This is a genomic window from Bradyrhizobium sp. USDA 4486 (assembly GCF_054057995.1).
This window is the reverse complement of record NZ_JBSRZV010000001.1, coordinates 3717240-3774910: the sequence shown is the minus strand read 5'-3', so window position 1 is coordinate 3774910 and position 57671 is coordinate 3717240. Positions and strand designations below refer to the sequence as shown.

Here is a 57671-nt window from a genome sequence, read left to right as displayed (position 1 = left end):
CCGGCTGCGACGTATCGGCGGACGCTGTGGCGCGGTTCGTGAAGGACGGCGGCAGCGGCGCCAAAACGCCGGCCGAGGCCGCCAAGGACACCGACATCGTCGTCAGCGTCGTCGTCAATGCCGCCCAGACCGAAGCGATCCTGTTCGGCAAGGACGGCGTCGCCGAGACCCTGCCGAAGGACGGCGTCTTCATCTCCTCGGCCACCATGGATCCCGACGTGGCGCGGCGCCTTGCAAAACAGCTCGAGGCGACCGGCCGGCATTATCTCGATGCGCCGATCTCCGGCGGCGCGCAGCGTGCCGCGCAAGGCGAGCTGACGATCCTCGCCTCCGGCAGCCCTGCCGCCTTTACAAAGGCGCGGCCGGCACTCGACGCGATGGCCGCAAAGCTCTACGAGCTTGGCGATGCCGCAGGGCAGGGCGCCGCCTTCAAGATGATCAACCAGCTGCTCGCCGGCGTGCACATTGCCGCTGCCAGCGAAGCCATCGCGTTCGCCGCCAAGCAGGGCCTCGACATCCGCAAGGTCTATGAGGTGATCACGGCCTCCGCCGGCAATTCCTGGATGTTCGAGAATCGCATGCCGCACGTGCTCGACGGCGACTACACGCCGCGGAGCGCGGTCGAGATTTTCGTGAAGGACCTCGGCATCATCCAGGACATGGCGCGCAGCGCCCGGTTCCCGGTGCCGGTCTCCGCCGCCGCGCTGCAGATGTTCCTGATGACGGCTGCCGCCGGCATGGGCCGCGACGACGATGCCTCGGTGGCGCGGATGTACGCGCAGGTCACTGGCGTGAAGCTCCCGGGCGACAAGTAAGAGGATCTCCAATGCCCCGTTTCGCCGCCAACCTCTCGATGATGTTCACTGAGGTGCCCTTCCTCGACCGCTTCGATGCCGCAGCCCAAGCCGGCTTCACCGCGGTCGAGTTCCTCTTTCCTTACGAGCATCCGGTCGAGGCCGTCGGCGAGCGGCTCAAGCGCAACGGTCTGACCCAGGCGCTGTTCAACCTGCCGCCGGGCGACTGGAATGCCGGCGAGAAGGGGTTTGCGGCACTCCCTTCGCGCTTCAATGATCTCAAGGCGAGCCTCGAGACAGCGCTGCCTTATGCCAAGGCAACCGGCGTCAAGCGCCTTCACCTGATGGCCGGCATCGCCAACCGCGGCGAGCGCGTCGCGATTGAGGCGTTCTACAAGTCGGTGGCGTGGGCCGCCGAGTTCTTCGGCCCGCACGGCATCGACATCGTGCTCGAGCCGATCAACGCCCGCAACGTGCCCGGCTACTTCCTCAACGATTTCGGCTTCGCCCGCGACCTGATCCAGGAGTTGCGGCTGCCGAACCTGAAGCTCCAGTTCGACATCTATCACTGCCAGATCATCCATGGCGATGTCACCATGCGGCTGCGCGAGATGATGCCGATCATCGGCCACATCCAGATCGCCAGCGTCCCCTCGCGCAACGAGCCCGACGGCGAAGAGCTGAACTATCCGTTCCTGTTCGAAGAGCTCGACCGGCTCGGCTATCCCGGCTTCGTCGGCTGCGAATATAATCCGCGCGGCAAGACCACCGATGGCCTCGCCTGGTTCAAACCTTACGCCGGAGTGAAGCCGTGACCCCCGCAGCAAAAATTTCTCTTGGCTGCATCGCGGACGACTATACCGGTGCTTCCGATCTCGCCAACACGTTGACGCGCGCGGGCCTGCGCACCGTGCAGACTATCGGCGTGCCCGCCGATGATCTGGCGCTGCCCGAGGTCGACGCTGTCGTGGTGTCGCTGAAAAGCCGCTCGATCGAGGCCGGCCTTGCCGTGTCGCGCTCGCGCGCGGCCGAGACATGGCTGCGGGGCCGCGGCGCGGACCACGTGCTGTTCAAGATCTGCTCGACCTTCGATTCCACCGATGCCGGCAACATCGGCCCGGTGATGGATGCTCTTCGCGCCGATGGCGGCGAGGGCGTCGTGCTGGTGACGCCGGCCTTCCCGGAGACCGGCCGCACCGTCTACCAGGGCAACCTCTTCGTCGGCGCGGTGCCGCTGAACGAGAGCCCGCTGAAGGACCATCCGCTCAACCCGATGCACGATTCCAACCTGGTGCGCGTGCTGGCGCGCCAGAGCCGGACGCAAATCGGCCTCGTCGATCTCGCTACCGTCACGCGCGGCGCAGATGCCGTGCGCGTGCGGCTCACCGAGCTCGCGGGCAAGGGCATTGGGGCAGCGATCATCGATGCCGTGTTCGACCGCGATCTCGAGACCATCGGTCTCGTGGCCGCCGAACATCGGTTGTCGGTCGGTGCCTCCGGCATCGGCCTCGGTCTGGCGCGGGCGCTGGTGTCGACGGGTAAGGTCAAATCGGCCGCGACGAGCGGAGAGGCGGGCGCCGCGGTCGGCGGACCGGCGGCCTGCCTTGCCGGAAGCTGTTCGCAGGCAACGCTTCAGCAGATCGCGAATGCCGAACGTGTCATGCCGGTGTTGCATCTCGATCCCGACCGTATTCTTACGGGAGCGCGCGAAGCGCAGCGTGCGCTGGACTGGGCAAGGCCGCGACTGGCCGAAGGTCCGGTGCTGATCGCATCGAGTTCGACACCGGATCAGGTCGCCGCGCTCCAGGCGCGTCACGGCCGCGACGCGGCGGGCCATGCAATCGAGCAGACGATGGCTGATATTGCGGAAAGCCTTGTAAAATCAGGTGTACGGCGCCTGGTCATTGCCGGTGGCGAAACATCCGGCGCCGTCGTTGATCGGTTGAGGATTCCCGGATTTCTCGTCGGAGTGGAAATCGCCGCTGGCGTTCCGGTGCTGCGCGCGGCCGGTGCTGGCGGCGACATGCTGCTCGCGCTGAAGTCCGGAAATTTTTGGCGGCGCGGAGTTTTTCGCGGACGCGCTTAGGCTCATGCGCTGAGCGCAGGGCATTCTTAGCCCCTCATTCATTTCTTTCGGCTTCCGTACCTGTGCGGAGTCGTAGTTAAGAGCTGCTCAGTCGCCTTGCTGTTGGATATCGGCACCGCATCGTTTGTTGATGACCATTTCCGGACGCGCCGCCGCGCCAACGCAAAGAGACCGCTTATGCTCGCTAAGATTTCCATCCGCGCCAAGATCATCAGTGTCGTGGCGTTCCTGCTCGTCGCGATGGCCGGTATGGGCCTGCTAGCCGTCATCAAGATGCGGTCGATGAACGCCAATACGGTCGACATCACCACGAGCTGGATGCCGAGCGTGCGCGTGCTGGGCGATCTGCGCGCCGGCGTGATCACCTACCGCAACGTGATCCGCGAGCACATGCTGGCCGAGACGCTGGATGAAAAGCTGGCGGCGGAAAAGACTGCGGCGTCCGTAACCGAGATGTTGGCCAGGGCTCGCAAGGACTACGAGGCGATGATCACCTCGCCGGAAGAGCGGGCGCTCTACACCGAGTGGTCGAAGCTCTGGAGCGAGTACCAGAAAGGCGGCCAGGACGTCATGGAATTGTCGCGCATGGAGGCGGGCAAGGTGCCGCACGGATCCCATGAGCTCAACACCAAGACTGTCAACAAGATCGGCCTGAAGTCCGACGAGGTGCTGCAGAAGGACATCGAGCTCAACACCAGGGGCGGCGACCAGGCCGCACGGGACGCGGCCGACAGCTATTATCATGCGTTCATGCTGCTCTCGATCATCCTCGGCGCCGCCGTCATCGTCGGCATCGGCGTCGGTTTCTATCTCGTCCATGATGTTTCCAGCGGCATCAACTCGATCACCCTGCCGATGCAGGCACTGGGCAAGGGCGACCTTTCAGCCGAAGTCCCGCACCGGGGCGAGAAGACCGAGATCGGCGCCATGGCCGACGTGCTTCAGATCTTCAAGGAGGCGCTGATCGCCAAGAAGGCCGCCGACGAGGCCGCCGCGGCCGCTGCCGAGGCCAAGATCGAGCGCGGCCGCCGCGTCGACAACATTACCCGCGAATTCGAGACGATGATCGGCGAGATCGTGCAGACCGTGTCGTCGGCCTCGACCCAGTTGGAGGCCTCCGCCTCGACGCTGACCTCGACCGCCGACCGCTCCCAGCGGCTCGCGACCACCGTTGCCGGAGCATCGGAGGAAGCGTCCACCAACGTGCAGTCGGTGGCCTCGGCGACCGAGGAGATGGCCTCGTCCGTCGGCGAGATCAGCCGTCAGGTGCAGGAATCGGCACGGATGGCGGGCGACGCTGTCGGCCAGGCCCGCGCCACCACCGAGCGCGTCAGCGAGCTCTCCAAGGCGGCATCCCGCATCGGCGACGTCGTCGAGCTGATCAACACCATCGCCGGACAGACGAACCTTCTGGCGCTGAACGCCACGATCGAGGCGGCGCGCGCCGGTGAAGCCGGCCGCGGCTTTGCTGTGGTGGCTTCCGAAGTGAAGGCGCTCGCCGAGCAGACCGCGAAGGCGACCGGCGAGATCGGCCAGCAGATCTCCGGCATCCAGGCGGCGACCAACGACTCTGTCGGCGCGATCAAGGAGATCTCCTCGACCATCGAGCGCCTCTCGGAGATCTCCTCGGCGATCGCGGCTGCGGTGGAAGAGCAGGGCGCAGCGACCCAGGAGATCGCCCGCAACGTGCAGCAGGCGGCGCAGGGGACCCAGCAGGTCTCCTCGAACATCACCGACGTGCAGCGTGGCGCGACCGAGACCGGCACGGCCTCCTCGCAGGTGCTGTCGGCGGCGCAGATGCTGTCCAACGATTCGAACCGGCTCAAGGCCGAGGTCAGCAAGTTCCTGACGAACGTCCGCGCGGCGTAAACCGCGGCGCCGGACATCCATCGACGAACGGGCGGCGCCGCGAGCGCCGCCCGTTTTCTTTTGGCGGACGCATGATATCGTCTAAAGGTAGCATTGTGACGGATTACCCGTACTCGTACGGGCGCGCAGTTTCATCGATGGTTAAATTCGATTTACAAGAATTGCTCGCGGGCGGCCTCATATGGCGACAGCCCCGGTTGGAATGAGTCCATACCGAAGCGTGCTCTGGGGGGCCGATGCGCAAGAATTTTCCTGTCACCGATATCGAATATCCCGTCAGCGACGAGACGCTGATCGTCTCGCGCACCGACCTCAAGGGCAAGCTCACCTATTTCAACGAGGACTTCATCGCGGCCGCCGGCTTCAGGTCGGCGGAGCTGATGGGCCAGCCGCACAACATCGTCCGCCACCCCGACATGCCGTCGGAGGCGTTCGACAATCTCTGGGACACGCTGAAGGCCGGCAAGCCATGGCTCGGCGCCGTGAAGAACCGCCGCAAGAACGGCGACTTCTACTGGGTGCTGGCGACGGCATCTCCGATCCGTGAGAACGGGCAGGTCAAGGGTTACACCTCGATCCGCACGAGGCTGCCGGCCGACCAGCGCAAGCTCGCCGAAGAGGTCTACGCCGCAATCCGCGAGAAGAAGCCGCATGGCTATCGCATCGATGCCGGCATCATTCGCCGCCGCTCGCTGCTCGACCGCTTCAGCGTCTTCACCGGAACCCTGAGGGCGCGCCTCGTCACGACGATGGCGCTCCAGGCGCTGTTCATGCTCGCGCTTGGCGCCGGTGGTGCGCTCTCCACCGGCGGTTCGACCGGCCTGATCCTGTCGCTGCTGGCCGTCATCGGCGCTGCCAGCGCCGGGTTCGCCGGCGTTGCGACGATGCTGGCGATCAAGGGGCCGATGCAGCACCTCAACGACACCCTGGTCAACCTCGTCCAGGACAAGCTCGACAACCGCATCAACATCGAGCGCGATGACGAGATCGGCGAGGCGCTGCGCAATCTCCAGACCGTCCAGACCATCATCCGCTTCAGCCGCGACGAGGTGCAGGCGGTGCAGCGCCGCGCCGAGGCGCAACGCAAGACCGACATGACCAAGCTGGCCGACGGCTTCGAGGCCGCGATCGGCGAGATCGTCGAGACCGTGTCCTCGGCCGCGACCGAGCTCGAGGCGTCGGCCTCGACGCTGTCCTCGGCCGCGGGCCGCGCCGAGGAACTGGCGACGGCTGTCGCCTCCGGCTCCGACAGGGCCTCCAGCAACGTCCATTCGGTGGCCTCGGCGGCCGAGCAGATGTCGTCCTCGGTGCGCGAGATCAGCCGCCAGGTGCAGGATTCGGCGCGTATCGCCGGCGAGGCGGTCAGCCAGGCGCACGCCACCACCGAGCGGGTCAGCGAATTGTCGCGCGCCGCAGCGCGGATCGGCGACGTTGTCGAGCTCATCAATGCCATCGCGGGTCAGACCAATCTGCTGGCACTGAATGCCACGATCGAGGCGGCGCGGGCCGGCGAGGCCGGCCGCGGCTTCGCGGTGGTTGCGTCCGAGGTCAAGGCGCTGGCCGAGCAGACCGCCAAGGCCACCGGCGAGATTGGCCAGCAGATCGGCGGCATCCAGGCGGCGACCCAGGAATCGGTCAGCGCCATCAGCGAGATCAGCGGCACCATCGCGCGGCTGTCGGAGATATCCTCGATGATCGCGGCGGCCGTGGAGCAGCAGGGCGCGGCGACTCAGGAGATCGCCCGCAACGTGCAGGAAGCGGCCCACGGCACCCAGCAGGTCTCCTCCAACGTCAACGATGTTCAGCGCGGCGCCTCCGAGACCGGCTCGGCGTCCTCGCAGGTGCTGTCGGCGGCGCAAATGCTGTCGCGCGATTCCAACCGGCTTAAGATGGAGGTCGGCAAGTTCCTGACCAACGTCCGCGCCGCCTGAGGCATGCGGCTGCATGGCTGCGATGTAGATTTCGCAGTGCGGTAGCAGGGAAGTGAATGCAGGACAGCCGCCGGAGATTAGCGTTTCCGGCGGTGCTCGGGTAAAGGGGAAAGGGATCCCCATGGGCGGATTCCGTAAATCCTCGCTCGACCTGGAATTGCCTGACGAATGATCGCTCTGGTCCGAATTGCCCTGAGCCGACCCTATACGTTTGTCGTGCTCGCGCTCCTGCTCCTCATCATCGGACCGCTGGCGGCGCTGCGGACGCCGACCGACATCTTCCCTGATATCCGCATCCCCGTCATCGGCGTGGTCTGGCAGTACACTGGCCTGCCGCCGGACCAGATGTCCGGCCGCATCACGACGCCGTTCCAGCGCGCACTGACGACGACGGTCAACGACATCGAGCACATCACCGCCAACTCCTACAACGGCTTCGGCATCATCAAGATCTTCTTCCAGCCGAACGTCGACATCCGCACCGCCAATGCGCAGGTCACCGCGATCTCGCAGACGCTGCTCAAGCAGATGCCGCCGGGCGCGACGCCGCCCCTGATCCTGAACTATTCCGCCTCGACCGTGCCGATCATCCAGGTGGCGCTCTCGGGCGAGGGCCTCACCGAGCAGAACCTCGCCGATATCGGCATCAACCAGCTGCGAACACCGCTGGTCACCGTGCCGGGCGCGGCGATCCCCTATCCGTTCGGCGGCAAGCAGCGCCAGGTGCAGATCGACCTCGATCCCTCCGCGCTCCAGGCCCGCGGGCTGTCGGGCCAGGACGTCGCCAATGCGCTCGCAGCCCAGAATCTGATCACGCCGGTCGGCACCCAGAAGATCGGCCAGTTCGAGTACAACATCCAGCTCAACAATTCGCCGCTGAAGATCGACGAGCTCGGCAATCTGCCGATCCGCACGGTCAACGGCGCGATGGTCTATGTCCGCGATGTCGCGACCGTGCGCGACGGCAATCCGCCGCAGACCAACATCGTCCATGTCGACGGCAACCGCTCCGTGCTGATGATGGTGCTGAAGGCGGGCACGACCTCGACGCTCGATATCATCGCCGGCATCAAGCAGAAGGTGATCGAGGTCAAGGACCAGCTGCCGGACGCGCTGAAGATCGGCTTCATCGGCGACCAGTCGGTGTTCGTGCGTGGTGCGATCGAGGGTGTCGCGTTCGAAGGCGTGATCGCAGCGCTGCTGACCAGCGTCATGATCCTGTTGTTCCTCGGCAGCTGGCGCTCCACGATCATCATCGCGGTGTCGATCCCGCTCTCGGTGCTGGGCGCCATCATCATGCTTTCGGCGATCGGCGAGACGCTGAACATCATGACGCTCGGCGGTCTCGCGCTCGCCGTCGGCATCCTCGTCGACGACGCCACCGTGACCATCGAGAACATCAACTACCATCTGGAGCAGGGCAAGCCGGTCGAGCAGTCGATTCTCGACGGCGCCAACCAGATCGTGACACCGGCCTTCGTCTCGCTGCTCTGCATCTGCATCGTGTTCGTGCCGATGTTCTTCCTCAGCGGCGTCGCGCGCTTCCTGTTCGTGCCTATGGCGGAAGCCGTGATGTTCGCGATGATCTGGTCGTTCATCCTGTCGCGCACACTGGTGCCGACTATGGCGAACTACCTCCTGCAGGCGCGTGTCCATCACGACGGCGCCCCGCCGAAGTCACGCAATCCCCTGGTCTGGTTCCAGCGCGGCTTCGAGGCGCGGTTCGAGCGCATCCGCGGCTTCTATCGCGGGCTGCTCGGCCTTGCGCTGGCGCATCGTGCGGTGTTCGTGATCGGCTTCCTCTGCGTGGTCGGCGCATCCTTTGCGCTGGTGCCGTTCCTCGGCCGCAATTTCTTTCCCGCCGTCGACGCCGGCAACATCCTGATGCATGTCCGCACGCAAGTCGGCACCCGCGTCGAGGAGACCGCCAACCAACTCGCCGACGTGCAGAAGGCGGTACGCAAGCTGATCCCGGGCGAGATCGAGACCATGACCGACAACATCGGCATGCCGATCTCCGGCATCAACATGACCTACAACAACACCGGCGTGATCGGCCCGCAGGACGGCGACATCCAGATCAAGCTGAAGGAAGGCCACAAGCCGACCGAGGAGCATGTGAAGGTGCTGCGTGAGCAGCTGCCGCGGCTGTTCCCCGGCGTCAGCTTCGCGTTCCTGCCCGCCGACATCGTCAGCCAGATCCTGAATTTCGGCGCGCCGGCGCCGATCGACCTGCAGATCCGCGGCGCCAATCTCAACGCCAACTTCGCTTACGCCAACAGCTTGCTGGCCAAAGTCCGCAAGATCCCGGGCGTTGCCGATGCGCGCATTCAGCAATCGCCGAACAACCCGACCTTCAACATCGACGTCGACCGCACCCGCGCGCAATATGTCGGCCTGACCGAGCGCGACGTCACCAACAGCCTCGTGGTCAATCTCGCCGGCTCCTCGCAGGTCGCGCCGACCTACTATCTCAACCCGGACAACGGCGTGTCCTACTCGATCGTGATGCAGACGCCGCAATACCAGATCGACTCGCTCAGCGCACTGCAGACGCTGCCGATCACGGCTGCAGGCAATGCGCAGTCGCCGATCCTCGGCGGCATCGCCGACATCAAGCGGTCGACCTCGAGCGCGGTGGTCTCGCAATACGACATCCAGTCGATGGTGCAGATCTTCGCGACGACCTCGGGCCGCGATCTCGGCGTGGTCGCCGCCGACATCCGCAAGGTCATCGCCGACACCGCCAACGACGTGCCGAAGGGCTCGTCCGTGGTGCTACTCGGCCAGGTGCAGACCATGAACAGCGCCTTCACCGGCCTCCTGTTCGGACTGCTTGGTGCCGTCGTGCTGATCTACTTTCTGATTGTCGTGAACTTCCAGTCCTGGTCCGATCCGTTCGTGATCATCACTGCTCTGCCGGCTGCGCTCGCCGGCATCGTCTGGATGCTGTTCATGACGGAGACGACGCTGTCGGTGCCCGCGCTGACAGGCGCGATCATGTGCATGGGCGTTGCCACCGCCAACAGCGTGCTGGTGATCTCCTTCGCGCGCGAACGCTACGAGGAGCTCGGCGATCCCGTCGCGGCTGCGCTCGAAGCCGGCTTCGTCCGGTTTCGTCCGGTGCTGATGACCGCGCTCGCCATGATCATCGGCATGGCGCCGATGGCATTGGGCCTGGGCGAGGGCGGCGAGCAGAATGCGCCACTTGGCCGCGCCGTGATCGGCGGCCTGATCTTTGCAACTTTCGCCACGCTGATGTTTGTTCCCGTGGTGTTCAGCATGGTACACAAGAAACAAGGCGCCAAAGCCGCCGCCTCATCGGAGACACCGCATGTCGCCCACTGAACCACGCTCCCCGGTCTCGCACCGGAAACTGGGCATCTTCGGCGTGGTGGCGCTGATCGCGGCAGGCCTCGTCGTCGGCACCGGCATCCGGGCCCGCGAAGACCAGGGCTCCAAGCTGAAGGAGTGGACCGAGGACCAGGCCGTCCCCAGCGTTGCGGTGACCCTGCCCAACGCCAAGTCCCTCAATGCCACCATCGACCTGCCGGGCCGGCTGGAGGCCTATTACCGCGCGCCGATTTTCGCGCGTGTCTCGGGCTATCTGAAGAGCTGGAGCGCCGATATCGGCGCGCGGGTCAAGGCCGGGCAGGTGATTGCCGAGATCGAGGCGCCCGATCTCGACCAGCAATTGCTTCAGGCCCGCGCCGACCTCGCCAGCCAGCAGGCCAGCGCCAGGCTGTCGGAAGCCACCCTCAACCGCCGCAAGACGCTGGTCGCCTCCAACTTCGTCTCCGCGCAGGAGATCGACGAGCGCACCGCCGATCTCTCCAACAAGAACGCGGCGGTGAAGTCCGGCCAGGCCAATGTCGAGCGGCTTGAAGCGCTGGCCGGCTATAAGAAGATCACGGTGCCGTTCGACGGTGTGGTGACCTCGCGCGACACCGACGTCGGCGCGCTGATCAACGCCGGCGGCGGCTCGGGCCCGGCGATGTTCGTGGTCTCCGACATCACCAAGCTGCGCGTCTACGTCAACGTGCCCCAGAACTACGTGCCGGCGATCAAGATCGGCGCCAAGGCCACCATCACGCTGCCTGAGTATCCGAACCGGACCTTCCAGGCGACGGTGGAAGCCTCCTCGCAGGCAGTCGACGTCGCCTCCGGCACCACGCGCATGCAGCTCGGCCTCGACAACTCCTCCGGCGAGCTGATGCCCGGCGGCTATGCCAGCGTGAAGCTGAACCTCCAGCGCGACTCTGCGCCGCTCAGCATCCCGGCCAGCGCCCTGATCTTCAACGGCAGCGGCCTGCGCGTCGCAACTGTCGGCGCCGACGACAAGGTGCTGTTCAAGACCGTGACCGTCGCCCGCGATCTCGGCCGCGAGATCGAGCTCGCCTCGGGCATCGCCGCGGACGACCGCGTCATCACCGCCCCGCCGGACGGCCTCTCCGATGGCGACCAGGTCCGCGTGGTTGGCGCCGGCGCCAAGGGCAAGCCGGCGACGGCATCCGAGAAGCAGGCGCCGAAGAGCTGAAGACTGTCTCGTGCCCGGACGCGGCGCAGCACCACAAGCGCGTTTACGCGCGTCTTTGATGCGCTATGGTGGTGCGCTGCTGAGCCGGGGCCCATCTCTCCTCGCTGTCTTGTGTAGCTTTCTGGTCCCGGCTCTGCGGAGCGGCATTGCATGCCGCGCCGCGTCCGGGACAAGAGAGGGAGCTATGCCACCTGCCACTCCGGCACGCCATCCGCGGCCATATTGACCTCGCCGAGCGAACCCACCGGCGTGCGGTCCATATTCAGCAGATGCGCCAGCGTCGCATTATCGCTTGCTGGAATCCGCGCCAGCGTGCGCCGGTCATCTTCGGTCCGCAGCATCACGACGCCATGCTCGACCTCGCCGCCACGGCCGTAGAGCACCGTAAAACTCTCGACCTTGCCCTTGCCCGAGGCCTTCGTGACGAACTCAGGTACCGCGCGCTTGTTGCGGTCGGCCTCCGCCTGCACGCTCGTCTCGTGCGCCAGCGCCTCGCGCGGCGGCGCCTTCGCCACCACCAGTGCATGGTGCTTGGTGACGAAGCCGCCCTGGCCGTAGAGCAGGCCGAGCCTGGCGCCGTCGCGCAGGCGCCGCACCATCGCGCAGGCCGCATGCGTCATGTAGGTATTTAGCGGCGCGCCGAAGAAGGTGAGGCCCCCGGTCACGGTCGGCTGGACGTCATCGGAAAGACCCAGCGTCCGCCGCGCCATCTTCGGCACGCAGGGAAAGCAGCTGTAGAGCTCGATCGCGTCGAACTTCTTGCCGTCGCCACCGGCGAGGTCCATCACGCTTCTGAGCACCGCGTTCTGCGGATGGCTTTCGTAGAACTGGTCACGCAGGAGATAATCGCGCGGCTCTTCCGCCGAGGCCCCACCGAGTGGATAGACCAGCTTGTCTTCGGCGATGCCCGCTGCGCGCACCTTGGCGAGGCTGGTCAGCAGCAGCGCGCCGCCCATGTTGACGCTGGGATTGGCGACCATCAGCTTGTTGTAGGGCCAGGCGATCAGACGGTTGTCCGCAGTCGGCGTCGTGATCTCCTCCGGCGCATAACGCCGCTTCAGCCAGGCGCTGGGATTTTGCGCGGCAGCTTCCGAATAGCGCGACCACAGCGTGCCTGACTCCGCCATGGCCTCGCGCGGCGTCTGGCCCCAATGCGCCGAGGAGGCCGCCTCGTAGAACGGATAGACCGTGACGGGCCGGAACACGCCGAGCTTCACCGCCAGCGGCTTCTGGAACGCCGCGCCGCGCTTGGGCTCCTCGACGTCATGGGCGAACGGCGTCCATGGCAGCTTGACGCCGGCGCGCTCCGCCTTGGTTGCGGTCGACTGCGCCTCCGCGCCACACACTGCCGCCACAGTGCATTCGCCGCGCGCGATGCGCTTGGCTGCCTCGTGGATGTAGCGGATCGGGCTCTCGCCGCCGACCGGCCCGTAATAGCAATGCGCCGGCGAGATGCCGAGACGTTGCGCCAGCAGTTTTTCCGGATCGCGATAGCGCCAGCTCAGGAAATTGACGACGTCGAGCGATTGCACCTCGCCGAGCAGCTTTGCGCCAGCGTCAGCCTCGGCGCGCCGCAGCGCCTGTTCGAGCAGATCGAGCGGCTCGAGGCCTTCGGTGATCTCCTTGGGGCGGTCGACGATCTCGCCGATGCCGACGATGACGGGGATACGATCTTCGGGGGTATTGGTCATTTCTTCTTCAATTCACGATGTTAGTTGTTCGTCATCGCGAGCGCAGCGAAGCAATCCAGAATCTTTCCGCAGAGGCAGTCTGGATTGCTTCGCTGCGCTCGCAATGACGACTGGGATTAGTCCGCCACCAGCGCATTCATGTGCTCGACGGCTTCGGCGAAATCTTCCTTGAACTCCTGCACCACCGCGCCGGCCGACTTCACGCTGTCGATCAGCCCGACGCCCTGGCCGACGAAATAGCTGACGAGATCGCGCGCCTTCGCATTGCCGCTTGCGGCGGCGCGATCGATCGAATTGAACGCATCGCGGCTGATGATGCTCTGCAGCGGCATCGGCAGCGCACCCGGGCTTTCCGGCGCGCGGTCCCAGGCATCGGTCCAGACCGAACGGAGTTGCCGCGCCGGCTTGCCGGTGCGGCCCTTCGAGCGGATCGCATCGCGCGAGGACGCCGCGATCATCTTCTCGCGAAGGATCTCGCTGGTCTCGGCCTCGACGGTCGCGAGCCACACCGAGCCGGTCCATGCGCCCGCCGCGCCCATCGCCATGCAGGCGGCCATCTGCCGGCCCGTCATGATGCCGCCGGCCGCGAGCACGGGCACGTCGTGGATATTCTTGATCGCCTTGATCACCTCCGGCACCAGCACCATGGTCGAAACCTCGCCGCAATGGCCGCCGGCCTCGGTGCCCTGCACCACGAGGATGTCGACGCCGGCCGCGACCTGGCGCAGCGCGTGCTCCTTGGCACCGACGAGCGCGGCCACGGGCACGCCGTGCGACTTGCCCATCTCGATCATCGCCTTCGGCGGCACGCCGAGCGCATTCGCGATCAGGCGGATCGGATGATTGAAGGAGATCTCGAGCATCTCCAGCGCCGTCTTGGCGTCGAACGGCTGAGGTTGATCGTCGGCAACGCTCGTCGTGGTCAGCTCGATATCGTACTTCTTCAAGAGGTCGCGCGTGTAGGCGCGGTGCTGTTGCGGCACGCGCGCCTCAAGGCTCTTCCAGGTGACGTCCTTCTCGCCTGCAGTCGAGATGTTTTCCGGGATCAGCACGTCGATGCCATAGGGTCTGCCGTCGACGTGATCGTCGATCCATTTCAGCTCGCGTTCGAGCGTATCGGGCGTGTGCGCGGTGGCACCTAACACGCCAAAGCCGCCGGCACGGCTGACGGCGGCTACGACATCGCGGCAATGGCTGAAGGCGAGCAACGGGAACTCGATGCCCAGCATGTCACAGATCGGCGATTTCATGGTCCTCTCCCGGCGCGCGTTCGACGAGACTGTGCCCTCATCGTCGTGCGCGATGCCATGCCGGATTCCAGCGCGCATCTTGCGTGCAGGCGCCACGTCGCGCGACGGGCCATTGCCCTCGCAACCATGCGCGGCCTAACGAGGTTGCCGGATGCATGACACCGACCTGAGGCCCGCGCCTGACGCAGAGCCGGCAGGCCTTGCCATCGACCGCGCGCGGGCTAATTAATGCAGGCGCATCTTTTTGCCGGAGCCCCCGCATGACCGACGCCCCCGCCTACGTGCCGCCCAAAGTCTGGACCTGGAACAAGGAGAATGGCGGGCAGTTCGCCAGCATTAACCGGCCCATTGCCGGTCCCACCCACGACAAGGAGCTGCCGGTCGGCAAGCATCCCCTCCAGCTCTATTCGCTGGGGACCCCGAACGGGGTGAAGGTCACGGTGATGCTGGAGGAGCTGCTGGCGCTCGGCCACAAGGGTGCCGAATACGACGCCTGGCTGATCAGGATCGGCAATGGCGACCAGTTCGGCAGCGGCTTCGTCAACATCAACCCGAACTCGAAGATCCCGGCGCTGATGGACCGCTCGGGTCCGGAGCCGATCCGTGTTTTCGAATCCGGCTCGATCCTGTTCTACCTCGCCGAGAAGTTCGGTGCCTTTCTGCCGAAGGACATCAAGACCCGCACCGAGGCTATGTCCTGGCTGTTCTGGCAGATGGGCAGCGCGCCCTATCTCGGCGGCGGTTTCGGTCATTTCTACGCCTACGCCCCGACCAAGATCGAATACGCCATCGATCGCTTTGCGATGGAGACCAAGCGCCAGCTCGACGTGCTCGACCGGCGCCTCGCCGACAACGAGTACCTCGCGGGCAAGGAGTACACCATCGCCGACATCGCGGTGTGGCCGTGGTACGGCGCGCTCGCCAAGGGGCTGGTCTACGGCGCCGGCGAATTTTTGTCGGTGCAGGACTACAAGAACGTGCAGCGCTGGACCGACCAGATCGCGCAACGCCCCGCCGTGAAGCGCGGCCGCATGGTCAACCGCGTCTCCGGCGATCCCTCAAGCCAGCTCCACGAGCGGCACGACGCGAGCGATTTCGAGACGAAGACGCAGGACAAGGTCGAGGCGGCGAAGACTGCGTAACTCCCAGGTATTGTAGGGTGGGCAAAGCGAAGCGTGCCCACGCGTTTATTGCTAGCGGAGAGAGGTCGTGGGCACGGCGCGTTGCGCCTTTGCCCACCCTACGGTTCTTCCCGCGTCAGGAGAGGCGAGGTTCACGCCATGCTCAGCTCGTGGCGGCCGACCACCATCCAGTGCACCTCGTCCGGACCGTCGGCAAAGCGCAGATGACGGACGTCCTGATACATCTCGGCGAGCGGGGTCCAGTGCGAGATGCCGGTGGCGCCATGCATCTGGATCGCCTGGTCGATGATCTTGCAGGCGCGCTCGGGCACCATGGCCTTGACCATGGAGACCCAGACCCGAGCCTCCTTATTGCCGAGCACGTCCATCGCCTTCGCTGCTTTCAGCACCATCAGCCGCATCGCCTCGATCTCGCAGCGCGCCTGCGCGATGATCTGCATGTTGCCGCCGAGATGGGCGATCTTCTTGCCGAACGCTTCGCGGGTGAGGCCACGCTGCACCATCAGGTCGAGCGCCTTCTCGGCCTTGCCGATAGTGCGCATGCAGTGATGGATGCGGCCGGGTCCGAGGCGCAGCTGCGAGATCTCGAAGCCGCGGCCTTCGCCGAGCAGAATGTTCTCCTTGGGAACGCGCACATTGTTGAAGCGCATGTGCATGTGGCCGCGCGGCGCGTGGTCCTGGCCGAACACGTACATCGGGCCGAGCACTTCGACGCCGGGCGTGTCGCGCGGCACCAGGATCTGTGACTGCTGCTTGCTCGGCGCCGCATCCGGATTTGTCTTCACCATCACGATGAGGATCTTGCAGCGGGGATCGCCCAAGCCGGAGATGTAATATTTCTCGCCGTTGATGACCCATTCGTCCCCGACGAGCTTTGCCGTCGTCGAGATGTTCTTGGCATCGGAGGAGGCGACGTTCGGCTCGGTCATGACATAGGCCGAGCGGATCTCGCCGTTGAGCAGGGGCTTGAGCCACTTCTCCTTCTGCTCCTTGGTGCCAACGCGCTCCAGCACCTCCATGTTGCCGGTGTCGGGCGCCGAGCAGTTCATGGTTTCGGACGCCAGCGGGCTCTTGCCGAGCTCGGCCGCGATATAGGCGTAATCGAGGTTCTTCAGGCCCTGGCCAGTCTCATCATCGGGCAGAAAGAAATTCCAGAGGCCTTCCTGCTTGGCCTTGTTCTTGGCCTTCTCCAGCACCTCGAGCTGCTTCGGCGTGAAGCTCCAGCGATCCTCCTTGCCTTCGCCGGCCTTGGCGAACTCGATCGACATCGGCTCGACGGTGTCGCGGATGAACCTCTTGACGTGATCGTAGAGCGGCCGGACCTGGTCCGACATGCGCAGATCGTTCAGCTCGTCGCCGGGATTGAGCGTGTAGTTGGTGGTGCGGGGAATGTAGGCGTGTTTTGTCATTGGTCCTCCCGGGGGCGCTGAGTTCGTGTTGGCCGCAAGAATAGTCGCAGCCTCGCCAAAGTGCGAGCGCGTATTTTCTCGCGCGAGCCATGCCACGCGATGGAATTTCGCGACGGCGTTTGAAATGTTGTTTGAATGAGGGTGAGTGGCAGGCGCGGGCCGCGCTCACCGCTGTCATCGCCCGCGAAGGCGGGCGATCCAGTACGCCGTGACGTCAGCGTTTCACGGAGAAGCCGTGGCGTACTGGATTCCCCGCTTTCGCGGGGAACGACACCGTCCTAGAGCAATCAAATCGGCATCCGGTGCATCGCGGATCTTGTTGCCGTCGAGATCGCGCAAATAGGCGAGATAAAGCTTGTTTCCCGCGCCCTCGCGGATGCCGGGCGGATCCTCGATCGGCGTTCCGCCGGCCGCGACGCCGGCGGCGTGCCATTTGTCGACCTGCTCGGGTGAGTTGGCGGCAAAGCCGATCGTGCCGCCGTTCGCGCAGGTCGCCGGCTCGCCGTTGATCGGCTTGGAGACGGAGAACACGCCGGTCTTGGTGATGTAAAAGATGCGGTGCCCGTCGACCCGCGCCGGTCGCACGTCGAGCGTACTCAGCAGGCTGTCGTAGAACGCCTTGGCTTTGTCCAGATCGTTGGTGCCGATCATCACATGTGAAAACATCTGCCTGCCCCCTCTGCGCTTACAGACTCGGAAAAACCGTAGGGTAGGCAAAGCGCAGCGTGCCCACCACTGCAAATCGAAAACCGAATTGGTGGGCACGCCGCAAGTGCGGCTTTGCCCACCCTAGGAGATATCAAAACGCCGTATAGCCGCCGTCGATCACGAACGTATCCGCGGTGTGATACGATGACGCCTTGCTCATCAGATACACGGCAATGCCGCCGAAATCGGATGCCTCGCCGAAGCGCCGCACCGGAATCCGCGGCATCACGTTGGCGACGAACTTTTCGTTGGCCATGAGACCTGATGTCATGTCGCTCTTGATCCAGCCGGGCAGGATCGCATTCGCGGTGACGCCGTGGCGCGCCAACTCGACGCCGAGCGCGCGCACCAGCGCGTTGATGGCGGCCTTGGTCGCGGCATAATGCTCGTTGCGCGCGGTGCCGAAGATCGAGGCGAGGCTCGAGGTCGCAACCAGCCGGCCAAAGGGATCGCCGGCATTGGCACGCTCGGTCATGTGCTTCGCGGCGGCCTGGAACGCGTGGAACACGCCGTCGAGATTGGTCGCGAACATCGTGCGCCATTCCTCTTCGGTGCGCTCGATGAAGGCGCGTCGTCCGCCGCCGCCGATGCCGGCATTGGCGAAGCAGCCGTCGACCCGGCCGAAAATGTCGAGCGTCGCCTTCATCGCGGCATTGACCGAGGCCGGATCGCTGACGTCGCAGACGCGGCTGTCGACCTTGCCTGACAGCCCCGCCAAGCTCGCGGCAGCGGCCTTGTTCTTGTCAGCATTGCGGCCCCAGATCGAGACGTTGCAGCCCTGGCCGGCGAGCGCCTGCGCTATGCCGAGCCCGATGCCGCCGTTGCCGCCGGTGATCACGGCGACGCGGCCGGTGAGGTCGAAAAGGGTCATGGCGCGTTTCCTGTTCTTGATATGAGGGGCATCAGCCGCTGCGCACAAGATTGCTTGCTATGCTCTGATCACCATGGACAAGGCCGCGACAAAAATCAAATATGCGCGCCGGAAAAAGAAATTCCGGTCTGCGAAACTGACGCGGTCCGCAACTGACGAGGAAACCATGCAGTTCAAACATGTCACGCTCGATTTCGATGGCTCGGTCGCGGTTCTCCGGCTCGACCATCAGGAGGTGATGAACGCGGTCTCCGTGGACATGCTGGGCGGCCTTGCCGAGGCGCTGGACGCGATCGAGGAGAAGAAGGACGAGGTGCGCTGCATCGTGCTGACCGGCGCCGGGCGCGCGTTCTGCACCGGTGCGAATCTGCAGGGCCGCAACAACCAGTCGAAGAAGACCAAGGCCGGCCTGACGCTCGAGACCGGCTTTCATCCCTTCCTCCGCCGCATCCGCAATCTGCACTGCCCGATCATCACCGCGGTCAACGGGCCGGCCGCGGGCGCCGGCATGAGCTTCGCCCTGCTCGGCGACATGATTCTTTGCGCTCGCTCGTCGTATTTCCTGCAAGCGTTCCGCCGCATTGGCCTCGTGCCGGATTGCGGCTCGACCTGGCTCTTGCCGCGCCTCGTCGGCCGGGCGCGCTCGATCGAATTGTCGCTGATGGGCGAGCGCCTGCCGGCCGAAAAGGCGCTGGAATGGGGCCTCGTCAACCGCGTCTATGACGACGGCGTGCTGATGGAGGAGGCGATGAAGCTCGCGCGCGATCTCGCCAGCGGGCCGACAGTGGCGCTGTCGCTGATCCGCAAGCTCTATTGGGACAGCCCGGAAAATTCCTTCGAGGAGCAGCTCAATCTCGAATTCCAGTGCCAGCTTCGTGCCGGCGACACCGAGGATTTCCGTGAGGGCGTTGGCGCGTTCCTGGAGAAGCGGCCCGCACAGTTCAAAGGCAAATGATCGAGGCGGAGCTTTCGCGCAGCGTCAAGCGCTGGTGCAAGGGCGCGACAGGCGTCACCGGCGCGGCAAAACTGTCCGGCGGCGCCAGTCAGGAGACCTGGCGCTTCGACATTGTGCATCCCGACGGGGCGATCGGCGCGATCCTGCGCCGCTCGCCTAAGGGCTATGGCGCCGCGCCAACGCGCGCGGCCGGACTCGCCGCCGAGGCGCAGCTGATGCAGCTCGCTTACGAAGCCGGCGTGCCTTCGCCGCGGGTGATGCATGTGCTGACGCCGGAAGACGATCTGGGCACTGGCTTTATCATGCAACGCGTCGAGGGCGAGACCATCGCGCGCAAGATCCTGCGCGATGAGGAGTTCGCGGCGGCGCGGCCCATCCTCGCGCGGCAGATCGGCGGCGTGCTCGCCGGCCTGCATCGGCTGCCGCAGGACAAATTGCCCGAGCTGCGCAGCCGGGGCGCGACCCAGGAGATCTCAGAGTTCGAGCGCGACTATCGCAGCCTGAACTGGCCAAAGCCGGTGTTCGAGCTGGCGCTGCGCTGGCTGCGCGATCACGATCCGGGTCCCTCAGTCGAGACCACGCTGGTGCATGGCGATTTCCGCAACGGCAATCTCATCATCGGCGCTGATGGCGTTCGCGCTGTGCTCGACTGGGAGCTCGCCCATCTCGGCGACCCCATGGAGGATCTCGGCTGGGTCTGCGTCAACTCCTGGCGCTTTGGCGAGATCGACAAGCCCGTCGGCGGCTTTGGCTCGCGCGAGGAGCTGTTCGCCGGCTACGAAGCGGCAGGCCGCAAGGTCGATCCGGCGCGCGTCAAATTCTGGGAAGTGATGGGGACGCTGCGCTGGGGCATCATGTGCGGCGGCATGATGCAGCGTTTTCGCGAGGGGCCGGACCATTCCATGGAGCGCGCCATGATCGGCCGCCGCGCCAGCGAGAGCGAGATCGATCTGCTGCGGCTGCTTGCGCCGCGGGGAGGGTAGACATGCAGGACGAGCCGACCCCGATCGAGCTGACCAAGGCGGTCGCCGATTTCCTTCGCAACGACATCACGCCGCTGATCTCCGGCCATCATGCCTTCAAGCTGCGCGTCGCCATCAACATCCTCGATCTCGTCACGCGACAGCTGACGCAGGAGGCGGGGAGCGATGCGCGAGAGGTCGAGCGGCTGCGTGCGCTGCTCGGCATCGACGGCTCGGTGATCGAGCTGAACCGGGTGCTCGCCGATCGCATCGCCAAGGGCGAGGTCGATCTGACAACGCCCGGCCTCGCCGAGCATCTGTGGGCAACCACGATGGACAAGCTCGCCGTCGATCAGCCGAATTACGCGTCCTACAAGCGGGAGCTCGGGCGGGGAGGGTAGGCGGCGCTGCATCCACCGTCATTGCGAGCGCAGCGAAGCAATCCAGAGTCTCTACGCAGATGAGTCTGGATTGCTTCGTCGCAAGGGCTCCTCGCAATGACGGCCGAGACACCTTTTACTTCCCCACCCATTTCGGCGGCCGCTTCTCCGAGAACGCTTTCGGGCCCTCGATGTAGTCCTGCGAAGCCACCATCGCTTTCACCGCTGGATATTCGCGCTGTTCCTCGATCGCCTGCTCCAGCGACACGCCGAGCCCCCGCTGGATGGCCTGTTTGGACGCGCGGATCGACATCGGCGAGTTCTTGGTGATCATCTCGGCCCACCGCAATGCGGCAGCGAGCGCTTCGCCTTGCGGCACCACCTCGTTGACGAAGCCGAGCTCGTGGCCTTCCCTGGCGCTGACATGGCGCGCGGTGAGGATCATGCCCATCGCGCGCTTCAGCCCAATCTGGCGCGGCAGCCGGTGCAGGCCGCCGGCGAGTGCGGCGAGGCCAACGCGCGGCTCGGGCAGCGCGAAGGTCGCATTCTCCGAGGCGATGATGAGGTCGCAGGCGAGCGCGATCTCGAAGCCGCCGCCCATCGCGACGCCGTTGACCGCCGCGATGATGGGCTTGTCGCAATCGAAGCGCGAGGTGAGTCCGGCAAAGCCGCCCTTGTCCCAGCCGCGCTTGCCGCCCGCCGCCTGCCACTTCAGGTCGTTGCCGGCGCAGAACGCCTTGTCGCCGCTGCCTGTGACGACCGCGACCCACTGCTCGGGATCGGCGGCGAAATCGTCAAACACCTTGTTGAGCTCGAAATGCGCATCGATGTGCAGCGCGTTGTAGACCTCGGGCCGCGACAGCGTGACGATCGTGATCGGCCCCTTGCGTTCCACGTTCGAAAATTTCAGCTCCATCGCGCGCTCCCGCATTTTCTTCTGAAGGAATATTGGCGTCATACTACCGCGCCTCAGTGCCGGAGCACCATCGAATTGCGCGGGCGCGCCTTGCGCATCCGGCACGCCTCGGCTTGCTTGACTTGACGGCGCTCTTCTCACCTTAATCGTGCGAAGCAAGAACGCGCTAGCGCCTTAACACAAAACGATAAAATCAATCCGGGAGAGAACCTGTGGATTTCTCATTGCCTGCCGATCTCGTCACCTATCTCGGAGAGCTCGATCGTTTCATCGAATGCGAGATCAAGCCGCTGGAGGAGGCCGACGACAACATCCGCTTCTTCGACCATCGCCGCGAATGGGCGCGCACGGATTTCGAGAATGGCGGCCTGCCGCGCCCTGAATGGGAAGCGCTGCTGCGCAAAGCCAAGGATCTCGCGGACGCCGCGGGTCACTTGCGCTTTCCGGTGCCGAAGCAATATGGCGGCAAGGACGGCTCCAATCTCTGGATGGCGGTGATCCGCGAGCACTTTGCCGCGAAGGGCCTCGGGCTGCACAACGATCTCCAGAATGAGCATTCCATCGTCGGCAATTTCCCCGTCGTCACGATGCTCGACCGCTACGGCCGCGACGACCAGAAGGCGATGATCGACGGCTCGATCAAGGGCAAGTATCGCATCACCTTTGGCCTGACCGAACCGCATCACGGCTCGGATGCAACCCACATGGAGACACGCGCGGTGCCGGCGACGCGCGACAACGTCAAGGGCTGGATCATCAACGGCGAGAAGATGTGGACGACGGGCATGCACGTCGCCACGCATTGCGCGCTGTTCGCGCGCACCTCGGGCAATGACGGCGATGCCCGCGGTATCACCTGCTTCCTGGTGCCTGCCAAGAGCCACGGGGTGAAGATCGAGGAGTACATGTGGACCTTCAACATGCCGACCGACCATCCGCGCGTGAGCTTCACCGAGGTGTTCGTGCCCGAGGATGCGCAGTTCGGCGAGGTCGGCCGAGGCCTGTCATTGGCACAGTGCTTTGTCCATCAGAACCGCATCCGCCAGGCGGCGAGCTCGCTCGGCGCGGCGGTCTACTGCATCAACGAGAGCGTGAGATACGCGCGCGAGCGAAAGCCGTTCGGCCGGGCGCTCGCCGAGAACCAGGCGATCCAGTTCCCGCTGGTCGAGCTCGCCACCCAAGCCGAGATGCTGCGCCTTCTGATCCGCAAGACCGCCTGGGAGATGGACCAGCTCACCGAGGAGCAGATCGAGCGCACGCTCTCCGATCGCGTCTCGATGTGCAATTACTGGGCAAACCGTCTCTGCTGTGAATCCGCCGACCGCGCCATGCAGGTCCACGGCGGCATGGGCTATTCACGCCACAAGCCGTTCGAGCACATTTACCGGCACCATCGCCGCTACCGGATCACGGAGGGCAGTGAGGAGATCCAGATGCGCAAGGTGGCGGGGTTCCTGTTCGGCTATATGGGGCCGGGGAAGCACTGAAGCTTGCTCCAGTCTCGTAGGGTGGGCAAAGCGAAGGGTGCCCACGATCTTTCGATTATCGAGCGAGCACGTGGGCACGGCGCTTCGCGCCTTTGCCCACCCTACGGCACCGCGGAATCAATTCACCCGTCGGTCCTTCCCCGCCCAATAGGGCTCGCGCAATTGCCGCCGCAAGATCTTGCCTGACGGATTCCGCGGCAGGGCCGGCAAGAACTCCACGCTCTTCGGCGTCTTGTAGCCGGCGATGCGCTCGCGGGTGAAGTTGATGATATTGGTGGCACTCGCCTGCTTGCCAGGCTTCATCACCACCACGGCCTTCACCGCCTCGCCCCATTTGTCGTCGGGCACGCCGATCACGGCGGCCTCGGCGACGTCAGGATGGTCGCACAGCGCGCTCTCGACCTCGGCGGGATAGATGTTCTCGCCGCCGGAGATGATCATGTCCTTGATGCGGTCGTGGATATAGAGATAGCCGTCCTCGTCCATGTAGCCGGCATCGCCCGTGCGCAGCCAGCCGTCACTGCGCAGCGTCGCGGCGGTCGCCTCCGGCAGGTTCCAATAGCCCGCCATGTTCGAGCCCGAGCGCGTCGCGATCTCGCCGACCTCGCGCGGCGGCAGCGGCTTGCCGTCGGGGTCGAGGATCGCGATCTCGACACCCGGCAGGGCCTTGCCGGCCGAGCGCATCCGCTCGAGACCCTCGACATGATCCTCCGGCGGCAGCGCGACGATGGTGCCGGTCGTCTCGGTCATGCCGTACATCTGCACGAAGCCGCATTTGAAGACCTCGATGCACTCCTTCAGCAGCGCCGCCGGAATCGGGGACGCGCCGTAGAGCATGTATTTCAACCGTGAAAAGTCGACGGTCTTCGCGCGTGGCTGCCGCACCACGAATTGCATCGCCGCCGGCACCATGAACAGTTTTGTGATGCCCGACTGCTCGAAGAAATCCAGCACCTTGGTCGGATCGAACTCGCGCGCGATGACGCCGCGGGCACCGTGATAGAGGCCCATCACGCCCCAGCCGGACCCGCCGATGTGGAAGATCGGCATCGCGACCAGCGAGACGTCGTCGGTCGACCACCGGTTCCACTCCGGCTTGTCCTCCGCATTGCCTGTTTGCACGAGGTTGAGGAAGTTCGCGTGGCTCAGCATCGCGCCCTTCGGCTTGCCCGTCGTGCCCGAGGTGTAGAGCTGGATCGCGATGTCGTTGGTGTCGATCGGCACCTTCGGGTCGGCGCCGCTCTGTGCATCGCGCCAGGCTGTGAAATCCTGCCACTCCGGGGCACCGCCTTCAGTCGTGATGATCGTGCGCACGTCTGATATCTGATCCCTGATCTGCCGGACCTGCGTGATGAACTCCGGCCCGACGAACAGCACCGGCGCCTTGCAATCGGAGACGATGAAGGCGACCTCCGGGCCGGCGAGCCGCCAGTTCACCGGCGCCATGACGACGCCGGCCTTCATCGCGCCCATCAGCAATTCGAAATAGAGATCGCTGTTCTTGCCGAGATAGGCGATGCGGTCGCCCTTCTTCAAGCCCATGGCGAGGAGCGCGTTGGCGACCTTGTTGGTCTTGACATCGAACTCGGCAAAGCTGGTGATGCGACCCTCGAACTCAAAGGCAATGGCGTCGCCGCGGCTCGTCGCGCGCTCGCGCACCATGTCGGCGAGGTTCGCCAATGGCTGTGTGGACATGTCTCTCCCGTGGCGTTTTGTTTTGTGCCGGGGAGTGTGGCGTTATCCGCAGGTGAAGACAAGATGCGAGAAGGCCAGCCATGGTCTCGTGTCCCGGACGCGCTGCAGCGCGCACAAGCGCGTTCACGCGCGTCTTCAACGCGCTATGCACTGCTGCGCAGAGCCGGGACCCATTCATTGCGTACGCCGAGAGATGGACCCCGGCTCAGCAGCGCACCACGACGCATTGGACGATGCTTCGCATCGCCAGGGGCGCGCTGCGCTGCGTCCGGGGCACGAGAGAGACTACCCCCGCTTCGCCCGGTCCTTCTCGTTCTGCGCCATGATGCTTTCGCGCGCGGCTTTCCAGTCGTCGTCGCTCCAATCGCGCAGCTGGTAGAAATTGCCGCCCATGGCGAGCGCCTGGGCGCCGTCCATCGCGATGGTCTCGCCGTTGATCCAGTCGCAGCCGCCGGAGATCAGGAACACCGCAAGGTTCTGCAACTCCTCCATGGTGCCGACGCGGCCCATTGGGTTCATCGCCTTGGTGCGCGCGCCGGCCTCGTCGCCCGGCTTGATGCGCTTGCTCATGCCCTCGGTCGGGATTTCGCCCGGCGCGATGGTGTTGAGGCGGATACCGTAGCGGCCCCATTCGGTCGCGAGCGACATCGTCATGGCGTGGATCGCCGATTTGCTCATCGCCGACGGCACGACGTAGGGCGAGCCGTTGCGCACCCAGGTCACGGTGATCGACACGACATTGCCGGGCTGCTTCAGGGCGATCCAGCGCTTGCCGACCGCATGGGTCACGTAGAACGTGCCGTGCATGACGATGTTGGCGACGGCATCGAAGCCGCGCGGCGAGAGTTCTTCGCTGCGCGAAATGAAATTGCCGGCGGCGTTGTTGATGAGATCGGTCAATGGTCCGTCGCGAAAGATGGTCTCGATCATCTCCTCGACCGCGAGCGCGTTGCGAATATCGACGCCGTGGCTGGTGACGCGGCCGCCATACTCGGCCATCAGCTCGGTCGCGGTCTCGTCGCAGACGATCTTGCGCCGGCCGCAGATATGCACCTCGGCGCCGAGCTGGAGAAAGCGCGCCGCCATCGATTTGCCGAGCCCGGTGCCGCCACCGGTCACGAGGATGCGCCGCCCAGCCAGAAGATTTTCCTTGAACATGGCTGTTCCTCTCGTACGGATTGTCAGTTAATTGGTCGATTGACTAAATCCGGCCGCCAGCTTTCTGTAAAGCGGCAACCGGTCAAGAACAGGGGAGAATTCGTCCATGGAAGAGCGCGTCTCGATCTCGATCTCGAAAGGCGTCGCCGACGTGCGGCTGGTGCGCGCCGACAAGATGAATGCGCTGGATCAGGCCATGTTCGAGGCCCTTGTCGCCGCAACCGAGCGGCTTTCGAAGGAAAAAGGCCTCCGCGCCGTCGTGCTGTCGGGCGAGGGCCGCGCCTTCTGCGCCGGGCTCGACATGGGGCGTTTTGCCGCCATGAAGGAGAAGGGCGGCAACGGAATTCCGGGTGGCGAAAATCGCGATCTCACCAAGCGCACGCATGGCCAGGCGAACTTTCCGCAGGCCGCGGTGTGGGGCTGGCGCCAGCTTCCGGTTCCGGTGATCGCGGCGGTGCATGGCGTTGCCTTTGGCGGCGGCTTCCAGCTCTCGCTCGGGGCCGACATGCGCTTTCTCAGCGCTGATGCGCGCATGTCGATCATGGAAATCAAATGGGGCCTCGTCCCCGACATGGCGGGCACGCCGATCCTGGCCTCGCTGGTGCGCGACGACATCCTGCGCGATCTCACTTATACGGGCCGCATCTTCTCCGCGCAGGAGGCGATGACCTACGGTCTCGCCACGCGCATCTGCGACGAGCCGCGCGCGGCAGCGCTCGAAGTCGCGCGCGAAATCGCCGGCAAGAGCCCCGATGCGATCCGCGCGGCGAAGCGGTTGCTGAACAATCTCTCGGTCGATCCGGGTCCGGCACTGCTCGCCGAATCCGTCGAGCAGCAGAAGCTGATCGGCAGTCCGAACCAGACCGAAGCGGTGCGGGCCAATCTGGAGAAGCGTGCGCCGAAGTTTGCGGATTAGTTCACTGTCGTTCCGGGGCGATGCGCAGCATCGAACCCGGAACTCGAGATTCCGGGTCTGGTCCTTCGGACCATCCCGGAATGACGAACACAAGAACAAAGAAAAACAAAAATGAGCGAAACGTCCCAATTCCTCGGCATCGTCTCCGGCGAGCGCCGTCGTGATCACGCCCAAGTCGCCAACCGCGCCGATCGCATCGCTTCGGGTCTTGCCAAGATCGGCGTCCGCCAGGGCGATTGCGTCTGCATGCTGATGCGCAACGACATTGCCTTCCTGGAGGCCGCCTACGCCGCGATGCGCCTCGGTGCCTATGGCGTACCGATCAACTGGCACTTCAAGCCGGAGGAGATCAACTACATCCTCGGCGACACCGGCACGTCCGTGCTGATCGGGCATGCCGACATGCTGCACGCCCTGCGCGATGCGATTCCCGAAGGCGTCACCGTGCTCAGCGTGCCGACGCCGCCGGAGATCCTGGCCAACTACAAGATCGATCCAGATCATCTCAGGACGCCCGAATTCGCGATCGATTTCGAACCCTGGCTCGCGCAATTCCAGCGCTATGAGGGCCCTGTCGTGCCGCAGCCGATGAACATGATCTACACGTCAGGGACGACAGGCCATCCCAAGGGCGTGCGGCGCAATGCGCCGACGCCGGATCAACAGGCCGCCGGCGAGCGCATGCGCGCGATGATCTATGGCCTCAAGCCCGGTGCCCGCGCGCTGCTGCCGGGGCCGCTCTATCATTCCGCGCCGAACTCGTTCGGCATCCGCGCGGGAAAACTCGGAGGCGCGCTGGTCTTGATGCCGCGCTTCGAGGCGGAAGAGTTTCTGCAGCTGATCGAGAAATACAAGATCGACACCATGTTCATGGTGCCGACCATGTTCATCCGCCTGATGAAACTGCCGGAAGAGACCCGCAAGAAGTACGACGTCTCTTCGCTGCGCCATGTCATCCACGCCGCCGCGCCGTGCCCGGCCGACGTCAAGCGCGCCATGATCGAGTGGTGGGGCCCGGTGATCTACGAATTCTATGGCTCGACGGAATCGGGCGCCGTCACCTTTGCGACGTCCGAGGACGCGCTCAAGAAGCCGGGCACCGTCGGCAAGGTTTCGCCCGGCGCCGAGCTGCGCTTTCTCGGTGAGGACGGCCGCGTGCTCGGCGTCGGCGAGATCGGCGAGATCTATTCCCGCATGGCCGAGCTTGCCGACTTCACCTACCACAACAAGCCCGGGAAGCGCTCCGAGATCGACCGCGACGGCTTCATCACCTCCGGCGACGTCGGCTATATCGACGCGGACGGCTACGTCTTCATCTGCGACCGCAAGCGCGACATGGTGATCTCAGGCGGCGTCAACATCTATCCGGCAGAAATCGAATCCGTGCTGCACGCCGTGCCCGGCGTGCACGATTGCGCCGTGTTCGGCATCCCAGATGCCGAGTTCGGCGAGGCCCTGATGGCGGTGGTCGAGCCGCAAGCGGGCGTTACGCTCGATGCCGGCGATATCCGGGCGCGGCTGAAGACCTCGCTAGCCGACTACAAAGTGCCCAAGCACATTGAGATCCGCAGCGGCCTGCCGCGAGAAGACTCCGGAAAAATCTTCAAGCGCCGCCTGCGCGATCCTTATTGGGAGCAGGCGGGCCGGAAGATCTGACAATTCGACGAGAACCAAGGGTGGGCAAAGCGAAGCGTGCCCATCAAATTCCCTTGCGGAGACAGATGGTGGGCCCGGCGCAAGCGCGCCTTTGCCCATCCTAACGAGACTATCGGGAACAGGTGGGCCGGAAGATCTGACGCACGCATGAGTGCCCCTCCGTCCTGCCTCGCCCTGAGTGCAAGAGGAGCCTCAACTATCTCAACAGGCTTTCGTCGATCTGATACACGTATGGGTAGAGTTACCTCGTCGGTTCGGCTATGCTGCCGCTCTCCGCTTCATCTGGTCCCGATTTTTCATGCCATCGTTTCGTCCCGGATTCTTCGAAGTCCCTCATGGGGCTGTCTATGCACTGCTGACCGTGACGGTCCTCGCGTCGGGGTTTTGCTTCATCCAGGCGGGCGGCCCGTCAGCACCGGCGGAATTACTGTATCGCTATGGCGGAATGTATTCGACTGCAATGGCGCGGCATGAGTATTGGCGGCTCATCGCCTACGGCTTCCTGCACGTCGATTTCGTTCATCTGACGATGAACATGCTGTGTCTTGTGCTTTGGGGAGGGCATCTCGAGCGGCGGATCGGGCCGGCCTACTTCCTCATGATTTATCTCTGCGCGATGGTGTTCGGCGCCATCATCGGCAATGGCATCCATTCCACCCCCTATTTGACGGTCGGAGCCTCCGGCGCCACGTCGGGCATTCTCGGCGCGCTGCTCTGCCTGTGGATCCTCGGCAAGCTCGACGTCAGCTTCGACTTCTTCGCGATCAACATTGGCTTGAACGTCGCGTTCGCGTTCAGCAACTCGCGTATCGACTGGGGCGTCCATCTCGGCGGCTTTGCGGCCGGATTGATCGCCTGCGCGGTGCTGGACCTGGTCGAGAAGGCGAATGCCTATGCGCTTCGTTGCAAGTTTCCCGAGGCGGTGAAGGTCAATCTGACCCTGCTGGCCTGCGTCGTTGCGCTGTGGGCCTGGGGCGGTCAGGCCATCGCCGCGGGAGATTTTGGATGGGGGCAGATGATCATCCTCGTGCTCGCATGTTGTGCCGTCGTGAAGATGGTTGATCTCGCACTCTCCATGAAGAAGGGTCTCGCGATGGTCGTGGCAGCCCTGGCCGGAGCGAACGCTGCCGCCGTCATGTCTTGCGGTTGGGCTCTGGCATTTTATTGCTCGCCGCCCTTGCCGACCGGATACATTCCGCTCGACCTTTTTCTTGTCATATTCTGCCCGAACCCACTTCTCATCTCGGGACTAGGCGCGATTGCCGTCGCCGCGCTGACGCTTTGGCTCTGCGCGAAGGAGATTTGGCGAGGGATCGAAGATGTTGGATTTGTCGGCACATCGCTGCGGGCCGAACGCAGCCGGCGTCATGGACTATGACCTCGGACGTCGTGCTATAGTGAGTGATCACTGACCCGCGGATGATCCCATGTCCCCCGTTTCCATCCTGCTCAACATTCTCTGGATTCTCATCGGCGGCGCCTGGATGGCGTTTGGCTGGCTGGTGGCCGCGGTCATCATGGCCGTCACCATCATCGGCCTGCCCTGGGCGCGGGCGGCGTTCAACATCGCCGTCTATACGCTGCTGCCGTTCGGCTCGCGGGCGGTCAGCCGCTACGAGGTCACCGGCGAGAGCGATATCGGCACCGGGCCGCTCGGGGTGATCGGCAACATCATCTGGTTCGTGCTGGCCGGCTGGTGGCTGGCGCTCGGCCACCTCGTGACCGCGCTCGTGCTCGCGATCACTATCATCGGCATTCCGTTCGCCTGGGCCCATCTGAAGCTCGCCGGCATCGCGCTCTGGCCGATCGGCAAGGTGATCGTGCCGGCTTAGACTCGCCGGACGGAGGCTTCAGCTTTGGGGGACACCTTTGTCAATTTTCACCCAGAGCGCACTCCCCAGCGTCGACCTGTGCCTGGCCGCGTAGGCCCACGCCGGCAAGCGTGACGGTGAAAGCAAAAGTGCGATCACGGCCTGCCCGATCCGCTGCGCTTTGCTTCGCGGCAGGCCGCGCACGAACTCACAGATGCTGCCCGGCTTCTCTGCCTTCCGCAAAAAGCTGTCCACGACGTCTTCTCGGAGGAACTTCAAGAGATTGAATGGTTCCCGCTCGCAAATGCTCAATCGCAGGCCATGTCGCCGACATACGGCAGCGAAGGCTTCCTTGGTCCAGCGGCCAATATGATTCGGTGGCATGTCTATGAGAGATCCATGCGACTCCATGTAGTACGTTCGGAGCTCGTTTGGCACAGCGATGAAGACGGAGCCTTGCGCCTTGAGAAGATATTTCAATCGAGCAAAGACTTCATCCACCCGGTCCATGTGCTCGAACACCTGAAACATGAAGATGAAGTCGAAAGCCTCTTTCATCGGGGCGAGGCCATCGTCTCGAAGATCAACCGAAAAAGTCTTGTAGCCTTTGGATCGCAATATCTGTTGCGCTGTTTCGTTGTAGTCGACCGCGTAAATGTGGGATGCAGGAAAGAATCTGTCCCGGACCTGATCAAGAAAATACCCGAACCCCGCTCCCACATCGATCGCCGTCTTTCCATCAGTGCTCATGCGACGCAGCTCTTCGATTGTCCTTGCATACTCCCATTTCATGGTCGGATAGGAGGGATGCGGCGCGGCCAGGTTATAGAACTCGGCGCCGCCCGCGACGAACGGATATGCAAAGCCGAATCCGCAACCCGCGCATTTGCGGATTTCGCACGTGTCGCGGCCCCAGAGCAGCGACAGGTGACGTGTCAACTTTCGAAAGCGATCCGGATACTGGCGCGGATTGATGAAGGATCGGGAGGCCTGATCTGCGGTCACTTCGAACAATTTGGCCGTCGACGCATTGCCGCATGCTGGACAAGTGCTCATCTCTTCTGACCTCACTCAGCCCTATCCTTCGAGCGTGGTTGAGTTCGAATGTCGTGTCATCATTCAAATGCAGGCTATCGAAGCACGCCTGGCGTTGCCCAACGGACAAATCACGCTACATAAAGGTCAAGAACCGGGCGCCAAATATTCTGATCGACCGAAGTTCGGACGCCTGCGCCGCGAGAGCGCGAAAGCATGGTTGTGTGAACGGGATCTCGTGCCCCCGGAGGCAGCGCAGCGCGCCGCCCCCTTCGCGGCGTGGTGCGCTGCAGAGCCGGGCCTACAGTGCGGCATTTTCTTTGTGGCTTCCTGGGTCCCCGGCTCGGCGCAGCAACGCTTGCGGCGTCGCTGCCCGTCCGGGACACGAGAGTCATTGCCTGGCGCCGCCCCAAGTTCATCTTGCACTGCGGCAAAAAACTTGCACACTTGACGGCGCCGGGGAGCCATAGGGAGCTCTGACTAAGGGGAGCGAGCCAATGTCCCTCCAAACCGTATCGTCCGACGCGCCTGATCATCGCCCGAATCGCCCTGAGGACGTTCAGGCGCTGGAAGCGGACGCGCGGCTGCGGGACGACATCCGCCTGCTCGGGCGCATCCTCGGCGATACCGTGCGCGACCAGGAGGGCGCGGACGTGTTCGACCTGGTCGAGCGCATCCGGCAGACCTCGATCCGGTTCCATCGCGACGAGGACCGGCTCGCCCGCCGCGAGCTCGAGCAGATCCTCGACAGCATGTCGATCTCCGAGACGGTGCGGATCGTTCGCGCCTTCAGCTATTTCTCCCATCTCGCCAACATCGCCGAGGACCAGAACAACATCCGCCAGATGCGTGCCGGCAAGGGCGGCGGCTCCGGTGTGCTGGCGGAGACGCTGGCCAAGGCCAAGGCCGCGGGCATCAACTCCGACACCTTGCGCAGCTTCTTTAGGACTGCGCTGGTCAGTCCAGTCCTGACCGCGCACCCGACCGAGGTCCGGCGCAAGAGCACCATGGACCGCGAGATGGAGGTGGCCGCGCTGCTCGACCGGCGCGAGCGTGTCGCGCTGACCGCGGAGGAGGCCGCCGCCAGCGACGAGCAGCTGCGCCGGGAGGTGCTGACGCTGTGGCAGACCAATCTGCTCCGCCGCACCAAGCTCACCGTGCTCGACGAGGTCGCCAATGGCCTGTCGTTCTACGATTACACCTTCCTGCGCGAGGTGCCACGGCTGGTCAACGTGCTGGAAGACCGGCTGGAGGAGGGCGGCGAGGCGGCTGCCGGTGAGCTCGCCTCGTTCCTGCGCATGGGCAGCTGGATCGGCGGCGACCGCGACGGCAATCCCTTCGTCACTGCCGATGTCATGCGTGGCACGCTGCGGCTGCAATCGAGCCGCGTGATGCAGTTTTACCTGAACGAGCTGCACGTGCTCGGCTCGGAACTGTCGATCGCGGCGCATCTCGCCGACGTCTCGGAGGAGCTGCGGACGCTGGCGGAGCGCTCGCCGGACACCTCGCCGCACCGGAGCGGCGAGCCTTACCGGCTCGCAGTCTCCGGCATCTATGCGCGCCTCACCGCGACCGCCGAAAAGCTCGAGGTCGAGATCACGCGCCGGCCGGTCGGCAAGGGAAAGCCTTATGAGAGCGTCAGGGAATTGCAGGCCGATCTCGACGTGCTGCACCGCTCGCTGATCTCCAACAACGCCCGCGTCATCGCCCGCGGCCGGCTGCGGCTGTTGCGGCGCGCGGTGGACTGCTTCGGCTTCCATCTGGCCCGGCTCGACATCCGCCAGAACTCGGCGGTGCACGAGCGCACCATCGCCGAGCTGATGGACGCCGCCAATCCCGGCATGTCCTATCTCGCGCTCGGCGAGGACGCGCGCATCTCGCTGCTCACCAACGAGTTGCGTTCGACCCGCGCGCTGGTCTCTCCCTTCGTCAAATACAGCGACGAGACCATGGGCGAGCTCAACGTCTTCCATGCCGCCGCCGAAGCGCATGCGAAGTTCGGCTCGGACGCGATCCCTCAATGCATCATCTCGATGTGCAAGGGCATGTCGGACATGCTCGAGGTCGCGGTGCTGCTCAAGGAAGTGGGCCTCGTCCATCCCTCCGGGCGCAGCGCTATCAACATCGTGCCCCTGTTCGAGACCATCGAGGATCTGCAGGCTTCCAGCGGCATCATGGACCGCATGCTGTCGCTGCACGATTATCGCCGCCTGGTCGACAGCCGCGCCAGCGTGCAGGAGGTCATGCTCGGCTATTCCGACTCGAACAAGGATGGCGGCTTCGTCACGTCGGGCTGGGAGCTATACAAGGCCGAGATCGGCCTCGTCGATGTGTTCGAACGGCATCACGTGCGGCTGCGCCTGTTCCACGGCCGCGGCGGCTCGGTCGGCCGCGGCGGCGGGCCGAGCTATGACGCCATCATTGCGCAGCCTGGCGGCGCGGTGAACGGCCAGATCCGCATCACCGAGCAGGGCGAGATCATCTCGTCGAAATATTCCAACGCCGAGGTCGGCCGCAACAATCTGGAGATCCTCGCTGCCGCCACGCTGGATGCGAGCCTGCTGCAGCCGCGCCAGAGCGCGCCGCGCCGCGAATATCTCGCCGCGATGGACGAATTGTCGAACCTCGCCTTCAAGGCCTATCGCGGCCTCGTCTACGAGACCGAGGGCTTCGTCGATTACTTCTGGGCCTCGACTGTGATCAACGAGATCGCGACGCTGAACATCGGCAGCCGCCCGGCCTCGCGCAAGAAGACCCGCGCGATCGAGGATCTTCGCGCCATTCCCTGGGTGTTCTCCTGGGCGCAATGCCGCCTGATGCTGCCGGGCTGGTACGGCTTCGGCAGCGCGGTCGAGCAGTGGATCGCGGCGCATCCGCAGCAGGGCATGCCGTTCCTGAAGGAGCTCTACAAGGAATGGCCGTTCTTCCGCATGCTCCTGTCGAACATGGACATGGTGCTGGCGAAAAGCTCTATCGCGATCGCCTCGCGCTATGCCGAGCTCGTGCCGGACGAAGCCTTGCGCGAAAAGATCTTCGGCCGCATCCGCCGCGAATGGCATTCCTGCATCGAGACGCTCCTGGACATCATGGGTCAGGACCGCCTGCTGCAAGGCAATCCGCTGCTGGAACGCTCGGTGCGCCACCGCTTCCCCTATCTCGACCCGCTCAACCACGTGCAGGTCGAGCTGCTCAAGGAGCATCGCGCGCACAACCCCGACGAGCAGGTGCTGCGCGGGATTCAGTTGACCATCAACGGCATCTCGGCGGGGTTGAGGAATACGGGCTAATCCCGATCGTCGTTCCGGGGCGCCCGCAGGGCGAACCCGGAACCTCGAGTTTCTCAGGTGCGCAATTGCGCACCATAGCTCGATGCTGCGCATCGCCCCGGAATGACGTTTTACCTCTCAGCAGAAATGCGCGCCCTGCGTCTCCACATAGACCGAGTACAGCGACTGGCTCGCGGTCATGAACAGGCGATTGCGCTTCTTGCCGCCGAAGCAGAGGTTGGCGCAGGTCTCCGGCAACAGGATCTGCCCGATCCGCGCGCCGTCGTTCGGTGCGAAGATCTGCACGCCGTCATAGCCAGGTCCGACCCAGCCCGCGCCGACCCAGATGTTGCCTTCGGTATCGACGCGCAATCCGTCCGGGAAGCCTGATTTACCCTCGAGCTTCATGTCGATCAGCTTCTTCGGGTTCGACAGTTTCGTCCCGTCGATGTCGTAGGACCACACCACGTTCTCCGCTTGCGGGTAATGCGTGATGCCGGTGTCGCAGACATAGAGCTTCTTGTAGTCGTGAGAGAACGCGATGCCGTTCGGCTTGAACGGCTCGTCGGCGACCTTCGCGACTTGCCCCGTCTGTGCATCCAGCCGGTAGACCGCTTCCTTCTGGTACGGCTGGAGCGAGCCGGTGTTGGCAAGCTTGCCCTCGTAGATGCTGATCGCGCCGTAGCCGGGATCGGTGAACCAGATCGCCTTGTCGTTGGGATGCACCACCATGTCGTTCGGGCCGTTGAGCGGCTTGCCGTTTGCCTGCTCGGCCAACGTCGTCACCGCGCCGTCGTGCTCATAGCGGACGAGGCGGGTCCGCTCGGCGGTGATCTGGCGTCCCTCGGTGTCGAACGAGTTGCCGTTGGCCTCGTTCGACGGCTTGTGGAACTGCTCGGAGATGTGGCCGTCATCGTCGAGATAGCGCAGCTGCCGGTTGGCGGGGATGTCGCTCCAGACGAGATATTGTCCCTGCGCATTCCACGCCGGTCCCTCCGCCCAGAGGCAGCCGGTATAGAGCCGCTTGATCGCGGTGTTGCCGACCTTGGCCTTGAAGCGCTTGGGATCGATGACGACGATGTCGGGGTCGGGATAGCGCTGCGGCTCGGCATTGGCGCCGAAATCGCGGGCGTCGGCCTTCGAGGCGAGCAGGGCGGATGCGGCGACGGTCGCCGCGCCCTTGAGGAGCGTGCGGCGGCCGAGACCGCCGGTTGCAGTGGTGACGTCGGAGTTGGTCAGTATTCTTGTCATGGTTTCCTCCCAAGGTTTGTTGGGAGGACACTATTCGCCCGCATTCAGGCATAAAACGGGGCGATCTCAGGACAAGGCAACCAGCGATCGCAGCGCAGGGATGCTAAAAATGCGGCTAGACGGAATCCTTACACGGGGTCCCAAGGGAAGATGTCGGCGGAACGGTCGAGCTTGTAGAACGAGCCCTTCAACGCCGGCATGCCGTGTTCCGCGATCGATTGCGGCGTCCAGCCTTCGCTCCGGTGCACCGAGCGCAGCGGGCGGTTCTGGCTGAACAGGAACAGCTCGTTCATGCGCGCGCCAAAAATCTGCCCGGTGACGTCCTTGGCGGCGTCGGAGAGCAGATAGGCGCAGATCGGCGCGATCTTCTCCGGTCCCATCTGCTTGATCTTCTCGACGCGCGCCTTCTCGGCCTCGGTCTCGGTCGGGATGGTGCCGATCATGCGCGTCCAGGCGAACGGCGATACGCAGTTGGAGCGGACGTTGAAGCGGCCCATGTCGAGCGCGATCGACTTCGACAGCCCGACGATGCCGAGCTTGGCGGCGGCGTAATTGGCTTGGCCGAAATTGCCGATCAGGCCCGAGGTCGAGGTGAAGTGCACGAAGGAGCCGCTCTCCTGCTCGCGGAAGATGCGCGCTGCGGCATGACTTACGTAGAACGAGCCCATCAGGTGAACCTTGATGACGGCCTCGAACGCTTCCACACTCATCTTGTGGAAGATCATGTCGCGCAAGATGCCGGCATTGTTGACGACGCCGTCGAGCTTGCCGAAGGCATCGGTCGCAGTCTTCACGATCTTGCTGGCGGGGATCGCTTCCGCGACCGACTCGAAATTTGCAACCGCCGTGCCACTGCGCTTCTTGATCTCCTCGACGACCTCCTCGGCGGGCGTTGCGCTGGAGCCTGCGCCGTCGGCGGCCCCGCCGGGATCGTTGACGACGACCTTGGCGCCTTCCGCCGCGCACAGCAGCGCGATCTCGCGCCCGATGCCGCGGCCTGCGCCGGTGACGATAATGACCTTGTCCTGCAGTGATTTGCTCATGTCGGTTCTCCTGTTGTGTCCGTCATTCCGAGATGGTGCGAGGCACCAGGCCCGGAATCTCGAGATTCCGGGTTCGCTGCGCGCGCCCCGGAATGACGGTTAGTTACCTCTCGTTCGTGAACACGATGGTGCCACTCGCCGCGAACATGCCGCCGACGCCATGGCACACCGAAATCTTCGCGTTGGCCACCTGCGCCGGCGCGATGCCGCGCATCTGGCGCACGCTCTCCTGGAGCGCGTACATGCCGTACATGCCCGAATGCATATAGGAGAGGCCGCCACCATTCGTGTTGAGCGGCAGCTTGCCTCCGGGCCGGGTATTGCCCTCCGCAATGAACTGACCCGTCTCCTCATACGGCATGAAGCCGAGATCACCGAGGCCGAACAGCGGCAGATGCGCGAACGCGTCGTAGATCATGAGGTGATCGACGTCCTTGTGCGAAATGCCGGCTTCCCTGAACGCCAGCGGCCCGGCCGTCTTGAACGCGCGCGAGGAGTTGAACGTTTCCATCTGGCTGACCATCGGCGTTTCCACGCTCTCGCCGGTGCCCATGATGTAGACCGGCTTCCTCGGAAAATCCTTCGCGCGGTCGGCCGAGGTCAGGATCAGCGCGCCGCCGCCGTCGGTGACAAGACAGCACTGAAGCAAGCGGAACGGATAGGCGATCATGCGCGAGTTGAGGACGTCAGTGACCGTGATCGGGTCCTTCATCATCGCCCGCGGGTTCTTCGCCGCCCATTCCCGCTGCACCACCGCGACCGAGGCGAGCTGCTCATGCGTGATGCCGTAGGTCTTCATGAAGCGCAGCACGGGGATCGGGAACATGCTGGGCGGGCCGTAGACGCCATAGGGCGCCTCGAACTGGCCGTTGAGGCTATCCGCCGCCGTGAAGCGCGGCTGCTTGCCGATCATCGACTTGCCGCTCTCCGCATGCGTGATCAGCACGGTCCTGCAGAGACCAGCCTCGATCGCCGCCGCCGCGTGGCGGACGTGCAGCATGAAGGAGCAGCCGCCGACCGAGGTGCCGTCCACCCAGGTCGGCTTGATGCCGAGATAATGGCAGACCTGCTGCGGCGTCTCGACCGCGGTGGCGAAGCCATCGATGTCGGACAGCTTCAGCCCGGCATCCGCAATGGCATTGAGCGCCGCATCTGCGTGGAGCTGGAGCTGCGAGGCGTTGGGGATGACTCCGAGCTCGGTGGTCTCGGCCGCGCCGACGACGGCAACCTGGTTCTTGCGCATGATCTAGCCCCTTGCCGGACGGAAGACGGGGAGGGTGATCTTGTCGTCGAGCTCCTGGAATGCGACCTCGAGCTTCATGTCGAGCTCCAGCGCCTCCGGCGTTTGCGGGCAGTCGATGATGTTGCTCATCATCCGCGGACCCTCGTCGAGCTCGACCACCGCGATGGCGTAAGGCGGCGTGAAGCCGGGCGCGGCGGGGCGGTGGTTGATCACGTAGCTGTAGAGGAAACCCTTGCCGCTCGCCTTGAAGATGCTGACCTTGCGCGAGGTGCAGGACGGGCAGAACGGACGCGGCGGGAAATAGACATGCGCGCAGGCGTCGCAGCGCTGCAGCCGCAGCTCGCCCGCCTTCGTGCCGTCCCAGAAATGCTGGGTCTCCGGCGTCGGTTTCGGTCGCGCGCGCTGCGGTTCGGTCATCTCGGAACGCCCTCCAATGGGCAGGCTTGACGCCCGCCTGTTTCGATCTTGATGCGACAATCGACCATGGCGCGTCAACGGTCCAGCAATGCGCATGCATGCCATCATGCGCACAATGCTTGTGTCGAACTGAGCCAGCGCTATAGATTGCGCGCGCCAATATTCCGTGAGACAGACATGCCCGATTTTCCGACACTGGCGAAGCTGGCCGAAGACCTCGAAAGCGGCCGCACCACCTCCCGCAAGCTGGTCGAGGCGTGCATCGCCAGGATCGCGGACCCCGCCGGGGAGGGCCAGCGCACCTTCATCCACGTCGACAAGGAGGCCGCGCTCGCAGCGGCGGATGCGATGGACGGGTTGCGCAAGGTCAAGGCGGCGCCATCGCGCTATGCCGGTATCCCGATCTCGATCAAGGATCTGTTCGACATCAAGGGGCAGACGACGCGCGCCGGCTCTCGCGCGCTCGACGATTCCGATCCGGCGGAGCACGATGCGGCGGCCGTTGCGCGGCTGCGCCACGCCGGCTTCGTCGTCATCGGGCGGACCAACATGACCGAGTTCGCCTATTCCGGCATCGGCATCAATCCGCACTACGGCACGCCGAAGGGGGCCTGGAACCGGGCCGAGGGCCATGTGCCCGGCGGCTCGTCCTCGGGCGCGGCGGTGTCCGTGCTCGACGGCATGGCGCATGGCGCGCTCGGCACCGACACCGGCGGCTCCTGCCGCATTCCGGCGGCCTATAACGGCATCGTCGGCTACAAGCCGACGCAGCGGCGCGTGCCGCTCGACGGCTCCGTGCCGCTGTCGTTCTCGCTCGACAGCATCGGACCGCTGGCGCGATCGGTCAGCTGCTGTGCCATTCTCGATTCCGTGCTCGCCAACGAGCCGATCGTTCCGCTCAAGCCGCGCCCGGTGAGGGGCATGCGGCTGGCGGTGCCCACCGCGATCGCGCTCGACGATCTCGATGCGGCCGTGGCCGCGACCTTCGAGCGCGCGCTGAAGACACTTTCTGATCATGGCGCCAGCATCGAGGGCATCGAGATGGCGGAATTCCACGACGTCGGCCCGATGAACGCCAAGGGCGGCTTTGCGGCCTCCGAAAGCTACGCTTGGCACCGCTATCTCATCACGGCCAAGGGCGACGTCTACGATCCCAGGGTCTTCGTGCGCATCATGCGCGGTGAGGCGCAGAGCGCGGCCGATTACATCGATCTCCTCAACGAGCGCCGCTCGCTGATCGCCCGCGTGAACGCGCGCATCGCGCCCTATGACGCCCTGGTGCTGCCGACCACCGCCAACACGCCGCCGAAGATTTCAGATTTGGCCGACGACAAGGCATTCACCACGCAGAACTTGCGTGCGCTGCGCAACTGCACCCTGATCAACATGATCGACGGCTGCGCCATCTCGCTGCCCGCGCATCGCGAGGGCGAGGTTCCGGTCGGCCTGATGCTGGCCGGCGCGGGCGGCTCGGACCGCCGTATCTTCGAGCTTGCTGCCGGCATGGAGGCCGTCATTCGTGTTTGATCTCACTTTCACCGTCGATGCCCAGGACACCACCACGCCGCTGACGCTGGCGATCGACCAGATGGTCATCGCCGGCTGGACCGGCCGCGATCCCGTCGCCCGCGACAAGCACATCGCCGAGCTGCAGGAGATGGGCATCGCTCCGCCGGCCTCGACGCCGATCTACTACCGCGCCTCGGCGCGGCGGCTGACGCAGGAAGACCGCATCGAATGCACTGGTGGCGATTCTAGCGGTGAGGTCGAGTTCGTGCTGATCGGCTGGCAGGGCCGCATCTTCGTCGGCTGCGGCTCCGACCACACCGACCGCAAGGTCGAGGCCTACAACGTCACGGTCTCCAAGCAGATGTGCGACAAGCCGGTCGCCTCCACGCTGTGGAAGCTCGAGGACGTCATCGGCCACTGGGACAAGATGATCCTGCGTTCCTACGCCACGATCAACGGCGAGCGCGTGCTCTACCAGGAGGGCACGCTGGATGCGATGCTGCCCGTCACTGATCTCATCGCGCGCGGCTTCCCGGGTGGCAAGCTCCCCGACGGCTGCGCCATGTTCGGCGGCACGTTCGCCGCCAAGGGCGGCATCCGTCCGGCTGACCGGTTCGACTTCGAGCTGGAGGATCCCGTGCTGAAGCGGACCATCAGGCACGGCTACGACGTGGTGACGCTGCCGGTGCTGGGCTAGGTCTACCCACCGTCATGCGAGCGCAGCGAAGCAATCCAGAGTCCTCCGCGGAACCAGTCTGGATTGCTTCGTCGCAAGGCTCCTCGCAATGACGGGGGAGAGAGTCATCGGAAATCGGGTGGCAGGGGTGAAAGCCGGGCTGCAAGGGTGATTGCCATGACAATGACCGCTCGAAAATCACCTCCGCCGTCCCTCGACCTCGCCGCCCACGTCGACGCCCTCGATTGGCCGCAGATCACGGCCGAGCTCGACAGCCAGGGCTGCGCCGTCCTGAAGGGCCTGCTCACGCCGGCCCAATGCCGCGCCATCGCTGCGCTGTACCCCGACGACACGCACTTCCGCAGCCGCATCGTCATGGGCCGCCACGGCTTTGGCCGCGGCGAGTACAAGTATTTCTCCTATCCGCTGCCGGACCTGATCGCGCAGTTGCGTCCGGCGCTCTATGCGCATCTGCAAGGCGTTGCCAACCGCTGGAACGAGGCAATGGGGATCGACATCCGCTACCCCCGGGCGCATGCGGCGTTCCTGAAGCGCTGTCACGAGGCCGGGCAGGCGCGGCCGACGCCACTGCTCCTCCAATACGAAGCGGGCGATTACAACTGCCTGCACCAGGACCTCTATGGCGAGCACGAGTTCCCGCTCCAGGTCGCGATCCTGCTCTCCGAGCCCGGCCGCGATTTCTCAGGCGGCGAGTTCGTGCTGACCGAGCAGCGGCCGCGCATGCAGTCGCGCGCCGAGGTGGTTCCATTGGCGCAAGGTGATGCGGTCGCCTTTGCCGTGCATCACCGCCCGGTGCAGGGGACACGCGGCACCTACCGCGTTAACATGCGCCATGGCGTCAGCCGGATTCGCTCAGGCCAGCGCCATACACTCGGTGTGATCTTCCACGATGCGAAATGAGTGCTGCGATTGACAGCTGATCTGTTCGACAGCGTTGCCGAGGCGCAGCCGTCGCGCGAGGAGATCGCCGACGGCGCCGTGCTGCTGCGCGGCTTCGTCCAGCCGATCGAACGCGAGCTGATCGACGCCGTGCGCGCCATCGTGGCGCAATCGCCGTTCCGGCGGATGGCCACGCCCGGCGGCCATCTGATGTCGGTGGCCATGACCAATTGCGGCGAGCGCGGATGGATCACCGATCACACCGGCTATCGCTATGATCCCATCGACCCGCGTACCGGCGCGCCATGGCCGGCGATGCCGCTCGTGCTCCGCGATCTCGCCCGCAACGCAGCCGAGCGGGGCGGCTTCCAAAACTTCGCGGCCGATGCCTGCCTCGTCAATCGTTACGAGCCCGGCACGCGGCTGTCGCTGCATCAGGACAAGGACGAGCTGGATTTTTCGGCGCCGATCGTCTCGGTCTCGCTGGGCCTGCCCGCGACGTTCCTGTTCGGCGGCCTCGCCCGCAGCGACAAGCCGCGCCGCTTCCGGCTCGTGCATGGCGATGTCGTGGTCTGGGGCGGGCCGAGCAGGCTCGCCTATCACGGCGTCGCGCCGCTCGCCGAGGGCGAGCACGCGCTGCTTGGGCGGAAGCGGATCAACTTGACGTTTCGCCGGACGCGGTAATCTTCCCTCTCCCCTTGTGGGAGAAGGTGCCTTCCCGAAGGGAAGGCGGATGAGGGGTCTCTATCCGCGGAGACAGACCCCTCATCCGTCTCGCTGCCGCTTCGCGTCAGCGATCCACCTTCTCCCACAAGGGGAGAAGGCAAGAGGCCGAATCGACGATGTTTTGATTACGGCTTCGGCGGATGAATGAATGCCCACGGGCTCACTTCCGAATCCCTGGTCACCTCGACCGAGATCAGATACGGCCCGCCATGGCTGAGCGCCTTCTCCAGCGCCGCCTTGAACTGCTCCGGCGCAGTCACACGCGCCGCCGCCACGCCAAAGGACTCCGCGAGCTTGACGAAATCCGGATTGACGAGGTCCGACGCCACCACACGGCCGTCAAAACGTTCGCGCTGGTCGCGGCGGACATTGCCGTAGGCGTTGTTGTTGAACACCAGCGTCACCACGCCGATGTTGAACTGCACGGCCGTGGCAAGTTCCTGCACGCCGAACATGAAGCCGCCATCGCCGGTGATCGCGACCACCGGCTTGTCGGGATTGGCGACCTTGGCGCCAAGCGCAGTCGGGAAGCCCGAGCCGAGCGTGCCCTGATAGCCTGAGGTGATGAAGGTGCGCGGCTGGTAGATCGGAAAGCCGTACCAGGAGGCGAAGCCGACCTGCGACAATTCATCGGTCACGATCGCATTCGCCGGCAGCACCTCGCGCAGGATGTTGAGATACGCCATCTGCGGCTGGACGCGCTGAATCTCGGCTTGTGCGCTCGCGGTGGCCTCGCGGATCGCGCCGCGGCGGCCGGCGGTCTTGCTGTAGCCGGCCTTGCTGACGGCCCCGGCGAGGTCGGCAGTCGCGGCCTTAGCGTCGGCTACGATCGCGGTGTCGGAAGCAAACCGCCGCATCTCGACAGGATCAATGTCGATGCGGATGCTCTTCAATCCGTCGGGACGATACGGCCAGCGCGACATGGTCGGCAGCTCCAGCCGCGTGCCGATGCCGATCATGAGGTCGGTGTTCGGCCATAGTCTGTAGGCGGCGGCCATGGTGAGGCCGAGTTCGTGCGCGTTGGAGACGATGCCGCGGCCGCTGCGGAAGGCGACGACGGGCGCATCGATCATCTCGGCGAGCTCGAGGATCTCCTCGCCCGCCTCGATCGCGCCGCTGCCGACGAAGATCATCGGCGCCTTGCTGGCCTTGATCAGCGCGGCCGCCTGCTTGATCATATCGGGATCGGGCAGCGGTGCAGGCAGCGGCTCCAGCACCTGTGCAGCCGCTGTATCTGCGCGCTGTGTAAAAATGTCCCAAGGCATTTCGACCGAGGCGGGGCCGCGCCGCCCCGAGGTCATCTCCTGGAACGCGCGCGCCACCGTGGTCGGCGCGTTGCCGGGCGTCTCGATCCGGTCGGCCCATTTCACATAGGTGCGCAAGGTGGCGAGCTGGTCCGGCATCTCGTGCAGATGACCGCGGCCCTTGCCGAGGAACTGCGTCGGCACCTGGCCGGTGACGCACAGCACCGGCTCGTTGCAGCCATAGGCGGTCAGCAGCGCCGCGCTGGCGTTGAGCACGCCGGGGCCGGGCACCACGCTGAACACGCCGGGCCGGCCGCTCGCGCGCGCATAGCCGAACGCCATGTAGCCGCAGGCCTGCTCGTGCCGCGCGCCGATCACCTTGAGCTGGGCCTGATGGAACGCGTCGAACAGGCCATAGATCTGCGCGCCGGGCAGGCCGAACACGGTGTCGACGCCGTGAGCAACAAGGCCGCTGACGATCGCTTCGCCGCCGGTGAGGGTGGTCATTGCACTATTCCACTTCCATTGTTGTTCAGGCTTCGTCGACGACACCGTTGCGTAAGGAGCCGATGCCCTCGGCCGCGACCTCGACGACGTCGCCCGGCTTCAGATAGCGCGGCGGATCGAACCGCGCACCGGCGCCCGTCGGCGTGCCAGTGACGATGATGTCGCCGGGGACCAGCGTTGCGAAGGTCGAGATATAGCTGATGAGATAGCGGAACGGAAACATCAGCCGGCTGGTGCGGTCGTCCTGCCGCAATTCGCCATTGACATGCGTGGTGAGGCGGATGTCCGCGATCTGGGATTCCTGCATGTACGGCACCAACCACGGACCGAGGCTGCCGCTGGAATCAAAGTTCTTGCCCTGGGTGACGTTGAATTTGGCGTGGCGCAGCCAGTCGCGCACCGAACCTTCGTTGCAGAGCGTCAGCGCCGCGATGTGGTCGAGCGCGGCGCTTTCCGCAATGTGCCGGCCTTGCTTGCCGATCACCAGCACGATCTCACCCTCATAGTCGAGCTGGGCGGATGCGCGCGGGCGCACCAGCGGCGTGTCGTGGCCGACGAAGGAGCGCGGCGAGCGCATGAACATGCTCGGATATTTCGGCGCGTCCTGGCCGTCCTTGTACTCGGCGTTGCGATCAGGATAGTTGACGCCGATGCAGATGATCTTCTCCGGCGCAGGCACCGGCGGCAGCCAGGTGATATCGGCGAGCGCGTGATCCGGCGCGCGGCCGGCAGCTTCTTCGGCAAGGCTCACGAGCTTTCCGGCGGCGATGACTTCGCGCAGCGTCGGATAGTTTTTCGCATAGCGCGCGGAGAGATCGACGATGCCGCTCTCCAGGACGGCGCCGTAGCTGACATCACCGTTGACGGAATAGGTGGCGAGGCGAGGGAGCTTCATCAGTCCGCCACCAGCACGTCGGCCACGAACTTCGGCTCACGCACGGCCTGATCCGTGAACGGCGAGCCCTGCTCGAACCAGGAGCGCGGCGCAGGCGCGCCCCATAGCGTCTGGCGGCGCGGATCGCGCAGCGACCAGCGCAGCGGCTCGTGGTCGTGATCGCCCGTAAAATAGTCGCTGGTGTAGAGCTCCAGCCGATGACCGTCGGGATCGCGCACGTAAAGGAAGAACGCATTCGAGATGCCGTGGCGTCCGGGGCCGCGTTCGATGTTCTTCACAAAACCCTGCGAGGCCATGACGTCGCAGAGATGGATGATGTTCATCGCCGTCGGCGTCCAGTAGGCGAAATGGTGCAGGCGAGGGCCCTTGCCGTTGGTGATGGCGAAATCGTGGACGTTGCCCTTGCGATGCATCCAGGCGGCGGCGATGCGGCCGTTCGGGCCGTCCTCCTCGGCATATTCGGTGAGGCGGAAGCCGAGCCGTGCGTAGAAATCGACGGTGTCCTGCACCTCCGCGGCGAAGACGTTGAAATGATCGAGCCGCTGCGGATGGCAGCCCCGATAGAGGTCGTAACGGCGCAAGAGATGCGGCCGGCGGTCCATCGATGCGTAGAGCTCGATCTGGAAGCCGAAGGGATCGGTGAACTGCAGCGTGCGGCCCTGGAACGCTTGATCCGCGAACGCGTAGGCGAGGCCGTTCTCGGAGAGAAACTTTGCGGCCTTGTCGAGATCGCCGTCATTACCGACCTTGAAGCCGAGCCTGCTACAGGCCGGCGCGGCGGCCTTGCGCAGCACCAGCGAGTGATGCTGATGCTCCTCGGCCGCACGCAGGTAGACGACCTTGTCGTCGGCATCCTCGACATGCAGGCCGACGGTGGTCTCGTAGAATTCGCGGCTCAGCTTCAGATCGGTTACCTCGAGCACGACGTGGCTGGAGCGGATGATGTTGAACGGCGGCTCGAAGACGTGTTGTGGTACGGGCATTGGCGTTTCCCTCTCTAGGCCTCCGTCATTCCGGGGCGGTCCTTCAGGACCGAACTATGGTGCGCAATTGCGCACCTGAGAATCTCGAGGTTCCGGGTTCTCCGGGCCGCGCTTGCGCGGTCCCGTCGCCCCGGAACGACGGCGTTTCTAAATTCCCAATCTCTGAATCTTGTGGGTGCCCCGCGCCAGCGAGACGTGCTTGGTTTCCATGTAGAAGTCGAACGAGTAGTCGCCGCCGTCGCGGCCGATGCCGCTGGCCTTCATGCCGCCGAACGGCGTCGGCAGATGGCGGACGTTCTCCGAGTTCAGCCAGATCATGCCGGCCTCGAGCGCATCGGCGACGCGCAAGCTCCGGCCCACGTCGTTGGTCCAGACATAGCCGGTGAGGCCATAGCGGATGTCGTTGGCGATCTCGATCGCGTCGGCTTCGTCCTTGAACGGCAGCACGGTCAGGAATGGCCCGAACACCTCCTCCTGTGCGACGCGCATCTGGCCGTGCGCGCCTGTCACCAGCGTCGGCTCGACATAATGCCCGCCGCCGGGACCGTCATAGGTCTTGCCGCCGACCGCGATGGTTGCGCCGTCCTGGCGCGCGACGTCGAAATAGGAGCAGACCTTTGCGAGGTGACGTTCGTGGATCAGCGGCCCGATCTCGGTTGCCGGGTCGAGGGGATGGCCGACCTTCAGCGCCTTGACGCGCGCAGTCAGCTTCTCCACGAATTTCTCCGCGATGCTCTGCTGGATCAGCAGGCGGCTCGACGAGGTGCAGCGCTCGCCGTTGAGCGAGTAGATCATGAACACGACGGCATCGAGCGCGCGGTCGAGATCGGCGTCGTCGAACACGATGACGGGATTCTTGCCGCCAAGCTCGAAATGCACGCGCTTCAGCGTCGGCGCGCCCTGAACCATGATCGCCGAGCCGGTCGCGCTCTCGCCGACGAAGCCGATCGCCTTGATGGCGGGATGCTCGGTCAGCGCCTTGCCGGCCTCCTCGCCAAAGCCGTGAACGGTGTTGAGCACGCCGTCGGGAACGCCGGCTTCCTTAACGAGCCTTCCCAGAATGGACGCCGTCACCGGCGACCACTCGGCCGGCTTGTGTACGACGGTGCAGCCGGCGGCCAGCGCCGGGGCGATCTTCCAGGTCGAGAGCATGAACGGCGTGTTCCACGGTGTGATCACGCCGACCGGGCCGATCGGCACGCGGGTCGAGATGTTCCAGTGCTCCTCGCTCGGCGTGTTGAGGCCGTCGCGCGCTTCGGCGCATTTGTCGGCGAAGAAGCGGAAATTCTCGGCAGCGCGGATCGCGGCCTTGGCCATAAAGCGGTAGGCCTGCCCGGTGTCGATGCATTCGAGCACCGCGATGTCTTCGGCGTTGTCCTCGATGGCGTCGGCAACGCGATGCAGCAGCTTCCGCCGCATCGTCGGCCCCATGTCGCGCCAGGACTTGAAGGCGAGGGCAGCGGCGGTCGCGGCCGCATCGATATCCTCCGCATTGCCGCGCGCGACGGTGGCGAGCACAGCGTTATCGACCGGCGACTTCGTCTCGAAGGTCTCCCCCGAGATCGAGGCGACGGTCTTGCCGTCGATCATGTGGCCGATGCCGTCGGCGCGCAGCTTCTTCAAGAGCGGCGCGAGGCGGTCGCGATTGGCCTGGAACATGTCGGCTTTCGGGATCGGCTTATCCATGTGCGGCCTCCACTTTCAGGGCGTCGTGGATGTTGTTGCGCTTCCAGCTGGTGTCCTTGTCGTTGATCTGCATGTCGAACGACAGAGCGAGCTTGCCGGCGGCGAAGACGGGATCGAGATGCTTTGAGAGCGCCTGGAACACATGCTCGCCGGCTTTCTGGCGGGTCTTGAGATCGCGGCCTTCGCCGATCCGCACCACCATGTCGAGGAAACCGTAGTCCTGCCGCGCATCTGCAATGGCATAGTGCTCACAGCGGATCGCGCGGACGCGGATGCCGCCGAGCGGGAAGATGCCGGTCTCGACCGCCGCCCTGCGCACGACCTCGCACACCGCCGCGATGTCGAGGCGGCGGTCGAGATTGGCCGAATATTCGATCGTGAAATGCGGCATCGCGGTTTCACTCCCTGTATTTTCATCTCTCAGGCGAAGTAGCAGCTCACCGAGCCGTAGGCGCCATAATCGGCTTGAATTGTGTCGCCCTTGCGGGTTTCGATCGGGCGGATGAAGGAGCCGGCGAGCACGACCTGTCCTGGCTCCAGCGCAAGGCCAAGCGGCGCGATCTTGTTGGCGAGCCAGGCAACAGCGGTCGCCGGATGATTGAGCACGCCGGCGGCAAGCCCCGTCTCTTCCAGCTGGCCGTTCTTGAAGCACAGCGCGCCGATCCAGCGCAGGTCCGCGTCGAGCGGACGGATCGGCCGGCCGCCGAGCACGATGCCGGCATTCGCCGCGTTGTCGGCGATCGTGTCGAAAATCTTGCGCGTCGCCTTGGTCTCGGGATCGACGCGCTCGATCCGCGTGTCCAAAATCTCCAGCGCCGGCACCACGAAGTCGGTGGCGTTGAGCACGTCGAACATCGTGCAATTGGGCCCAGCGAGCCGCTTGCTCATGATGAAAGCAAGCTCGGCCTCCACGCGCGTCGCGATGAAGCGCTCGGTCGGAACGATCCCGCCATCGGCGAAGAACATGTCGTCGAGCAGCACGCCGGAATCCGGCTCGTCGATATTGAGTGCGCTCTGCATCGCCTTCGAGGTCAGGCCGATCTTGTGGCCTTTGACGATGCGCCCCTCCGCGATCTTGACGTCGACCCAGGCCTTCTGAATGGCGTAGGCGTCGGCGATGGTGATCTCCGGAAAATCCTGCGAGAGCTGCCGGATCTGCCTGCGGGTCTTCTCCGCCTGGTGCAGACGGCTCGCGCAAGCTTGGATATCGTCGTTGGAAAGCGCCATTTGTGATCTTACAAATCGTGGTGTCCGGAGATACTTAACATGTTAAGTGAATGCGTCAAACGGATTCTTGCTTTGCTGCACTGCAAACTTTTGCGGGCTGAAAGGGTGCCATGACGAAGCGACCCGGCGATCCGGCCAATGGTGGTGCGCCTGCCGCACGGCAGGTGCCGATGCGCGACTTCTCGCGCTCGCTGCCGATGTCGCTGCTCAGGGCGCGCGAGGCCGTGATGCGGCAGTTTCGCCCCTCGCTGCGGGAGCACGGCCTCACCGAACAGCAATGGCGCATCCTGCGCGCGCTCGCGGCCATCGAGGCGGTCGAGGTCACGGAACTCGCGCGCACCGCGTTCCTGCTCGGACCGAGCCTGTCGCGCATCCTGCGCGACCTCGAGGCGCGCCATCTGATCGAGCGCAAGACCGCGAAGAATGACCAGCGCCGCAGCATGGTCTCGATCTCGAAGGAGGGCGTGAAGCTGATGGCCTCGGTGGCGCCGACCTCGGAGGCGATCTACGCCGAGATCACGCGCCGCTTCGGCGCCCGCAAGCTCGCCGAATTGCAGGACATGCTCGGCGAGCTCGAACAGAGTCTGGCAGGGCTCGGTGCCGGCGATGAGGCAAGTGCCGAGGAGTGAAAGCTGATATGCGCCGGCGCGCGACGACAGCCATGGACATGGCCGCGCTTTTTCGCTCAAAGTGCCGCGCAAGCCGATCGCGCGAAATTCGGCGCCGGAACGGATAACGCCGCCCCTGCCAAGGCACCTTGCGTCATCGCGAGCGTAGCGCGGCGATCCAGTTCGCGGTAATAACGGCGCTGCCCTGTCGCGGCGCTCGTCATGGTGACGACGGTCCAAGCAACGACGGTCTAAGCAACGACGGTCCAAACAACAAAGAAGGAAGGCAACGTGGCGAATAAAGTCAAAGAGATCTGGAAGTCGGGCAAGGCCGTCGTCAATGCGTGGCTCGCGATACCGTCCGGCTTCTCGGCCGAGATGATCGCGCAGTGCGGCTTCGACAGCGTCACCGTCGACATGCAGCACGGCGTGCAGGATTACCTGTCGATGGTGCAGTGCTTCCAGGCGATGGACAAGCATCCGGTCACCCCGATGGTCCGCGTGCCCTGGAACGAGCCTGGCATCATCGGCAAGGTGCTCGACGGCGGCGCCTATGGCGTGATCTGCCCGATGGTCAACACGCCGCAGGAAGCCAGGAACCTCGTCTCGTATGCGAAATATCCGCCGCAGGGCGTCCGCTCCAACGGCCCGATCCGCGCCGGCATGTACGGCACCGCGGGCTCCTATCAGAAGACGGCGAATGCGGACACCGTGCTGCTGCCGATGATGGAGACGAAGACCGCGGTCGAGAACATGGAAGCGATCCTTGACGTGGAGGGCATCGACGGCGTCTATATCGGCCCGTCCGATCTCGGCTTCTCCTACGGTCTCGAGCCCAAGCTCGACCGCACCGAGCCGGAGATCCTCGCGATCTACGAGAAGATCATCAAGGAATGCGCCAAGCGCAACCTCAACCCGGGCATCCATTGCAGCGGCGCCGAAGGCGCGGCGCGCGCCATCAACATGGGTTTCAAGCTGGTGACGCTGTCGAACGAGGTCGGCCTGATGACGACCTACGCCAAGATGCAGGTCAATGCGACCCGCAAGGAGTCGAGCGGCAAGGCGTAGGCACTCTCGTGTCCCGGACGCGGCGCAGCACGCAGTGATGCGCCGCAGAGCCGGGACCAGAAGCCAGTGAAGCACGTGCGTGACAACTGGGCCCCGGATCTGCAGCGCATCGCCATAGCGCGTCGAAGATGTGCGTAAACGCGCTAATCGCGCTGCTCAGCGTCCGGGGCACGATATTTTTCAAGACCCAAGGAGATACCCATGACCATCAGCCCCGTCATCCGCCTGCATCCCGATGATGGCGTGCTGATCGCACGCGCCAGCCTGCCGCTGGGAACGGTGGTCGCCGACGGCGTCACCACCGTCGAGCGCATTCCCTCCGGCCACAAGGTCGCGATCAAGCCGATCGCCGTGGGCGAGCCGGTGATCCGCTACGGCCAGATCATCGGCTTCGCGACCATTCCGATCGCGCCGGGCCAGCACGTGCATACGCAGAATTGCGGCATGGGTGATTTCGCCAAGGACTATGCCTATTGCGCCGACGTCAAGCCGACGCCGAACTTCGACCTGCCGGCGACCTTCGAAGGCATCCGCCGGCCGGACGGCCGCGTCGCCACGCGCAACTATATCGGCATCCTCACCTCGGTGAATTGCAGCGCCCATGTCGCAAGCCTCGTCGCCGACGTCTTCAAGAGGAATCCCTTCACCGGCGACAATCCGCTCTCTGACTTCCCCAATGTCGACGGCGTGGTCGCGCTGACCCACAAGACCGGCTGCGGCATGACGCAGAACGAGCCCTTGGCGCTGCTGCGCCGTACGCTGGGCGGCTATGCGCGGCACGTCAATTTCTCCCACGTCATCGTGCTCGGCCTCGGCTGCGAGGTGAACCAGATCGGCGGGCTCATGGAAGAGCAGAAGCTCGCTGGCCGCCTGCGCGCGATGGACATCCAGGAGGTCGGCGGCACCCGCAAGACGGTCGAAGCCGGCATCGCCTTCGTGCGCGAAGCGCTGGCTGACGCCAACAAGGTGAAGCGCGAGACGGTGCCGGCAAGCGAGCTCACCGTGGCGCTGCAATGCGGCGGCTCGGATGGCTATTCCGGCGTGTCGGCCAATCCGGCGCTGGGTGCTGCGAGCGATCTCATCGTGCGCCACGGCGGCACCGTGATCCTGTCGGAGACGCCGGAGACCTACGGCGCCGAGCATCTGCTCACGCGCCGTGCGGTGAGCCGCGAGGTTGGCGAGAAGCTGGTCGACCTGATGCGCTGGTGGGACGAATACACCGAGCGCGAAGGCGCGGAGATGAATGCCAATCCGAGCCCTGGCAACAAGGCCGGCGGCCTCACCACCATCCTGGAGAAATCGCTCGGCGCGATGGCGAAGGCCGGAACCACCAACCTCGTCGAGGTGCTGCGCTACGCCGAGCCCGTCACCAAGAAGGGCTTTGTCTTCATGGACACGCCCGGCTACGACCCTGTCGCTGCGACCGGCCAGGTCGCCGGCGGAGCCAACCTCGTCTGCTTCACCACCGGCCGCGGCAGCGTGTTCGGCTGCAAGCCCGCGCCGTCGATCAAGCTCGCCACCAACACCCCCATGTACAAGCGCATGGAAGAGGACATGGACGTCAATTGCGGCACCATCCTCGAAGGCGAGGAGAGCGTCCAGGAATGCGGTCAGCGCATTTTCGATCTCATCCTCAAGACCGCCTCGGGCCAGCCGACCAAGAGCGAGAGCTTCGATTTCGGCGGCGCCGAGTTCGCGCCCTGGGTGCTTGGGGCGACGATGTAACGGTGCTGATGCACCTCGCGGCCGGAATGACGGCACGAACAGCGGACACCTACGTAGTCATACGTAGGTGTCATGTGATCGAAGCAGTTCCCGCGGTCACTCGGGATTAATGTTTCGCACCGTAATCGTGAGGTGATGCGGGCGACTCCTTCGAGGGCGCTGCCCTTCGACAGGATTCGTCAACGATGACGCGTGCGATACGGCCGACCGGCGTGGAAAATCTCCTCGGTGAGGAGGAGCTGATCGTCTCCAAGACCGATCTCAAGGGCCGCATCACCTACGCCAACGACGTCTTCGTCCGTATGTCGAAATACAGCTGCGCGGAGCTGATGGGCGCGCCCCACAGTATCATCCGTCATCCTGACATGCCGCGCGCCGTCTTCAAGCTGCTCTGGGACACGCTCCAGGCGAAGCAGGAAATCTTCGCCTATGTCGTCAATCTGGCCAAGGATGGCAGCCATTATTGGGTGCTCGCCCACGTCACCCCGACCTTCGACGAACGCGGCAACATCGTCGGCTATCACTCCAACCGGCGCAAGCCCGATCCGGCGCAGATCGAGCGCATCAAGCCGATCTACAAGACGCTGTGCGCGGAAGAGGCGCGGCACGCCAATGCCAGGGACGGCATGCATGCGAGCTTTGATGCGATGGTCGGATTACTGAGGCAACAGGGTGTGGGTTACGATGAATTTGTGCTCTCTCTCTAAGGCGCAGGGAGCGACCGCGCTCGCGTGTGTTCTTGTCGTCGTTGTGTTCGGACTCTCGCTTTTCGGTTTGGCTGGAATCTCCGGAGCGGTGTTGCTCGGCGCGACGGTCGTGCTGCTCGGTTATGCGGTTTGGTGTCAGCATCGCACCGCGGCGGCCGTCGATGAGGTCGCCGATATCTGTCGCAAGGCCTCGCATGGCGACCTCGAAACGCGCATCCTGAGCGACCGCCAGGCCGGGCGGATCGGGTCGATCCAGAAATCGGTCAACGACATGCTCGACATCACGGATGCCTTCCTGCGCGAGGCCTCGGCATCGATGGACTATGCCAGCCGCGGCAAGCATTTCCGCAAGATCCTGGCGCGCGGCCTGCCCGGTTCGTTCCGCCGTTCGGCCGTCGTCATCAATTCCGGCACCCACAGCCTTGGCCGTCGCGTGGTGGAAATCGCCGATCTCGCAAAGCAGTTCGGCACGCATCTCGACGGCGTCGCCGGCACGCTGATGGGCGCTGCGACCGACCTCGAATCCGATGCGCACCAGATGGCGGCGGCGGCCGAGAAGACCAGCCGGCAGACCTCCGGCGTGCTCAGTGCGTCCGACCAGGCCTCGCGCAATGTCGCGACCGTCGCCAGCGCGGCGGGGCAGCTGGCATCCTCGATTGCCGATATCAGCCGCCAGGTGACCGGCTCGACCGCGAGCACGGGGCGCGCCGTCAACGAGGCCAACCGCGCCGGCAGCGAGATCCGCGCGCTTGCGGACGCTGCGATGCGGATCGGCGACGTCGTCAAGCTGATCAGCGAGATCGCCTCGCAGACCAATCTCCTCGCGCTCAATGCCACCATCGAGGCGGCGCGCGCAGGCGAGGCCGGCCGCGGCTTCGCGGTGGTGGCTTCCGAGGTCAAGAGCCTCGCCAATCAGACTGCGAAGGCGACCGAAGAGATCAGCGCCAAGGTCGGCGAGATGCAGCAATCGACCACCAATTCGGTCGCGGCTGTCGAGGCGATCGCGCAGACCATCGCCGAGATCAACGGCATCGCCGCCGCGATCGCGACCTCGATCGAGCAGCAAGGCCTCGCCACCCGCGAGATCGCCCGCAACGTCCAGGAAGCATCTGCCGGCACCTCGCAGGTGTCCTCCAACGTGACCGGCATCAGCGAAGCGGCCGCCGACACCGGCCGCGTCGCCGGCCGCGTCAACAGCGCCTCCGAACGTGTCCACGGCGAAGTCGAAACGCTCCGCCGCGAGGTGACGCACTTCCTGCAGCGGCTGACATCGGCGGCGTAACGTTTCCCCAAATGAGGGCGTCATGCCCGGGGCTTGTCCCGGGCATCCACGTTCTTGGGGACCGCAAACGAAGATCGTGGATGGCCGGGACAAGCCTGGACAAGCCTGGCCATGACGCTGTGGAAGCGTTGGACCGCCAACCCTTCGCGTCTTAGGCGACTTCCTTTGGTCGGCCCGCACCTTGCATAGGCAGCCTCTGCCCGTTGTTAATGCTTGATCGCGATCACTTGCGGTGTTCTGCTCAAAAAAGCTGCTGGAGCACCGCACCCCGTGTCGATCTACGTCGCATTACACCACGTCACGCATTACAAATACGACCGCCCGATCGATCTCGGACCGCAGACCATCCGGCTGCGGCCGGCGCCGCATACGCGCACGCCGGTCCTGAGCTATTCGCTCAAGGTCACACCGTCCAATCATTTCGTGAACTGGCAGCAGGACCCGCAGGGCAACTGGCTCGCGCGCTATGTCTTTCCCGAGAAGACCACCGAGCTGAAGTTCGAGGTCGACTTCACGGCACAGATGACCGTGGTCAACCCGTTCGACTTCTTCGTCGAACCCTATGCCGACAGCTTTCCGTTCGAGTATCCGAAGGACCTGAAGACGGAGCTGGCGCCCTATCTCGAGACCATCAAGCCCGATCGCCTGTTCGCGAAATATCTCGACACGATCCCGCATGAAGCCCCGAACACGGTCAACTTCCTGGTCGAGCTCAATCGCGGGCTCCAGAGGAAGATCCGCTACATCATTCGCATGGAGCCGGGCGTGCAGACGCCGGAGGAAACGCTCGCCTCCGGTGCCGGCTCATGCCGCGACTCCGCCTGGCTGCTGATCCAGACCCTGCGCCATCTCGGCCTCGCCGCGCGCTTCGTCTCGGGCTATCTGATCCAGATCCGTCCCGACATCGACCCGATCGAGGGCCCGCCGGAAGTCGAGAACGATTTCACCGATCTGCACGCCTGGGCCGAGGTCTATCTGCCGGGCGCAGGCTGGATCGGATTCGACGCGACCTCGGGCATGCTGGCGGGCGAGGGGCACATCCCCGTGGCCGCCACGCCGCATTATCGTTCGGCGGCGCCGATCTCCGGCGGTGCCGGCTTTGCCGAGGTCGAGTTCAGCTTCGACATGAGCGTGAAGCGCATTCGCGAAGCGCCGCGCATCACAAAGCCGTTCTCGGATGAATCCTGGGCGCGGCTGAACGATCTCGGCGAGCAGGTCGACGGCGATCTCGTTGCCCAGGACGTGCGGCTCACCATGGGCGGCGAGCCGACCTTCGTCTCGGTCGATGATCTCGAGGCGGGAGAGTGGAATACGGACGCCGTCGGCCCGACCAAGCGCACGCTCGCCGACGATCTGATCCGTCGCCTGCGCACGCGCTTTGCGCCGGGCGGCCTTCTGCATTACGGCCAGGGCAAATGGTATCCGGGCGAGAGCCTGCCACGCTGGGCCTTCGGCCTCTATTGGCGCAAGGACGGCGTGCCGATCTGGAAGAACGCCGACCTCATCGCCAAGATCGAGAACCCGCGGCGGCCTGAGGTCAGGGACGCCGAGGCCTTCATGGAGGGCACGGCCGCTCGCCTTGGCCTCGATCTCGGCTACATCATGCCGGCCTATGAGGATCCGGCCTATTGGCTTCAGAAGGAAGCCGAGCTTCCGATCAATGTCGATCCGTCCGATTCCAAATTGTCCGACCCGGAAGCGCGCGCCCGCATGGCCCGGGTGTTCGACCAGGGCCTGACCACGCCGCGCGGCTTCGTGCTGCCGATCCAGCGCTGGAATGCGCCGCCGCGCTGGCGCAGCGAGCGCTGGCCGCTCCGCCGCAATCACCTGTTCCTGTCGCCGGGCGATTCGCCGCTCGGCCTGCGCCTGCCGATCGGTTCGCTCGGCTACGTCCCGCCCGACCAATATCCCTACATCGTCGAGCAGGATCCGATGGAGCCGCGCGGCAAGCTCCCGGTGTTCACCCGCATGGCGCGCCCGGCGTCGCCGCCGCGGACGGCGCCTGAGCAGCTGAACACCGCGATTCCCGTGCGCACCGCCATGGCGGTGGAAATCCGCGATGGCGTGATCTGCGCCTTCATGCCGCCGGTCGAGCGCATCGAGGATTATCTCGAGCTGATCTCCGCGCTCGAGGCTACCGCCGAGGAGATGCAGCTTGCCGTCCATGTCGAGGGCTATCCGCCGCCGTTCGATCCGCGCATCGAGGTGATCAAGGTAACGCCCGACCCCGGCGTCATCGAGATCAACGTCCAGCCGGCGAAGAGCTGGCGCGACGCGGTCGAGATCACCTCCGGTCTCTATGAGGATGCCGGCAAGGTGCGGCTCGGCGCCAACCGTTTCCTGGTCGACGGCCGCCACACCGGCACTGGCGGCGGTAATCACGTCGTGGTCGGCGGCTCGAGCCCGCAGGATTCGCCGTTCCTGCGCCGGCCGGATCTGCTCAAGAGCCTCGTGCTGTATTGGCAGCGGCATCCATCGCTGTCCTATTTCTTCTCCGGGCTGTTCATCGGCCCGACCAGCCAGGCGCCGCGCATCGACGAAGCCCGTCACGACAGCATCTACGAGCTCGAGATCGCGCTCTCGCACGTGCCGCCGCCGGGCTACCAGACGCCGCTGTGGCTGGTCGACCGGCTGTTCCGGCATCTGCTGGTCGACATCACCGGCAACACCCACCGCGCCGAGATTTGCATCGACAAGCTCTATTCGCCGGAAGGGCCGACCGGCCGCCTCGGCCTCGTCGAATTCCGCGCGCTCGAAATGCCGCCCGATCCGCGCATGTCGCTGGCGCAGCAACTGTTGATCCGCGCGCTGATCGCAAAATTCTGGCGCGAGCCGCAACAAGGAAAATTCGTGCGCTGGGGCACCGCGCTGCACGATCGCTTCATGCTGCCTCACTTCATCTGGGAGGATTTCCTTGATGTGCTTTCTGAGTTGAAGCAATCAGGCTATCCCTTTGAGCCGGAATGGTATCTGGCTCAGCTCGAATTCCGCTTCCCCGCCTTCGGCCGCGTCCATCATGGCGGCGTCACGCTGGAATTGCGCCAGGCGCTGGAGCCCTGGCACGTGCTTGGCGAGGAAGGCTCCGCCGGCGGCACGGTGCGCTATGTGGATTCGTCGGTTGAACGGCTTCAAGTGAAGGCTGAAGGTTTTGTCGAAGGCCGCCACGTCGTCAGCTGTAACGGCCGCCGCCTGCCCATGACGGCGACCGGCCGCTCGGGCGAGGCCGTGGCCGGCGTCCGCTTCAAGGCCTGGCAGCCGGCCTCCGGCCTGCACCCGACCATCCCGGTGCATGCGCCGCTGACCTTCGATCTGATCGACACCTGGAACGGCCGCTCGCTCGGCGGCTGCGTCTACCACGTCGCCCATCCCGGCGGGCGCAACTACGACACCAAGCCGGTCAACACCTATGAGGCCGAGGCGCGGCGGCTGGCGCGCTTCCAGGACCACGG

Annotated in this window: 44 protein-coding genes and 2 pseudogenes (2 of these 46 cut by a window edge); 27 read left to right on the top strand and 19 right to left on the bottom strand. The window is 64.8% G+C overall.

Annotation, left to right across the window (positions count from 1 at the left end):
- From ltnD to ACVWY3_RS18425, 7 genes and pseudogenes are all read left to right on the top strand, one after another.
- Positions 1-815 carry the 3' portion of an L-threonate dehydrogenase gene (gene ltnD / locus ACVWY3_RS18455; RefSeq protein ID WP_456839740.1) on the top strand. It extends 103 nt beyond the left edge of the window, so only the last 815 of its 918 coding nucleotides appear in the window; its start codon lies off the left edge, out of view; the stop codon is at positions 813-815.
- A gap of 11 nt (positions 816-826) precedes the next feature.
- Positions 827-1609, top strand: a complete 783-nt coding sequence (otnI, locus tag ACVWY3_RS18450) for a 2-oxo-tetronate isomerase (protein WP_456839739.1) — start codon at positions 827-829, stop codon at positions 1607-1609.
- Positions 1606-2893, top strand: a pseudogene (gene otnK / locus ACVWY3_RS18445) (3-oxo-tetronate kinase). The gene otnI and the pseudogene otnK overlap by 4 nt, the downstream one beginning before the upstream one ends.
- 164 nt (positions 2894-3057) lie before the next feature.
- A complete protein-coding gene (locus ACVWY3_RS18440) occupies positions 3058-4749 on the top strand; it encodes a methyl-accepting chemotaxis protein (protein WP_456839738.1) in 1692 nt (563 codons plus the stop codon).
- A gap of 236 nt (positions 4750-4985) precedes the next feature.
- Positions 4986-6680: a methyl-accepting chemotaxis protein gene (locus ACVWY3_RS18435; RefSeq protein WP_456839737.1), complete on the top strand. Its 1695-nt coding sequence runs from the start codon at positions 4986-4988 to the stop codon at positions 6678-6680.
- A 168-nt stretch (positions 6681-6848) separates the two neighbouring features.
- Entirely contained in the window at positions 6849-10028 is a 3180-nt protein-coding gene (locus ACVWY3_RS18430; RefSeq protein ID WP_456839736.1) for an efflux RND transporter permease subunit, read from the top strand.
- Positions 10015-11217, top strand: a complete 1203-nt coding sequence (locus tag ACVWY3_RS18425; protein ID WP_456839735.1) for an efflux RND transporter periplasmic adaptor subunit — start codon at positions 10015-10017, stop codon at positions 11215-11217. Before ACVWY3_RS18430 ends, ACVWY3_RS18425 begins: the two co-directional genes overlap by 14 nt.
- Before the next feature lie 182 nt (positions 11218-11399).
- Here ACVWY3_RS18425 and ACVWY3_RS18420 read toward each other — a convergent pair whose 3' ends face one another.
- Both ACVWY3_RS18420 and ACVWY3_RS18415 read right to left on the bottom strand, forming a co-directional pair.
- The gene (locus ACVWY3_RS18420; protein ID WP_456839734.1) at positions 11400-12908 is read right to left on the bottom strand and encodes an acetyl-CoA acetyltransferase; all 1509 of its coding nucleotides are present in this window, start codon (positions 12906-12908) and stop codon (positions 11400-11402) included.
- Positions 12909-13024: 116 nt separating this feature from the next.
- Entirely contained in the window at positions 13025-14158 is a 1134-nt protein-coding gene (locus ACVWY3_RS18415) for a nitronate monooxygenase (protein ID WP_456839733.1), read from the bottom strand.
- A 260-nt stretch (positions 14159-14418) separates the two neighbouring features.
- Between ACVWY3_RS18415 and yghU the strand changes: the two genes are divergently transcribed.
- Entirely contained in the window at positions 14419-15300 is an 882-nt protein-coding gene (gene yghU, locus ACVWY3_RS18410; protein ID WP_456839732.1) for a glutathione-dependent disulfide-bond oxidoreductase, read from the top strand.
- Between the two features lie 131 nt (positions 15301-15431).
- On the opposite strand, the gene ACVWY3_RS18405 is transcribed toward yghU, so the two are convergent.
- The 3 genes and pseudogenes from ACVWY3_RS18405 to ACVWY3_RS18395 all read right to left on the bottom strand — a co-directional run bounded on the left by ACVWY3_RS18405 (position 15432) and on the right by ACVWY3_RS18395 (position 18288).
- Positions 15432-16709 carry an acyl-CoA dehydrogenase family protein gene (locus ACVWY3_RS18405; RefSeq protein WP_456839731.1) on the bottom strand — a complete coding sequence of 426 codons (1278 nt, stop codon included), beginning with the start codon at positions 16707-16709 and terminating at the stop codon, positions 15432-15434.
- A 287-nt stretch (positions 16710-16996) separates the two neighbouring features.
- Positions 16997-17375 (bottom strand): annotated as a pseudogene (locus tag ACVWY3_RS18400) (VOC family protein).
- Positions 17376-17508: 133 nt separating this feature from the next.
- Positions 17509-18288 carry an SDR family NAD(P)-dependent oxidoreductase gene (locus ACVWY3_RS18395; RefSeq protein ID WP_456839730.1) on the bottom strand — a complete coding sequence of 260 codons (780 nt, stop codon included), beginning with the start codon at positions 18286-18288 and terminating at the stop codon, positions 17509-17511.
- A 166-nt stretch (positions 18289-18454) separates the two neighbouring features.
- Here ACVWY3_RS18395 and ACVWY3_RS18390 point away from each other — a divergent pair, with 166 nt between their 5' ends.
- Genes ACVWY3_RS18390 through ACVWY3_RS18380 form a run of 3 tightly spaced genes read left to right on the top strand, consistent with a single transcriptional unit; the run spans position 18455 to position 20606 of the window.
- Positions 18455-19243 carry an enoyl-CoA hydratase/isomerase gene (locus ACVWY3_RS18390; RefSeq protein ID WP_456839729.1) on the top strand — a complete coding sequence of 263 codons (789 nt, stop codon included), beginning with the start codon at positions 18455-18457 and terminating at the stop codon, positions 19241-19243.
- Positions 19240-20226, top strand: coding sequence for a phosphotransferase family protein (locus ACVWY3_RS18385; RefSeq protein WP_456839728.1), 987 nt, complete (start codon positions 19240-19242; stop codon positions 20224-20226). Before ACVWY3_RS18390 ends, ACVWY3_RS18385 begins: the two co-directional genes overlap by 4 nt.
- 2 nt (positions 20227-20228) lie before the next feature.
- Positions 20229-20606: a DUF6285 domain-containing protein gene (locus tag ACVWY3_RS18380; RefSeq protein ID WP_456839727.1), complete on the top strand. Its 378-nt coding sequence runs from the start codon at positions 20229-20231 to the stop codon at positions 20604-20606.
- Positions 20607-20721: 115 nt separating this feature from the next.
- Here ACVWY3_RS18380 and ACVWY3_RS18375 read toward each other — a convergent pair whose 3' ends face one another.
- Positions 20722-21501, bottom strand: a complete 780-nt coding sequence (locus tag ACVWY3_RS18375) for an enoyl-CoA hydratase-related protein (RefSeq protein ID WP_456839726.1) — start codon at positions 21499-21501, stop codon at positions 20722-20724.
- Between the two features lie 212 nt (positions 21502-21713).
- Here ACVWY3_RS18375 and ACVWY3_RS18370 point away from each other — a divergent pair, with 212 nt between their 5' ends.
- Positions 21714-22988: an acyl-CoA dehydrogenase family protein gene (locus ACVWY3_RS18370; RefSeq protein ID WP_456839725.1), complete on the top strand. Its 1275-nt coding sequence runs from the start codon at positions 21714-21716 to the stop codon at positions 22986-22988.
- A 117-nt stretch (positions 22989-23105) separates the two neighbouring features.
- Here the strand turns inward: ACVWY3_RS18370 and ACVWY3_RS18365 are convergent, their stop codons facing one another.
- Positions 23106-24683 (bottom strand): fatty acid--CoA ligase, encoded by a 1578-nt coding sequence (locus tag ACVWY3_RS18365; protein WP_456839724.1) that lies wholly within the window; start codon positions 24681-24683, stop codon positions 23106-23108.
- Positions 24684-24968: 285 nt separating this feature from the next.
- Complete coding sequence (locus ACVWY3_RS18360) at positions 24969-25841, bottom strand: SDR family oxidoreductase (protein ID WP_456839723.1); 873 nt, start codon at positions 25839-25841, stop codon at positions 24969-24971.
- 106 nt (positions 25842-25947) lie between these two features.
- Here ACVWY3_RS18360 and ACVWY3_RS18355 point away from each other — a divergent pair, with 106 nt between their 5' ends.
- The 4 genes from ACVWY3_RS18355 to ACVWY3_RS18340 all read left to right on the top strand — a co-directional run bounded on the left by ACVWY3_RS18355 (position 25948) and on the right by ACVWY3_RS18340 (position 30245).
- Positions 25948-26757, top strand: coding sequence for a crotonase/enoyl-CoA hydratase family protein (locus ACVWY3_RS18355; RefSeq protein ID WP_456839722.1), 810 nt, complete (start codon positions 25948-25950; stop codon positions 26755-26757).
- Between the two features lie 111 nt (positions 26758-26868).
- Positions 26869-28413 carry an acyl-CoA synthetase gene (locus ACVWY3_RS18350; RefSeq protein WP_456839721.1) on the top strand — a complete coding sequence of 515 codons (1545 nt, stop codon included), beginning with the start codon at positions 26869-26871 and terminating at the stop codon, positions 28411-28413.
- A 178-nt stretch (positions 28414-28591) separates the two neighbouring features.
- Positions 28592-29791, top strand: coding sequence for a rhomboid family intramembrane serine protease (locus tag ACVWY3_RS18345; protein ID WP_456839720.1), 1200 nt, complete (start codon positions 28592-28594; stop codon positions 29789-29791).
- Between the two features lie 49 nt (positions 29792-29840).
- Positions 29841-30245, top strand: a complete 405-nt coding sequence (locus ACVWY3_RS18340) for a YccF domain-containing protein (RefSeq protein ID WP_235539507.1) — start codon at positions 29841-29843, stop codon at positions 30243-30245.
- Positions 30246-30263: 18 nt separating this feature from the next.
- Here the strand turns inward: ACVWY3_RS18340 and ACVWY3_RS18335 are convergent, their stop codons facing one another.
- Positions 30264-31295, bottom strand: coding sequence for a class I SAM-dependent methyltransferase (locus tag ACVWY3_RS18335; RefSeq protein WP_456839719.1), 1032 nt, complete (start codon positions 31293-31295; stop codon positions 30264-30266).
- A 461-nt stretch (positions 31296-31756) separates the two neighbouring features.
- Here ACVWY3_RS18335 and ppc point away from each other — a divergent pair, with 461 nt between their 5' ends.
- Positions 31757-34546, top strand: a complete 2790-nt coding sequence (ppc, locus tag ACVWY3_RS18330) for a phosphoenolpyruvate carboxylase (RefSeq protein ID WP_456839718.1) — start codon at positions 31757-31759, stop codon at positions 34544-34546.
- Positions 34547-34663: 117 nt separating this feature from the next.
- On the opposite strand, the gene ACVWY3_RS18325 is transcribed toward ppc, so the two are convergent.
- From ACVWY3_RS18325 to ACVWY3_RS18310, 4 genes are all read right to left on the bottom strand, one after another.
- Positions 34664-35776 (bottom strand): SMP-30/gluconolactonase/LRE family protein, encoded by a 1113-nt coding sequence (locus ACVWY3_RS18325; RefSeq protein ID WP_456839717.1) that lies wholly within the window; start codon positions 35774-35776, stop codon positions 34664-34666.
- Positions 35777-35904: 128 nt separating this feature from the next.
- Positions 35905-36819 carry an SDR family oxidoreductase gene (locus ACVWY3_RS18320; RefSeq protein ID WP_456839716.1) on the bottom strand — a complete coding sequence of 305 codons (915 nt, stop codon included), beginning with the start codon at positions 36817-36819 and terminating at the stop codon, positions 35905-35907.
- 103 nt (positions 36820-36922) lie between these two features.
- A complete protein-coding gene (locus ACVWY3_RS18315; protein ID WP_456839715.1) occupies positions 36923-38062 on the bottom strand; it encodes a thiolase C-terminal domain-containing protein in 1140 nt (379 codons plus the stop codon).
- Between the two features lie 3 nt (positions 38063-38065).
- Complete coding sequence (locus ACVWY3_RS18310; protein ID WP_456839714.1) at positions 38066-38479, bottom strand: Zn-ribbon domain-containing OB-fold protein; 414 nt, start codon at positions 38477-38479, stop codon at positions 38066-38068.
- A gap of 177 nt (positions 38480-38656) precedes the next feature.
- On the opposite strand from ACVWY3_RS18310, the gene ACVWY3_RS18305 reads away from it, so the two are divergent.
- From ACVWY3_RS18305 to alkB, 4 genes are all read left to right on the top strand, one after another.
- A complete protein-coding gene (locus ACVWY3_RS18305; protein WP_456839713.1) occupies positions 38657-40006 on the top strand; it encodes an amidase in 1350 nt (449 codons plus the stop codon).
- Positions 39999-40685, top strand: coding sequence for a DUF2848 domain-containing protein (locus ACVWY3_RS18300; protein ID WP_456839712.1), 687 nt, complete (start codon positions 39999-40001; stop codon positions 40683-40685). The genes ACVWY3_RS18305 and ACVWY3_RS18300 overlap by 8 nt, the downstream gene beginning before the upstream one ends.
- A gap of 156 nt (positions 40686-40841) precedes the next feature.
- On the top strand, positions 40842-41585 hold the full coding sequence (locus ACVWY3_RS18295) for a 2OG-Fe(II) oxygenase (RefSeq protein ID WP_456839711.1): 744 nt from the start codon (positions 40842-40844) through the stop codon (positions 41583-41585).
- A 9-nt stretch (positions 41586-41594) separates the two neighbouring features.
- A complete protein-coding gene (gene alkB, locus ACVWY3_RS18290) occupies positions 41595-42248 on the top strand; it encodes a DNA oxidative demethylase AlkB (protein ID WP_456839710.1) in 654 nt (217 codons plus the stop codon).
- Positions 42249-42415: 167 nt separating this feature from the next.
- Here the strand turns inward: alkB and ACVWY3_RS18285 are convergent, their stop codons facing one another.
- From ACVWY3_RS18285 to hpaH, 6 genes are all read right to left on the bottom strand, one after another.
- A complete protein-coding gene (locus ACVWY3_RS18285) occupies positions 42416-44041 on the bottom strand; it encodes a thiamine pyrophosphate-dependent enzyme (protein WP_456839709.1) in 1626 nt (541 codons plus the stop codon).
- Between the two features lie 25 nt (positions 44042-44066).
- Positions 44067-44936, bottom strand: coding sequence for a fumarylacetoacetate hydrolase family protein (locus ACVWY3_RS18280; protein WP_456839708.1), 870 nt, complete (start codon positions 44934-44936; stop codon positions 44067-44069).
- Positions 44936-45919 carry a 3,4-dihydroxyphenylacetate 2,3-dioxygenase gene (gene hpaD / locus ACVWY3_RS18275; protein ID WP_456839707.1) on the bottom strand — a complete coding sequence of 328 codons (984 nt, stop codon included), beginning with the start codon at positions 45917-45919 and terminating at the stop codon, positions 44936-44938. The genes ACVWY3_RS18280 and hpaD overlap by 1 nt, the downstream gene beginning before the upstream one ends.
- 147 nt (positions 45920-46066) lie before the next feature.
- On the bottom strand, positions 46067-47605 hold the full coding sequence (gene hpaE / locus ACVWY3_RS18270) for a 5-carboxymethyl-2-hydroxymuconate semialdehyde dehydrogenase (protein ID WP_456839706.1): 1539 nt from the start codon (positions 47603-47605) through the stop codon (positions 46067-46069).
- Positions 47598-47996: a 5-carboxymethyl-2-hydroxymuconate isomerase gene (locus tag ACVWY3_RS18265; protein WP_456839705.1), complete on the bottom strand. Its 399-nt coding sequence runs from the start codon at positions 47994-47996 to the stop codon at positions 47598-47600. The genes hpaE and ACVWY3_RS18265 overlap by 8 nt, the downstream gene beginning before the upstream one ends.
- 29 nt (positions 47997-48025) lie before the next feature.
- Positions 48026-48832: a 2-oxo-hept-4-ene-1,7-dioate hydratase gene (hpaH, locus tag ACVWY3_RS18260; protein WP_456839704.1), complete on the bottom strand. Its 807-nt coding sequence runs from the start codon at positions 48830-48832 to the stop codon at positions 48026-48028.
- Positions 48833-48942: 110 nt separating this feature from the next.
- Here hpaH and hpaR point away from each other — a divergent pair, with 110 nt between their 5' ends.
- The 6 genes from hpaR to ACVWY3_RS18230 form a co-directional block, all read left to right on the top strand.
- On the top strand, positions 48943-49461 hold the full coding sequence (gene hpaR, locus ACVWY3_RS18255; RefSeq protein ID WP_456839703.1) for a homoprotocatechuate degradation operon regulator HpaR: 519 nt from the start codon (positions 48943-48945) through the stop codon (positions 49459-49461).
- Between the two features lie 270 nt (positions 49462-49731).
- Complete coding sequence (locus ACVWY3_RS18250) at positions 49732-50508, top strand: HpcH/HpaI aldolase family protein (protein ID WP_456839702.1); 777 nt, start codon at positions 49732-49734, stop codon at positions 50506-50508.
- Positions 50509-50709: 201 nt separating this feature from the next.
- Complete coding sequence (locus ACVWY3_RS18245; RefSeq protein ID WP_456839701.1) at positions 50710-52233, top strand: UxaA family hydrolase; 1524 nt, start codon at positions 50710-50712, stop codon at positions 52231-52233.
- A gap of 185 nt (positions 52234-52418) precedes the next feature.
- A complete protein-coding gene (locus ACVWY3_RS18240) occupies positions 52419-52940 on the top strand; it encodes a PAS domain-containing protein (RefSeq protein WP_456839700.1) in 522 nt (173 codons plus the stop codon).
- A complete protein-coding gene (locus ACVWY3_RS18235; RefSeq protein ID WP_456839699.1) occupies positions 52918-54222 on the top strand; it encodes a methyl-accepting chemotaxis protein in 1305 nt (434 codons plus the stop codon). Before ACVWY3_RS18240 ends, ACVWY3_RS18235 begins: the two co-directional genes overlap by 23 nt.
- A 270-nt stretch (positions 54223-54492) precedes the next feature.
- Positions 54493-57671, top strand: the 5' portion of a protein-coding gene (locus ACVWY3_RS18230; RefSeq protein WP_456839698.1) for a transglutaminase family protein. The gene runs 91 nt beyond the window's last position; only the first 3179 of its 3270 coding nucleotides appear in the window; it begins with the start codon at positions 54493-54495; its stop codon lies off the right edge, out of view.

Excerpts from the sequence above, each read along its gene's own strand:
- ACVWY3_RS18390 (WP_456839729.1), top strand. The coding sequence starts at position 18,455 with ATGCAGTTCAAACATGTCACGCTCGATTTCGATGGCTCGGTCGCGGTT.
- ACVWY3_RS18355 (WP_456839722.1), top strand. The coding sequence starts at position 25,948 with ATGGAAGAGCGCGTCTCGATCTCGATCTCGAAAGGCGTCGCCGACGTG.
- ACVWY3_RS18305 (WP_456839713.1), top strand. The coding sequence starts at position 38,657 with ATGCCCGATTTTCCGACACTGGCGAAGCTGGCCGAAGACCTCGAAAGC.
- ACVWY3_RS18280 (WP_456839708.1), bottom strand. The coding sequence starts at position 44,936 with ATGAAGCTCCCTCGCCTCGCCACCTATTCCGTCAACGGTGATGTCAGC.
- ACVWY3_RS18325 (WP_456839717.1), bottom strand. The coding sequence starts at position 35,776 with ATGACAAGAATACTGACCAACTCCGACGTCACCACTGCAACCGGCGGT.
- ACVWY3_RS18350 (WP_456839721.1), top strand. The coding sequence starts at position 26,869 with ATGAGCGAAACGTCCCAATTCCTCGGCATCGTCTCCGGCGAGCGCCGT.
- ppc (WP_456839718.1), top strand. The coding sequence starts at position 31,757 with ATGTCCCTCCAAACCGTATCGTCCGACGCGCCTGATCATCGCCCGAAT.
- hpaR (WP_456839703.1), top strand. The coding sequence starts at position 48,943 with ATGACGAAGCGACCCGGCGATCCGGCCAATGGTGGTGCGCCTGCCGCA.
- ACVWY3_RS18385 (WP_456839728.1), top strand. The coding sequence starts at position 19,240 with ATGATCGAGGCGGAGCTTTCGCGCAGCGTCAAGCGCTGGTGCAAGGGC.
- hpaD (WP_456839707.1), bottom strand. The coding sequence starts at position 45,919 with ATGCCCGTACCACAACACGTCTTCGAGCCGCCGTTCAACATCATCCGC.
- ACVWY3_RS18360 (WP_456839723.1), bottom strand. The coding sequence starts at position 25,841 with ATGTTCAAGGAAAATCTTCTGGCTGGGCGGCGCATCCTCGTGACCGGT.
- yghU (WP_456839732.1), top strand. The coding sequence starts at position 14,419 with ATGACCGACGCCCCCGCCTACGTGCCGCCCAAAGTCTGGACCTGGAAC.
- ACVWY3_RS18405 (WP_456839731.1), bottom strand. The coding sequence starts at position 16,709 with ATGACAAAACACGCCTACATTCCCCGCACCACCAACTACACGCTCAAT.
- ACVWY3_RS18265 (WP_456839705.1), bottom strand. The coding sequence starts at position 47,996 with ATGCCGCATTTCACGATCGAATATTCGGCCAATCTCGACCGCCGCCTC.
- ACVWY3_RS18240 (WP_456839700.1), top strand. The coding sequence starts at position 52,419 with ATGACGCGTGCGATACGGCCGACCGGCGTGGAAAATCTCCTCGGTGAG.
- ACVWY3_RS18315 (WP_456839715.1), bottom strand. The coding sequence starts at position 38,062 with ATGCGCAAGAACCAGGTTGCCGTCGTCGGCGCGGCCGAGACCACCGAG.
- ACVWY3_RS18435 (WP_456839737.1), top strand. The coding sequence starts at position 4,986 with ATGCGCAAGAATTTTCCTGTCACCGATATCGAATATCCCGTCAGCGAC.
- ACVWY3_RS18415 (WP_456839733.1), bottom strand. The coding sequence starts at position 14,158 with ATGAAATCGCCGATCTGTGACATGCTGGGCATCGAGTTCCCGTTGCTC.
- ACVWY3_RS18375 (WP_456839726.1), bottom strand. The coding sequence starts at position 21,501 with ATGGAGCTGAAATTTTCGAACGTGGAACGCAAGGGGCCGATCACGATC.
- ACVWY3_RS18425 (WP_456839735.1), top strand. The coding sequence starts at position 10,015 with ATGTCGCCCACTGAACCACGCTCCCCGGTCTCGCACCGGAAACTGGGC.
- ACVWY3_RS18235 (WP_456839699.1), top strand. The coding sequence starts at position 52,918 with ATGAATTTGTGCTCTCTCTCTAAGGCGCAGGGAGCGACCGCGCTCGCG.
- ACVWY3_RS18430 (WP_456839736.1), top strand. The coding sequence starts at position 6,849 with ATGATCGCTCTGGTCCGAATTGCCCTGAGCCGACCCTATACGTTTGTC.
- ACVWY3_RS18420 (WP_456839734.1), bottom strand. The coding sequence starts at position 12,908 with ATGACCAATACCCCCGAAGATCGTATCCCCGTCATCGTCGGCATCGGC.
- otnI (WP_456839739.1), top strand. The coding sequence starts at position 827 with ATGCCCCGTTTCGCCGCCAACCTCTCGATGATGTTCACTGAGGTGCCC.
- ACVWY3_RS18310 (WP_456839714.1), bottom strand. The coding sequence starts at position 38,479 with ATGACCGAACCGCAGCGCGCGCGACCGAAACCGACGCCGGAGACCCAG.
- ACVWY3_RS18380 (WP_456839727.1), top strand. The coding sequence starts at position 20,229 with ATGCAGGACGAGCCGACCCCGATCGAGCTGACCAAGGCGGTCGCCGAT.
- ACVWY3_RS18340 (WP_235539507.1), top strand. The coding sequence starts at position 29,841 with ATGTCCCCCGTTTCCATCCTGCTCAACATTCTCTGGATTCTCATCGGC.
- ACVWY3_RS18365 (WP_456839724.1), bottom strand. The coding sequence starts at position 24,683 with ATGTCCACACAGCCATTGGCGAACCTCGCCGACATGGTGCGCGAGCGC.
- ACVWY3_RS18395 (WP_456839730.1), bottom strand. The coding sequence starts at position 18,288 with ATGACCCTTTTCGACCTCACCGGCCGCGTCGCCGTGATCACCGGCGGC.
- ACVWY3_RS18295 (WP_456839711.1), top strand. The coding sequence starts at position 40,842 with ATGACAATGACCGCTCGAAAATCACCTCCGCCGTCCCTCGACCTCGCC.
- ACVWY3_RS18320 (WP_456839716.1), bottom strand. The coding sequence starts at position 36,819 with ATGAGCAAATCACTGCAGGACAAGGTCATTATCGTCACCGGCGCAGGC.
- ACVWY3_RS18285 (WP_456839709.1), bottom strand. The coding sequence starts at position 44,041 with ATGACCACCCTCACCGGCGGCGAAGCGATCGTCAGCGGCCTTGTTGCT.
- hpaE (WP_456839706.1), bottom strand. The coding sequence starts at position 47,605 with ATGGATAAGCCGATCCCGAAAGCCGACATGTTCCAGGCCAATCGCGAC.
- hpaH (WP_456839704.1), bottom strand. The coding sequence starts at position 48,832 with ATGGCGCTTTCCAACGACGATATCCAAGCTTGCGCGAGCCGTCTGCAC.
- ACVWY3_RS18245 (WP_456839701.1), top strand. The coding sequence starts at position 50,710 with ATGACCATCAGCCCCGTCATCCGCCTGCATCCCGATGATGGCGTGCTG.
- ACVWY3_RS18440 (WP_456839738.1), top strand. The coding sequence starts at position 3,058 with ATGCTCGCTAAGATTTCCATCCGCGCCAAGATCATCAGTGTCGTGGCG.